This is a genomic window from Mesorhizobium sp. WSM4806, assembly GCF_055811635.1.
This window is the reverse complement of sequence record NZ_JBVVQZ010000017.1, coordinates 108,931-165,255: the sequence shown is the minus strand read 5'-3', so window position 1 is coordinate 165,255 and position 56,325 is coordinate 108,931. Positions and strand designations below refer to the sequence as shown.

Here is a 56,325-nt window from a genome sequence, read left to right as displayed (position 1 = left end):
TGTTGCAGGCAAAGCAGATTTGCAAGGCTTACCCCGGCGTTGTTGCCCTACACGAAGTAGACTTCGACCTGGTTCCCGGAGAGGTTCACGTCCTGTTCGGAGAGAATGGTGCAGGGAAGTCGTCTCTGACCGGCATTCTCTCCGGCCTGCGGCCACCAGACGACGGCGTCGTAGTGATTGCGGGTGAAACCATCACGCAGTTTCACCCGCACATCGCGCGACAGCATGGCATCGCTACAGTTTTTCAGGAGTTTAGCCTGGTCCCGTCCCTTAGCGTCCTCGACAACCTTTTTCTCGGGCGTGAGATCACACGCTGGGGGCGTCTCGATCGCAGCGCAATGAAGGCGCGGGCCAGGGAGATATTCCACGACCTCGGCTTCCAGATACCTCTGTCCGAGAAAGTCAGCGCGCTATCGCGCGCGCGCTCCCAAATGGTGGAAATCGCCAAGGCTCTGTTGTTCAAAGCCCGGATACTTATCCTCGATGAACCCACGGCGTCGCTGACCGACAAGGAGGCCGACCACCTTCTGGATGCTGTTCGCCGTCTGCGGGAAGCTGGCGTCGGGATCATTTATGTTTCGCATCGCATTCGAGAAATTCAGTCGATCGCCGACCGCATCACGGTGCTGCGGGCCGGCCGTGTCGTCGCAACGATCAACGCCTCCGAGGCCAGCGAGACGCGACTCGTCGAACTTATGACCGGTCGTCGCATCGACGCGCTGTTCCCGGAACTAGCCCACTCACCTAGAGACGTTCGGCTGGAATTCCGCGATCTCACATTGGCCAACCAGCTAGTGCGTGGCGCGAACATCGTCGCTCGCGCCGGCGAAGTGGTCGGCATTGCCGGGCTCGTCGGGTGCGGCAAGAGCGAGCTCGGACGGGCCGCGTTCGGCCTGGAACGGGTCGCCAAGGGCACTCTGGTTGTCGACGGAAGGACCGTAAGGCCTCGATCGCCGCGCGCAATGCTCAAGCGTCGGCTGTGCTACTTCCCTTCCGATCGCAACGGTGAGGGCCTGGCGATTGATCAGGACATCGTCGCAAATTGCTCAATGGCAGCTCTCGACCAGCGCCACATCACCAGGTTCGGCTTTTTGAAGCGGGAGGCCGAGGAAGACTCGGTAACGGCCTCGATGCGTCGGCTCGAGTTGCGGCCGTTGGAAATTCGCAAGCCGGTAAGTACGCTGTCTGGCGGCAACCGCCAGAAGGTGCTGCTCGGCCGCGGTCTCATGAGAGACATCGGGATCTTCATTTTCGACGAGCCGACGATCGGGATCGATGTGGGCGCTAAGGTCGAAGTCTACCGATTCATTGCGGATCTCGTCGCCCAAGGGGCTGCGGTCATTGTTATCTCGTCTGAACTCTCGGAGGTCCTCGCGATGTCGAACCGCATCTATGTGATGCACGAAGGACGCGTTGTGAGTGACTTACAGGGCGAAGATTGCACTGAAGAAAATGTCCTGACCGGCTTCTTCGGTAACAGGGTCCAACCAATCACTGCAGAAGCCAGGTGACCATTATGTCAACCCTACCGTTTCCCGTCAGCCCCCGCCGAGGATCTACCGCGCTAGCCATACTTGCGCGTGGAGGCATGGTGCCATGCCTGGTTGTACTCGTTGCGGTATGTATGGTGATCCTCGAGCCGAATTATTTCTCAAGGCTGAATCTTTTCAACATCCTGCGAAACTGCTCGCTGCTGCTGATTACATCAATCGGCCAGATGCTGGTGATGGTTGTGGGTGGTTTCGACATGTCCGTTGGCGCCGTTATGGCGCTTGCGTCGATCGTCTCGGCACTGACCATGAGCTACCTGTCCGCGGCCTTCCCGGAGTTGGGCGTTGTCTATGTCTGCCTGGGCGGAGTGATAGCAGCCCTCGCGGCGGGCATCGTGACAGGAACAATTAACGGCTTGATCGTGGTCAAGCTGCGGGTCAACCCATTCATGGTCACTCTCGCGATGATGTCCATCCTCACCGGCCTCGCGCTTTTCGTAACGCGAGGAGTCCCTGTTGGCGGGCTGCCCAAGGACTTTGTGTCCGTAGTCGGACGAGGAACGTTCGCTAGAGTGCCGCTGATCTTCTGTATCGCCGTCGTGGTTCTCGGGCTGAGCTGGGTCTGGACCCAGCACACTGCCGCCGGACGACATGTCTACGCAGTTGGCGGCAACCCGGTAGCGGCCAAGGCCTCAGGAATCGTTGGAGGCAAAGTTCAAATCGGCGTCTACGCGGTTTGTGGCCTGCTTGCTGCGCTGACCGGCGTCCTGATGACTGCACGCGTAGGGTGGGGGCAGCCAACGCTCGGCGCTACCGGTGCGATCGAGTCCATCGCAGCAGCGGTCCTTGGGGGCGTCTCACTGCGGGGTGGCATTGGGCATGTGGAGCGTGTTGCAGGGGCCGCGCTGCTGCTTGCGATGCTGTCCAACGCACTCAATCTCGCGAACATCGACAGCAAGTGGCAGACCTTGATCCTGGGTGTGACGGTCATCGTCGGGGTCCTGATCGAGGTCAAGACACGAAACGAAAGGGATGGGGATGCCTGAAGTGCGCTCACTCAACATCACCACGGGACAGCTATTGTTCCGCAGCGGAACGCTGAAGGAAAGGGCGATCTTTGCTTCGATTACACTCCTACTATTCGCAGGGTTCGGACTGTATCAGCCGGCAGTCTATTCCGCCGACAATATCGGCAACATCCTCGTGCAGGCGAGCTACCTTTGCATCTTCGCGGCTGCCCAATCGCTTGTGATCACCACGCGGGGATTTGACATTTCGCTCGGAGCGACGATTTCGACCGTCTCTGTGCTTACTGCACTCGCGATGACTGGCAGCGCTGGGCCCGGAACGGTCGCAGTCGGACTTGGCGCGGCACTGATCGCCGGCGCGGGTATCGGCAGCTTGAACGGCATACTTGTTTCCTACGGCGGCATCAATCCATTCATTGCCACGCTAGGGGTTATGTACATTCTGCTGACGGTCGCCTCGACGATCAGCAATGGCTTCCCCGTCACAGGGCTGCCTGACGAGTTTCTGTCATTGGCATACGTGCGCGTCGCCGGCCTTCCACTTTCATTCATCTGCGCGATTGTTGTCCTCGTCCTTCTGCAGCTCGCACTGTCGAAGACAGTTTTCGGTCGCACGCTGATGATCATCGGGAGCAATCCGCGAGCCGCGAGAGCGGCCGGCATGGCGCATCGGTTTCATCTGTTCGGTGCCTACCTTATCTGCTCGGTACTCGTCGGCTTGGGTGCCTTCCTTCTAACGGCACGAACCAGCTCCGGCGAACCCAATCTCGGGGGCAACATGACCCTGGAGGCCATTGCCGCGGCAGTTCTGGGCGGGATGCGTCTGCGCGGCGGATCCGGCGACATGTTAGCACCGCTTCTTGGAGCCCTGTTTGTCACCATTCTCTCGAATGGGACCAACCTGGCGGGTGCTGGGGGTTACACCCAGCAAATCCTGCTCGGAGCCATCATTATCGCAGCGCTGTCGATCGACAGTCTGCGAAGCCGCCAACTGGATGGGTCCTGAATGAATACATCAAAAGCGCAGTCCGATTGACCGTCGTTCATTTCGAACTAACAGCCATCTGCCGTCTCACATCGCCACGGGGCGCGGCCGCGCACGCGGATGGACTGGCACTCTCTGCAGACACAACAGACCAATAGGAACTTGAAATGCAGACCAAGATCTTTTCCGGCGTAATTCCGGCGCTGATGACCCCCTGTAAGGAGGACCGCAGCCCCGACTTCGACAATCTTGTCCGCAAGGGCAGCGACTTAATCGCAGCGGGGATGTCTGCGGTCGTCTACTGCGGGTCCATGGGTGACTGGCCGCTATTGACTGACACCCAGCGCATGGAGGGTGTTGAGCGCCTTGTGAAGGCAGGCGTACCGTTAATCGTTGGAACGGGAGCGATCAACACCGCGTCGGCAGTAGCGCATGCTGCACATGCCCAAAAGGTCGGCGCACAAGGCCTCATGGTGATTCCGCGGGTCCTGTCGCGCGGCTCTTCGCTGATTGCACAGAAGGCTCACTTCAAAGCTGTCCTGTCGGCCGCGCCGAATTTGCCGGCGGTGATCTACAACAGCCCCTACTACGGCTTCGCCACACGCGCCGACCTGTTCTTCGAGCTGCAGGCCGCGCATCCAAATCTCGTCGGCTTCAAGGAGTTCGGCGGAAGCGAAGACCTGCGCTATGCGGCTGAGAACATTACCAGCCGTGACCGCGGCGTTACGCTGATGGTCGGCGTCGATACTGCAGTCTTCCACGGTTTCGTCAATTGCGGCGCGACCGGTGCCATTACAGGCCTCGGCAATGTGTTGCCGACGGAAGTCATCCATCTATGCAGCCTGTCCCGGGCGGCAGCAGCAGGCGACGTTGACGCGCGCCAGCGCGCGCAGGAACTGGAGCAGGCAATGGCCGTCCTTTCATCGTTCGACGAGGGGTCCGACCTGGTCCTCTACTTCAAGCACATGTTGGTGATGAACGGGGACAAGGAATACACGCTACACTTTAATGCGACTGACGCCCTTACCGACAGCCAGCGCGGTTATGTGGAGGCGCAATTCAAGCTCTTCAACACCTGGTACGCCGAGTGGAGCAAACTCCTCGGCGCGGTGCAGAAATACAAGAGCTGGCGCGATCTGGTGACAAGTTAATCGATGTTCGCGGGAACGATGGACAATTCAATGGATGTCTACGGTCTGTCAAACTCAGGCAGAGTATCGGGACAAGTAGAAAGGGGAGAGAGGTAATGACCGGGAACTACATAGAGGTAAATATCCCGTGGTACGAGACTCGTATCCTGAATTGCTCGTTCTGCGGCAAGATGATCGCCGGGGAGTACTGGCACGACGACGAGTTCGCGGAGGATAAATTTTGCGAGCCATCATGCGTCAGTTTGAAACGTCGACTGAAGTACACGACATCAAAGGGGACTGAAAATGCTTCGAATCGGGATTGACGCGGGAGGCACTCACACGGATCTCGTCGCACTGGACGCCAAAACGGGCGAGATATCCATCGTCAAGGTCCCCTCGACACCAGCCCAACCAGCTGATGCACCCATTACGGCGATACGCCAGGTCGACGTAAAGCCACACGAAGTCGAGCGCGTGGTCATCGGCACGACGATTGCGCTCAACGCACGACTGCAAAAGCACGGTTCGACGGTGCTTTATGTCGGCACACAGGGGGTGGAGGATTCGCCAATTATTGCGCGCATCGACCGCAAGGAGGGGTACAACCCAGCTTGGCCCAAGCCTGACTCGGGCGTCAAGCGCCGCCACACCTTTGGCATCGCCGAACGGATTGACCATAAGGGGAACGTGCTGGTTTCCCTTGCGCCGAACGAGTTGCAGCGACTTCGAAAATGGATCGCGAACTGGGTCAAGACCGACCCTGCGCGGGATTGGGCAGTCGCTGTCAATTTGCTGTTCTCATACGTGGATCCCTCGCACGAGAGGGCGATTGGCGACTATCTCGACCAGCATTTCCCGGAAATGACGGTTTCCCTGTCGCACGAGGTCGCTCCCGTTTGGCGCGAATACGAGCGTGGCACGACCGTCATCACTGATGCCTTCATCAAGAAGTCCATCCGTGAATTTAGCCGGCGCGTGTCGCACGACGTAAAGGCGCTGGGGATCGAGGCTCCCCTCTCGCTGATGAAATCCAACGGTGGACATGTGGAAGCGAAGTCGGCCGAGGCTGCTCCGGTTCAACTGCTCCTGTCGGGCCTAGCGGGAGGTGTGATCGCCGGCCGTCGCTTCGCACGCGATCATGCACAGGGCAACGGTGTGACGCTGGATATGGGCGGCACAAGCACCGACGTCGGTTTGATCGTCGGGGGGGAATTCGGTTCCACTACCGAATATGAGATCGAATGGGGCGTTCCGGTCAGCGCGTTGTTTATCGACTACACGTCGATCGGCGCCGGCGGTGGGTCTATCGCATATATCGATACCGGTGGCCTGCTACGGGTTGGTCCACGCAGCGCGGGCGCCGAGCCTGGCCCGGCCTGCTATGGGCTGGGCGGTACCGAGCCCACCGTGACTGACGCCAATGTCGTACTCGGCCGCCTCGACCCGAACTTCTTCCTTGGCGGCAAGAAGAAACTGAACGCCGATCTTGCCCGTCAAGCCGTGGCGGGGCTCGCGGCGGGGCTCAAGCTGTCAATCGAAGAAACTGGGCTCGCGATCCTCGACACCGCGGCCGCCAATATGGCCGACGCTACGCGGCTTCTTACAGTCGACCGAGGCTTGGACGCCCGGGACTTTTCCCTTGTCGCGTTTGGTGGGGCGGGTCCGCTTCACGCCGTCGACGTTGCTCGCCATCTCGGTATGGCACAAGTCGTTGTGCCGCCGCATCCGGGGTTGGTATCGGCCCTTGGAACGCTGCTGGCTAGCCTCAGGGTCGACCGGGCCCGCACCGTTGCCCACCGAACTGATCGTATAGATATCGACGACCTAGCAACGGAACTGAGAACTGTTGCAAGCGAAGCCCTGGCCGAAATCAAGCGCGATGGGCACACAGGAGAGGCGCTGCTGGCCGGATATCTCGGCATGCGATACCTCGGTCAGAACTTCGGTGAGTTGATCAAGCTGTCGTCCTCCGAGATTAATCAAGCCGTACTCGACCAAGCCGTTCAGGATATGCATCGCCGGCACGAGGAGCTGTTCGGGTACGCGATGCACGATCGTGCGATTGAAATCACGGAAGTGCGCGTCGTGGCGCTGGGCGAGGAGGACGTGTCGGCCAAGCTGGTCGCGCCAACAGGAGGCGATGGGAAGTCGTACGCCACCCGCAAGATCTATTTCGGCGGTATTGGATATTCCGATACGGCGACTTACCGGCGTGACGTTCTCTCTGAGGGAACAAGGATAATCGGGCCGGCGCTAATAGAGGAAATGGACTCGACGACCCTGCTGCACCCTGGCGACGTCGGGGTGGTGCGAGGTGACGGCACTCTGGTCGTGCAGCTGAGTGAAGCTTCGGAAATCTCGTCCTCGCACGCGGCCGGGAAAGGCAGGCTCGCGCCTGAACAGGATCCCACCACCCTGACCGTCGTCAGTAATGCGCTACGAAACATCAGCGATGAGATGGGCAGCACCATGGTGCGCACGGCCTATTCGCCCATTTTCAGCGAGTCGCATGACTTCTCGTGCCTGCTGTTTGACCGGCACCTACGGATGATCGGTCAGGCCGAAATGAACCCGGCGATTATCTGCGCCGGCTTGCTTACCATCCCGCACTGCGTCCGGGAGGTTGGTGCCGAGAATTTCCATCCGGGCGACATTGTCCTGCACAACGACCCATATCGTGGTCAGTGCCACATGCCAGAGCACCTTCTTCTCAAACCGATTTTCCTCGATAAGACCCTGATTGGGTACGCCGGAAACATTGCCCACATCGGCGAGATCGGCGGCATGGCGGTTGGCTCGTTCGCATCGACTGCGACAGAGGTCTTCCAGGAGGGCCTAAGACTGCCTCCCGTCAAGTTGATGAGTGAGGGCGAGTACTGCAAAGACGTCTGGCGGATCATCATGGCGAACCACAGAACGCCCAATGCAACGTGGGGCGACTTCCACGCCATGATGGGGTCACTTACCACTGCCGAACGTCGAATGCAGGCACTCGTCACGCGTCATGGGCTCGACACCTTCGAACGCATCTGCGACTCGCTGATCGAGCACGCAGAGAAGTGGATGCGGTCCGAAATCAGGAAGATACCCAACGGCGTCTATTCATCGAGCGACTACTTCGAGGATGATGGGGTCTCCACGACGCCATACTATTTCCGTGCCGACGTGCACGTTTACGACGAAGATATCGTCGTTGACCTCTCGGCATCGGACAAGCAGGCAGCCGGGCCAATCAACGTCACCTACGTCGCGACGTCGGCGGCTTGCTCTACGGCCATTCTGCAAAGTGTTTGCGCCAAAGACGTTCCGCTCAACACCGGCACGTTCCGCCCAATCAAGGTCGTCTCTCCCCCTGGTACTGTCGCCAATCCGACGTTCCCGGCGCCGAGTGTCGCGGGGAATACCGAGGGGCAACCTCGAATTATCTCCTGCATTCTTGGTGCTTTGGCGAAGGCAATGCCCGGGCGCGTCGGCGCGAACGAAGTCGGCACTTGCTGCAATATGCTGATGGGCGGCGTCCACCCCGATACGGGAGAATTTTGGACACACTATCAGTTGGAAGGAGGTGGCTGGGGCGGGAGGGCTGACCGTGATGGCAACAGCGCTCAAACCACAGCACACGCTAGCACGATCCGGACCACTCCCATTGAGGTCTTCGAAAGCAGATTTCCTCTGCGGGTTCTCGAGTATTCGCTGCTGCCGGATTCCGGCGGTGCGGGACAGTTCCGCGGCGGCCTTGGAGTGCGTCGCGTGTTCGAGGTCACTGCCCCTTCCGTCACGCTCAGCGCATTGCTCGATCGGGTGAAGGAAGGGCCCTGGGGCTTGAATGGCGGCGAGCGCGGAAGCCCTGCGGGCATATTCATCAAGCACCGAGGACATGAAAAGTTCCGCACGTTCGTCGAAGCTTACGGGACTATCAGCCCGACAAAATTCGTGAACATCCAGCTCGAATGTGGAGATCAGTTCATGGTGCTTTCCCCCGGGGGGGGCGGTTATGGCGATCCTTCCCGCCGCGAGGATGCCGCGTTGCTCGACGACCTTGCAGATCGCTTTGTAACTCACACCGGAATGCAGGCCTATGGCCGGACCCCGAGGTTTGGGGAGCAGGTCGAGGCTACTGTTGATCTGTCCAGGAAGGTCGCGACGCCTAAGGGGCGGGGCTGATGGCGAAGAACCACGGCGCCGAACCCAGTGCCGCATCGGTGGAACAGCGTCAGCCCGGCCTACCTTCTTACGGTCAAAAGGTCGGCAGAAGAACTTGGTGGGTTGCGGATGGCGTGAGGCCAAAACCACGTCCAGCGGCGATGGGTTAAATGACTGCGGAGGAGCGGACTGACGCCTGGCTATCAAGCGATCCACCGCACAGCAGCGGACGTTTCCAACGGAGTTTTTAGGACAAGTTGCGGTTATCGAACCGGATGAGATCGAATGTCCAATAAATAGGACGATGAGGAATGGCTGCTTTCCGAGCCATGTTGCCAAAAGCCGACCGTCTGCAGTCGGCCCCATTTCGGTCTTTTAATGCCACTCGCTCTGACCGCCGCTACTGGCGGTCAGTTCGCGTCATGCGACGCTTTCGACATACAGGTTGGAACTCAATTGCATTCGCCTAGGGAGCGATCCGCCCAACTTCGCACGATCACGAAACCGGTAACCTGTTGAGACTATTGGTATCGAAATCTGTGAACCAAAAGAGCGAGGTTGCCAGGTTCGGAGAATATCGGCCGAGAGAGCGCTCATTCAACGGGGAATAGTCGGCGGTGCGGCTGCCAGCCTTTCTTTGAAACCCCGCAGTTCTGCGGGATCCGTGCACCGGCAAATGTAAGCAGAGAATGTTGGGGCAGGGTGCATTGGCGGAGGGAGTGGGATTCGAACCCACGGTGGGCTTGCACCCACGCCGGTTTTCAAGACCGGTGCCTTAAACCGCTCGGCCATCCCTCCAAGTAGCTGTTTTCTTTGAGCTATCTCGAATTATCAGCGGTTCTGAAAATGCCCTTTGCTACGCGCTTTGCAACTATTTGCCTTTTCGCTCGCTGCTTATAGCCGCCTGCAACGCCGCGTCAACTTGCTCTGCCGCGTCGGCCTGCATGCCGGGCATAACATGCGAATAAAGGTCGAGCGTGATTCCGATTGTTGAGTGCCCAAGGCGTTCGCTGGCGACCTTTGGATGAACGCCGGCCGATAGCAACTGTGTGGCGTGGGTGTGCCGAAGGTCATGAAAGCGGATGCGGGGCAGGGCGGTCTTTCCCAAGACGCGCACCCACTCATGCGTAAGCGACCTTGGCTGCAATGGCGAGCCGTCGACCTGGGCAACCACGAAGCTGTCACCGTCCGGCCGCAGCCCCAACCGGAGCTGTTCCTCGGCTTGCCGAATGCAATGCGCCTTCAGCTCGGCAACGACGCTGGCCGACAGCGCCACGGTCCGCGCCCTGCCGGACTTCGGCTCCTTGTAGCGGACACCCTCTGTAGTCTGTTCGGCGCTCTCCACGACGGATACCTGCCGGCGGTTATCGCCTAGTTCGAGATGGTCCCAGCGCAACGCCAGGATCTCGCCGCGTCGCAATCCGCACGTCACAGCGAGCAGAACCGAGATGAACATGCGCGTCGGTCGGAGCATTTCAAGCAAGATGGCCGTCTGGCCCACGTCATAGGCAAGCATTTTCTTCCGCTCGACCTTCGGCGGTGTCGTCGCCTGCGCCGGATTGCGCGACAGCCTTTCCCAAGTCACCGCCTGGCCCAACGCCTTAATAAGCACGCGGCGGTAGTGGTGGACGGTACGGGACGACAGCGGCGGAAGGGGCGCAGTCGGTTCCCCATCCTTCTTCTTGCGATGGTCGACGCGCGGCGTCGTCAGCGCTGTGGTGAAGGCCGCGTCTATCCGGTCGGTCTTCAGCTTGGACAGAACCACATTGCCGATGAGCGGCGCCAGTCCCTTCCGGCAAATCTCGGCGTACCTCTCATGCGTTTTCGGAGCGACCGATGGTTTGATGAAACCTAGCCATTCGTCAAGAAACTCGGCGACTGTCTGCTTGGTGGGTTCGACATAGAGCCCTTGGTCAAGAATCGTGATTAGGCGAGAGCATTCCTTCTGCGCCTCGCGCTTCGTCCCGCTGAAGCTATGCCATTTGCGTTTCTTCTTGCCGGTCTTCGGGTCGATCTCGCCGACATCGAGTACGATTGCCCAATGGCCGGGGCTGCGCTCGCGGATATGGCCTTTCATTCCGATCCTTCTCCGTATTTGGTCTTATAGAGCCGGCGCAACCGGGTTGCCCATCCCGACTGGTCCCAGAAGGGCGGCGGGATACCATACTGCTCGGCGAAGGCTTGCGGGTCCGCCGCCTCTTCTTCAGCCAATTGCTGGATCTGGGCAGCCAGATAGTTTTCCTGCTCGTCGTCCGAGAGTGCTTCGTAGCGTGCAACTTCCTCTGGCGTGTCCTCGCGGTGGTAGAGGATCCCGAGGAATCGATTTTGGCGTCGTATCTCGTTCCGTCGCTCGATCTCCTCCACGTGTTTACGGGCCGCTTCCACATGCTTTTCAGACTTTCGCAAGCCGCCCTTCAGCGTCCGCGACTGCACGATGTCGCCGATCATGTTGTACAGCGTGACAACCAAGTGTTGGATGGCGAGAACACCCTCCGAGGCGACTTCTGCGTGGTCGCTCGCCAACGTGAAGATGTCCTTTATTTCGTCTTGGCCGAACAGCAGGTCTTTGTTCTCGGGGCTTACGAGCCGCCGGTAAACAGCGTGCAGTTCGACCGACTGGTCTGCTAGGATCTTTATACCGTCGCTCGAAATATCGACGATTTGCTCAAGCTCGATGTCGACTAACAGCCCGAGCTGACAGAGACGCCGGATCGCTTCCGACTTGCTTTGGATGCGGTTCTGATGTTGCCACTCCTCGATGGCCTCCAGCTCTTCGCTGCTGATTACCATCTGCAAACGCTCGCTATCGCCCTTGCCGAGCTTAGGTCTTGCCATGCAATTTTCTCACAGTTTTGTGAGAAAAATACACACAAAACGGTTGCAAGCAAGACGGGGCGGGATTAAAAACGTTTATTACACACATTTGGTATCTTTACAGTGAATGGAAGAGGAACAAATGACACTGGACGAAGCGCTCACCCATGCCACCGTGTCCGTGCAGACGGCCGGCAAGGTCTTCTACCGGCTCGGCCGAAACGCAGCTTACGACGCTGCGAAACGGGGAGACTTCGGAACCATCAGGATCGGCGGCAAGATTGTCGTCCCGGTGGCGCCGATAGCTGCTCAACTCGGGCTTCGAATGCGGGGTAGCCGAACGCGGCAAGGAAACCGCGGCATGAAGAAATTTTCCCTGCTTGTGAGAATCGAGCCCGATGGTCAGACGATGCGCCTTGATGGCCGCGTAGCCTGGGCGATGAAACAGTTGATCGACGCCGGCCAACGAGGCTGCACGCCTATTACGCACCCTGGGCTACGCTGGTCAGATTACGTCTTCAAAGCGAGGGCTCTCGGCTTCGGCATTGAGACTGTCCACGAAGGACCTGGGGGCCAGTTCCCAGGCCATCATGCGCGATATGTGCTCCACTCCAAAGTGTCTATCCTCCAAGACGTGGCGGCAGCCGCATGAGCGCCGCCGCTGAAAAGCTCGCAAACCCCGTCGATCTCGCGGCCAAGTGGCTGGCAACCGGATCGGCGGATCGCGCGAAAGCGATAATTCCGCAGTTGCAGGAACGGTTCGCCTTACCGCTCAAGGATGCTGTCGAGGTCTGTCGGCAAGCGGCCCTGATCCGGGCGAGGGCGCAGTGATGGCCTTGCTCCGCTCTACGTCCAAAGCCCAGGGGCGCGACTACCCGCCTGAGCATGTTTCCGATGAGGGAGAAGTAATCGAGTTCCGGAATGGAAAGCCGGAAACCCTCTATGCGAAGGCGACGCGCGAACTCGCCGCCTTCAAGTTTGAGCTATACGAAACAGCCGCGGCCGACCCAAAACTAACAGATGCCGCCGTACGAGCCATCGTTGCGATGGCTCGCTACGTCACGGTGGATGAGAGGACGCTTAAGCCTACGGTCGCCTATTTATCGAACATTTCGATGATGGCTGAGGCGGGCATTCGCTCGAAGACCACAGTCGGCAACATTCGTCGGTTGATGATCGAACTCAAATACTGGGTCGACGTGGGCCAGACCGCAGACGGTTGCCGGTTGTACCGCATTGAGAATCCCCGCCGGGATGCTGTTCAAATGCACATACGCGAAGCCCGCGAAAAACTTCGTGAGGATGACACGATCCGGAAAGAGAACGAAAGGAGACGTAATGCGGACCGGAAAGCTGGAAGGGTACCAAAAACTGTTACCCCCCAAGCGCTAGAGGGTGCCAAAATTTGGGACGACAGGATACCAATTTCTGACCCCAATTATCTTAGAGCATACCTTGGAGATTTTAGCTCTGAAGGGAAGACTAACCCGATATCTGAGGTCTTTTCTGATTTGGGTCGCGAATGCCCGTTCCCGGTTCCGCGGACTGAAGAGGAAGCGGTCAACCTTTTGGTGTCGCTGTTCGACGGCAAGGAAAACCGCCCAGGTCTGATCAACTATTTCCGAACCAAGCTGATGAGCGGGAATTTGACACCGGCCGACATCGAAAAGCATCGGGAGGCAGTAGCATGAACCGCGAACCGCAGCAGCTAGCGGTTATCGTAGAGCCCGAAACCTCGGCGGCGCCGACCGCCGTTGTGATCAGCGCTCTTCCCTATATCGCTAGGCGCATGTGGCGGGAGCGAATGCTCGCCCTGCCAAACAATCCCGGCGACGTGGTGGCTCTGCAAACCGTGCGGAGGCAGGCATGAAGAAAGGCAACGAAGCCTTAGCAATGACCGGGCGCTGGCAAGATGGCGAACAAGGCTGGGTCATTCTCGATGGTCGGCGGAACGAGCAGGGCGTCCATGCCGATCACCTGAACAAGGAACCGCAAATGCTGTTCCACGGCAAAGTTCCTGTCCTGCAAGGGCAAGATGCCGCTCATTGCATCCGTGAAATATTGGCGGCCTAATCCATGACGGCAAAAACAAAAATCCTTCCCACGCCCGACAACGCGCACCAATCGAGGCCGTCGCGCCTCTTAAAGATCGACGGCAGCAGCGTCACTATCGACCATACGGCAGCCCAGAAAGCCTTCGGATCATCGGATGAGGATTTCATCAATGGCTTCCTGCACCAGCTGGTTAATGTCGGCAGCCACGGTAAAACGCCAGACGATAAGGGCACGGCCTTCGTTGCCTCGATCGTGAGAGGCATTGAACCGCAGGATCAGATCGAAGCTATGTTGGCATCGCAGATGGCTGCTGTGCACATGGCGACAATGACGTTCGCCCGCCGCCTTGCTCACTGCGAAACTATCCCGCAGCAAGACAGCGCCGAACGTGCTTTCAACAAGCTCACCAGGACATTCGCGGCCCAGGTCGAAGCCCTAAAGAAATACCGCACGGGCGGCCAGCAGCACGTCACCGTGAAGCACGTCACGGTGAACGAAGGCGGCCAAGCTATTGTCGGCAACGTCTCGCATGGGGGGCAGGGTGACCGAAAAAAATAACGTCAACCTCATGAACCTAGCGCCTCGGTGTCATGCTCGGTCGAAGCGGACGGGTTGCCAGTGTCGATCGCCAGCGGTGAGGGGCAGCGCAGTCTGTCGCATGCACGGTGCGGGCGGTGGCGCACCTGAAGGCAAGCGGAACGGCAACTATCGCAACGGAGGCAGGACGAAACGCACAATGGCAGCCTTGGCGATTGTTCAGGCAATGGCGCGAATATGTCGGCAGACGATCGATGATCTGTCTGAGAAATAGGAGGGCGGCGGTGCCCGCCTGCACCCCGCGCCATGGACAGAAAGCCGATCCGCACCACCTTGAACGGCGGTTAATCAGCCGTTAAAGGCGGGCCCCTCCTCCAGCGCGATCAGGAATTTGCCCGGCCGCCACGGTTCGTTGTCGGCGGACGTCCCGTGATAGTGCTTGGCCCGCCCAGCGCCAAAGACCAAGCCTTCTTTCTTCGCCTGCTGAACCACTGCCCGTCCCCACCCCTTGAGGCTCTTGGCCGAGGAGTACAGAGGATTCAGGTAATTCAGGTGGTTGCCCACCGAGGACTCGGCGCCGGCAGCACGGTCCGCCAGCCAGCGATCAACCTCGCGGGCGACCGTCGCCTTGATGTGGCGGCCCGGCATTTTCTCGAGCGAGCCGTAGGCCGTCCGCAGGTTCGAGTTGATGCCCGAGAACTGCCAGCGGGCGTTGCCCACCTTGGCGACGGTGTCGCCCCACTTCCCGGAGGCGAGGCGGTTGAGAACCGTATCTATCACGGCATGGGTCTGGCCGGTGAAAGCCTCGCCCTTCAGAGACGCGACGACTTCGGTCGAGGCGATTTTCTTCAGGTTGGGGACGTCCGTCGGGGTGAGAACGATCATATTCCCCGCCGCCACGGGAGCCGGATATGTTGAGCCGGGGCGGCAGACGAGCGCTTGGCGCTCGATCGAAGGAATACTCCCGGCTGCGTTGCCAGCGGGAGATGCCGAGGCGATGATGAAGAGCAAGGTAACAAGGCAGGCAACGAGGGATTTGATAGTCATCAGCGAACCCGTCCTTTTTGTTCGGCGGTGCCCACGATCGCGGGACCTATGACGGGGTCGTCGGCTAGATGCTGCGCCGGGAATTGGGCGGGGAGCGCCCGTAAAGTCTTTTAAATCAATATCTTAAATTGAGATGGGCCGGACTGGGAGGCCTCTTCGGCTACACATGCTTGCGCCGGGAACTGGGTTAACTTGACGAGCGGGGCGCGGTGCCCAACTGGGAAGAGATAACCTTCAGCTAGTAACTTGTAAGTTTTCTAAACAGACGTATAGTGTCCTTACATAACAGAAAGGGACACAGGTAATGAAACGGGCCGTCGCTTATATCCGCGTTTCGACAGCACAGCAGGGCAAGTCGGGTCTTGGCCTCGAAGCGCAGCGGGTTGCGATTGCAAAATTTGCTGAAGCCGAAGACTTAGAGCTGATCGCCGAATTTCAGGAAGTCGAGACGGGCAAAGGCGCGGATGCTTTGAATAAGCGCCCCCAACTCGCAGCTGCCTTGTCTGATGCCAAGCGCAACGATTGCGCGGTTGTCGTCGCCAAGCTCGATCGGCTGTCCCGTGATGTGGCCTTTATCTCGGCTCTTATGGCGAAGCGGACGCCGTTCATCGTCGCAGAGCTGGGCGCGGACGTATCGCCTTTCATGCTGCACATCTATGCAGCCGTTGCGGAACAGGAACGCGCCATGATTTCACAGCGCACGAAAGACGCGCTCGCAGCCGTCAAGGCCCGTGGCGTAAAGCTCGGCAATCCGCAGATCCGCAAGGCCCAGGAAGCCGCTGCAGAGCGCCGTACGGCCATTGCCAACGGCTTCGCATCCAACGTCCTGCCCATTATCAGAGAAATTCAAGCAACGGGCGCATCCATGCGGAATACGGCCGCCGCCCTCAACGCGCGGGGTATCCCGACGGCTCGCGGTGGCACATGGGCGGCAACGCAGATCAGCGATATTTTAAAGCGTAATGTGGTCTGAAGGCGCTGGCCAGGTTCATGCCGCCAGAACATGTAATATCATCAACCATAAGACTGCGAAGCTCTTGCAAGTATGAAGTACTTGGCGCCTGATGGATTCAGGCAAGAGGGGCGCTAATGTGGTACTACGCGAGAGATTTGGATCACATTGGCCCCTTGTCGCATGATGAGATGGCGGCGTTGATTGCAGACGCAAAGATTAGCGTGGGAACGCTGGTCTGGAATTCAGAAATGGACAATTGGGCACGACTTTCGGACGTGCCTTCGCTGCTAGCACTTATTCTCAAGAAACCGCCGCCATTGCCGGGGTCTTCCCCTGTTCCGCCGGTCATCGCGAACTCCGAAAGCGCGAGCCGTCCGATACTGCAAGAGCAGCCGTTGGCCGGGCCTTGGTTGCGATTTTTTGCCAGAACCCTTGATGTTTGGCTCGCCACGATAGTGGTAATGCTTTCTGCCGGCTTAATGCTTGGTCTCTATTTTCCCGCCGCCTTCATCGCCTTGATCAGTGCTAACGACAGCGTCGTTGGGCTGATTTCCCTACCTGTTGCAATGTTCCTTCTTGCGCTTTGTACGGCCACCCTTGGCAACACGATAGGCAAAGCCATATTCGGCATCAAGGTCCGAAACCTTACTCAGCAAGGGTCGTTCAGGTTCTTCCTGAAAAGAGAATTTCAAGTTTGGGCCCAAGGCTTCGCTTTAGGCATTCCCTTCATCGCGCTGTTTACGCAAGTTTCCCAATACAAGAAGGTAGCTGCCGGCCAACCAACTAGCTACGACTTAGGACGAGGCAGGGTTGAAGGGCGGCATATTTCCATCTTCCGCAAATTGCTAGGTGTGCTGGTGCTGCTCGGTCTGGTCGGGGGCACGCTTGCGCTTGTGGCATACTCGGACCAACAGGACCGGGCAGAGCTTGCATCATTCACTTGGCGGAATCCGATAACCCTCCGATCGACGCAACTCTCTGGCAGGTGGAAACCCACCAACATCAAAGCCGAGAGTGGTGAGATTTACTACTTTGTGTCGGACAGCTTGCTTGCAGAAGCGCTATTTGGCCACGAGAACCTAAGCTCTGGCGACATGTCGCCGCTGGTTTACGCGATGGCCATCCAGCAAGCTATCTCGGAAAACTTTACGGTCGCCACAGAGTGGAAACCTGTCACTGTTGGTGGTCGTCCAGCGCTCCGGGCCAACGGGTCGTCAAAGGTGGATACCAACGTTAGCCTCCAAATCACAATCACCATCGACGGGGATGATGCTTGGCGGACGTTGGTTTTCTCACGTGGCAGAAAGGTCGATGATGCGACTTTTGGCAGGGACTTCGTCGAGGCCGCGTTTTCCTCCATTTAAAATGCCGGGCCAGCATGAGGCTTGCCCGTGCCGGCCGGCGTCGACAGCATGTTTTTTAGCAAATCACCCTCCAAGCCCGTGTCGGTGACCTGCCACCGGATTTTCATCCAGCCGCAATTAGAGCCTCGGCCTGATTGAAGGACGGACTCTAATCAAAGCCGGAGGAAATTACCGTGGCAGGTCATCGGCACCAAAGCACCATCGCGCCATCGTCGAGCGGTGCGAAACACGCGACGCGCGGGCGGTTAGCCGGGCGCGGAGCGGCTTCTTTGGCAGGCTGTTCGGTTAGGGCTTGATCGCGACCCGGCCAGTGTAGTCGGAAGGGATGAGGAACGGCATCTCCTTGCCGAAATAATGCTCAACGGCCCTCTTCGCACCTTCCCAATGACCGAAGTCGTCAAGGATCAGGATGCCGCCACTGACGAGCCGTGGATAAAGAATCTCAAGCTCGACAAGCGTCGAATCATAGAAATCGGTATCCAGGCGAAGCACGGAGATCTTCTGGGGTAGGTTACCTTCATCCAATAACGTCTGGCGGACGTCGCCCGGCACGAACTTCACGCCAAGCATATCGCATCCTGCGAGCCTGAAATTGCGCTGCACCTCGGCGAGCGACGCGTCGCACTTGCCCGCGTTCTCCGCGCCGACATCGTTCTCACCGGGCTCGGTCATTCCCTCGAACGTGTCGAAGACGAATGTGCGCTTGTCAGATCCCAAATTTTCGAACGTTCGTTTTGCAGCGATGGCCTGCCCGCCGCGCCACGTTCCACATTCCACGAAATCGCCTTGAAGCCTAACGGCATATCGGCACGCGAGCATCGTTGCCGCCAAGCGCTCCTTACTGCACATGGTGAGCTTATGTTCGCGGACGTGTTCAAAAACCCGCTCGTCTTCTTCGGAGAACTCAACGGGTGGGGGAGTGGCCTTCGGCGTTCGGCGCAGCTCTAACCCAAGCTTGCCGAGCGCAGTCTTTACAACGGCTTTCAACCTTCGCCCCTGCTTTCGACCCAATCGATCAGAACGTTACCAAGCCAGAGCACGCCTGCTCCCAGCGCCGCGATGGCGCCGCCAATGAGCATGATTGCCGCGCCGATTCCGAAAGGAACCCAGAGCAGAGGGTTGGGCCTGCGCTTCGGCGGCTGCGGTGCCGGCACGGCATCCGTTGACATAATACGTCCATGCGAACCGTTCGGCAGTTCCCTAGGGCACTCGGGGCTTCCACGCGACGCAGGACGTCGGCGCGGCCGATCCAGCCGATCTGCGGCCGGTCGCCCCGGTGATCGCGGCTGTGGCCATAATGCGCCAGCGGACAGCAGCGGCCCTCCAAATAGGATGAACTGACGTCATAGAGCATCAGCACCCCGTCCTCCAGATGCCGCCGCGCCAGGCCATTTTCGATCCGCGTCTGACGCGCGAGCAGCCAGTCCAGCGCCTCGTAGGCCGCGCGCTCCTTCACCTCGCCCAAGCCCAGAACCGCGCCCAGACTGGAGGCCGCCGTCTCCTCATCCACCGCCCGCACAAACCCAAGCTTGGAGCGCGGCGCAATCAGCCGGTCGACCATCATCGCAACCACCAGATCGCAATGGCGCCGCGATGCCGCATCCTTCGTCGTGCTCAAAATCAGCCGGTCCAGCGCGATCTTGCGGATCGTCCCAAGCGCCGCCGCAACATGGCCGTGGGGCAGCGAACGCTCGATCTCCAGCGCGTCCGGTCCGGTGCCGATCACCATCCCGCCCTTCAGCAACGCCTTCAGAGCGTCGATCACATCCCCAGGCAGCTTGCTCAGATTGGCCAAGGTCCGCTTCTGCGCGCGGCCCTGCTCGTCGCGATTCCGCTGTGTAGAAGCCATAAAGTGCCCTGGACTGGGTCAATGCGTTGGCTTCTTCCTTTTTTTCGACCAGATTGTCGTCCCGCCCGCCTTTAGTGAGCACCAAACCGCGAAGATATGGCGTTTGCGCATGATGAATTCCCCCTGCGCAGACTGAACTTCAAAAGCTTCGCCCCCGCAAGAGGCGCCCCTGACGTCTCAACGCGAAATTCCCAGTTAGCCCGCTGCCTCATGGTGGCGGGCTTCATCGTTTGGGGAACAGGCTAAGAACGTGCTGCTACGCTTTTTGCAACGCAACGCTACGGTATCGGACGGGACGACGTGGCACAAACGGCGCTGGCGAGTCTTCAAACCCTTGCTAGAGAAGGCTTTGCAGGGACGCTGCGATATGGCTTGGGATGGCTGGCACCGAATTTCAAGACCGGTGCCTTAAACCGCTCGGCCATCCTCCATCGTGATTTTTCAAGCACCTGGATGCTCGTCCTGATCTCAACGCGTACCCTGTGGGCACGCCTCGGAGATCGTTCGCGCTTCATTGCTCTAGTGCGCCCAACGAAGTCCTGTCAACCGGCTGTTGCCGGTTCCTGCCAAGCGCAGGGCACGGGTGCTTGGCGGCGGGCTTGAGCAGGACGAGCAGCGCTGCGCCGAAGCTCGAAACGCCGTGATTTCTCACAGCGATCGCCGGGACGGCTTGTGCCCAATCTCGCCCGGTTCCGACCATAATCGGTTAATACGGTGATAAACAATTCCTGTGCACAAGGGATTGGGAATCAAGGCGGCGCTGGCATTGTCGGGTAGGTTTTGGCCCGGCCGACGGTCAAGTCGCGGCGCCTTTGTTGAGAGGGGACAATCGAAAAATGCCAAGCACGACGCGCCCGCGTCTTCGTCGCGCTTCCGCTTTCGCGTTGTGTGCCTTGTCGGCTGCCTTGCTGGCGGCTTGCGCGGCGCCGCCACAGCCGAAGACAATGGTCAACAAGAAGCCTCGCTCCAAGGAATATTTTTCGGAATCCGAATATGGCGTAAAAGCCAGCCCGCGCGTTACCTTCAAGATGTCGGGCCTGCAGCGTGGCGGCGGACGCGATCAGCTCGGCAAGCCCTATCAAGTGCGCGGCAAGTGGTATTATCCGAAGGAAGACAAGCGCTACGCCAAGAAGGGTCTTGCCTCCTGGTATGGCGAAGCCTTCCACGGCAGGCTGACCGCCAACGGCGAAGTCTACGACATGACACATCTGACCGGCGCGCATCCGACAATGCCGCTGCCGAGCTATGCGCGCGTCACCAATCTGAAGACCGGCAGCTCGGTCGTCGTGCGCGTCAACGATCGCGGTCCTTACCATGACGGGCGCATCATCGATGTGTCGAAGCGGGCCGCCGAAATGCTCGACTACGCCAATATCGGCACGGCCAAGGTGAAGGTCGAATATGTCGGACGGGCGCCGCTTCACGGCAATGACGAACAGTATCTGATGGCCTCCTATAATCCAGGCAACAGAGTGCCGGATCCGTCGGACGGCCTGCCCACCGGCGTCATGATCGCCATGAACGGACCATCGCCGAGCACGGCGTTGGCCGCCGCCGCTGCCTTTCCCGGCCAGTTGACGAATTCCGCATCGGCACAGCCTGTCGTGGCAGCGCAGACGTCGGCCGCTGGCAGTGTGACGCTGCCCGATTTCGGGCCGATCGTACCGGAACGGCCGCAGATCAATCTGCCGCCGCAATCGCCGTTCAGGGTAGCGACGCTGTCTTACGCCAACGAACGCGTGCAGCGCGCCTCCACTGTCTTTGCCGCGATGGATGGCGCCGGGCCCGCCGAAATCCTGCAATCGTGGAAGCGGCAAGTTCCTACGGCCGCTTTGCCCACGGACTATATCGCGGCGGGCTCGTTCGAGGATGCCGCCGAGGCGCAGCAGGTGGCAACCCAGCTTTCCGGCTTCGGCAAGACCGAAATCCAGCGCTCCGAATTCGAGGGCAAGGACTGGTATTCGGTCAATCTCTATCCGGACGGCCATGGCAGCCTGGACGAGATGCTGCAGGCGGCATGGTCGCATGGCGCGCCGGACGCGCTCGTGGTTCGGAATTGACCGGCAAAACCTGAAGTTTTGGCCGGTTGTCCATCGCGCGGTTGCTCGGCCGGGACAAAGCCTGATAATGCATGTCGCGCAAAAGTGTGCAGCGGTTTTGCGACAACGACATGCATGAAACAACAACCTGAAGCGCGTCGCGTGAGGTCGTCGAACGCGACGCGCTTTAGAGCTTGCCCGGAACTACCGGCTGACAGGTCGAACTTCTCATGAAATTTCGCTTCGCCGCGCCTCTCGCCGGGCTTCTGGGTTTTGGCCTCCTGCTGCTTTCGCTGGCTCCGGCCACGGCGCAGCTTTTCGAAACCAAGGCCGCGCAGGCCTTCATGATCGATGCCGAAACCGGAACGGTGCTGCTTTCCAAGGATGCCGACAGGCCGATTCAGCCGGCGTCGCTGGCCAAGCTGATGACGATGGAAGTGGTGTTCAACGCCATCAAATCGGGGCGCGTGACGCTCGACGATACATACGTGGTGAGTGAGAACGCATGGCGCACCGGCGGCGCGCCATCCGGAACGTCGACGATGTTTGCCCAACTCAAGTCGACGATCCGGCTTCAAGACCTGATCCAGGGCGTGACGGTCCAGGCAGCCAATGACGGCTGCATCATCATCGCAGAAGGGTTTGCCGGGTCGGAGGCGAATTTCGCGACTGAGATGACGGAGCGTGCAAGGCAGATTGGCCTCGAGAAATCGGCATTCGTCAATGCAACCGGTCTGCCGGCCGATGGTCAGCAGACGACGGTTCGAGAGCTTGCGCTCCTGGCCCTGCATATCTGGCGCGAGTACCCGGACCTTTATCGCTACTACGGCCAGAAGGACTTCACTTGGAACAAGATCACCCAGAGGAACCGCAACCCGCTGCTGGCGATGGATATCGGCGCCGACGGCCTGGCTATCGGCAGGAGCGAGGCATCCGGCTTCGGCATCGTCGGCTCGGTCAGCCAAGGTGGCAGGCGGGTCATTGCGGCGATGAGCGGCCTGGCAAGCGACCGCGAGCGCGCCGAAGAAGCGCGAAAGCTGCTCGACTGGGGCCTTCGTTCCTTTGAGAAAACCGAGATTTTCGCCAAGGACGAGGTGGTCGGCGAGGCCCAGGTTTTCGGCGGCGCGAAATCCGGCGTGGCGCTGAAGGCAAAAGCGCCCGTGGTCATCTTCCTGCCGATCGCCAACCGCGACAAGCTGACCGCCAGAATCGTCTATGAGGGACCGGTTGCAGCCCCCGTGGAGGAGGGGCAACCGGTGGGTGCGCTGCGGGTCTGGATCGGGGACACGCTGAGCCAGGAAACGCCGCTTTTCGCCGCCGAAACGGTTGGCGTCGGCTCGCTGCCGCAACGCGCGCTCGATGCCGCCAAGGAACTGGCGGTCGGCTGGCTGCGTTAGCGGGCGCGGCGTGGACCTTTTCTCAAGTCAGGACTATTACGGTCCCGCAGCATGGACAAAGGCTTTGGTGAGCGGATTCTTCATCACCTTCGAAGGCGGAGAAGGGGCAGGCAAGTCGACGCAGATCGAGCGCCTGGCCGGCAAGATGCGCGCCAAGCAATACGATGTCCTTGTCACGCGCGAGCCGGGCGGCTCGCCAGGCGCAGAGGCGGTCCGGCATGTACTGCTTTCCGGCGCTGCCGAGCCATTCGGCCCCAGGATGGAGGCGCTGCTGTTCGCCGCCGCGCGTTCCGACCATGTCGAGCAGGTCATCCGGCCGGCGGTCGAGCGGGGCTCGATCGTGCTTTGTGATCGCTTCATGGACTCCTCGCGCGTCTACCAGGGCGTCACCGGCGGCCTCGATCCAGCCTTCATGGACGCGCTGGAAAAGGTCGCCATCAACGGCATGGTGCCCGACATGACGCTGATCTTCGATGTCGACCCGGCCGAAGGACTGCGGCGCGCCACTGCACGGCGGGGCACCGATGCCGGCGCCGACCGCTTCGAAAAGGAAACGCTCGATATCCACCAGCGCCGCCGCGAAGCCTTTCTGGCGATCGCCGCGGCAGAACCCGAGCGCTGCATCGTCATCGACGCGTCCGCCGACCCCGACACGGTGGAGAATGTCGTCACCGGCGCCGTGTTCGCGGCGCTGGAGACGATGACGCCGAGGCACAGGAAGCAGGCGCCGGGATGATTTTCCAACGGATCGCACCAGAACAGCACGACACGCTTGACGGGGTACCGGAGCCATCCGAGACGCCGCGTCTGGTCGGACATGACCAGGCAGCGAACATGCTGGCGTCAGCCTATCGCTCCGGGAAGCTGCCGCATGCGCTGATCTTTGTCGGGCCGGTCGGCATCGGCAAGGCGACGCTCGCCTTTCATCTGGCGCATAATCTGTTGAAGCATCCGGCGTTCGAACAGGCGCCGGAGGTCCTTGCCGTTCCCGATCCGGCGTCATCGCTGTTTCGCCAGATCGCCACCGGCGCGCATCCCTCGGTGCTGCATCTGACCCGCCCGCCGAACGACAAGACCAAGAGTTTCAAGACGGTCGTCACCGTCGACGAGATCCGCAAGGTTAGCCGTTTCCTGTCGCTGACCTCGCATGACGGCAGCTACCGGGTGGTGATCGTCGACCCGGCCGACGACATGAATACCAATGCGGCCAACGCCTTGCTGAAGAATCTTGAAGAACCGCCGGCACGCACCTTGTTCATCCTCATCGTCCATGCGCCGGGCAGCCTGCTGCCGACCATCCGCTCACGCTGCCAGATGGTGCGGCTGACGCCGCTCGATGCCGAGAGCCTGATGACGGTTTTGGAAAGCGTCGAACCACCGCCTCCGGACGATCCCGCGGCGCGCGCGGCACTGGCCAAGCGGGCAGGGGGCAGCGCCCGCACCGCAATCCTGTTGACGCAGTATGGCGGGCTGGAAATCGCCGAGACGCTCGACGCCCTGGCGACAGCGGCAAAGAGCGATGTTGCCGGCGCCTATCGCCTCGCCGAGGCGGTCGCCGGGCGCGACCGGGCGATCCAGTTCGATATTTTCAATCGCCGTGCGCTCGACCTGCTCTCGACCGGCGCAAGCCAGGCCGCGCTGGCGGGCGATCTGGCGCGGGCCAAAACGCTGTCAGACACTTGGCACGAGGCTTTGAACGCTATATCTGAAACCGACACCTACAATCTCGACAAGAAGCAGCATGCCTTGACCATGATCGACCGCCTGAATTCTGCAATGCGAATGTGACGGCCCATCGGGATGGCAATCGCCGTTTCGATGCGATATCCACCGACATCTTTCATTCAGACATTCATGACGGTTCATTCATGTCACGCGAAAAATACTACCTCACGACGCCGATTTTCTATCCGAACGGCAAGCCACATATCGGTCATGCCTACAATGTCATCGCCAGCGACACGCTGGCCCGTTTTCAGCGGCTCGACGGTAAGGACGTCTTCTTCGTCTCGGGAACCGACGAGCACGGTTTGAAGATGCAGCAGACGGCGGACGCCGAAGGCCTGACGCCGAAAGCGCTTGCCGATCGCAATTCGGCGATCTTCCGCTCGATGCTTGAAGCGACCGGCTGTTCGAACGATATTTTCATCCGCACCACCGAGGAGCGCCACTACAAGGCCTGCCAGGCGATCTGGACACGCATGGCGGAAAATGGCGACATTTATCTCGACCGCTATAGCGGTTGGTATTCGGTGCGGCAGGAAGCCTATTTCGACGAGGCCGAAACCAAGGTCGGCGACGACGGCGTCCGTCGCGAACCGCTCGGCTCGCCCGTCGAATGGACCGAGGAAGAGAGCTATTTCTTCCGCCTTTCCGCCTATCAGGATAGGTTGCTCGCGCTCTATGAGAACAGCCCCGAATTTGTCGGACCGGCGGAGCGGCGCAATGAAATCGTCAGCTTCGTCAAATCCGGGCTGAAGGACCTGTCGATCTCGCGCACCACGTTCAAATGGGGCGTGCCGGTGCCGGGCGACGACAAGCATGTGATGTATGTCTGGGTCGATGCACTGACCAACTACATCACGGCTGCCGGTTATCCGGATGCGGCCGATGACAGATGGTCCTTCTGGCCGGCGAACGTCCACGTCATCGGCAAGGACATCGTCCGCTTCCATGCCGTCTACTGGCCGGCCTTCCTGCTGTCGGCAGGGATCGAACTGCCGAAGCGCGTATTCGCGCATGGCTTTCTGTTCAACCGCGGCGAGAAGATGTCGAAGTCGGTCGGCAATGTCGTCGACCCGTTTGCGATGATCGAGCATTACGGCCTCGATCAGGTACGCTATTTCTTCATGCGCGAGGTGCCGTTCGGCCAGGACGGCAGCTACAGCCACGAGGCCATCGTCAACCGCACCAATGCCGACCTCGCCAACGGCCTTGGTAATCTGGCGCAGCGCTCGCTGTCGATGATCGCCAAGAACTGCGGCGGCGTGGTGCCGAAACGCAGCGATCTGGCGGAGGCCGACAGGGCGATCCTCGACCAGACGGTGGAGGCGGTTGCTGCTGCACGCAAGATGATGGCGGAGCAGGCCATCCATCTGGCGCTGGCGGCGATTTTTGGCGTCGTGGCGGAGGCCGATCGCTACTTCGCCTCGCAGGAACCCTGGGCGCTCAGAAAGACCGATCCGGCGCGCATGGAAACGGTGCTGTGGACGACCGCGGAAGTCGTCCGACGCGTGGCGCTGCTGTGCCAGCCCTTCATTCCGGGGTCGGCCGCCAAGCTGCTCGACCTGCTGGCTGTGCCACAGGACCGTCGCGATTTCGCGCATGTCCACGCGGACTATGCGCTGGTATCGGGGGTTGCCTTGCCCGCGCCGGAGGGCGTGTTTCCGCGTTACGTCGAGCAGCCGGACGCGAACATCTGATGTTGGTCGACAGTCACTGCCATCTCGACTTTCCGGATTTCGCTGAGGAGCGGACGGCCATCGTCGCCCGCGCCTTGGCCGCTGGAATCGGTCGCATGGTGACGATCTCGACGCGTGTGAAAAAATTTCAGCAAGTACTTGAGATCGCAGAATCTTTCGACGAAGTCTATTGCTCGGTCGGCACCCATCCGCACAACGCCGCCGAGGAACTGGACGTGACTGTCGAGGCGCTTGCCCGGCTGTCCGCGCATCGCAAAGTGGTGGCGATCGGCGAGGCCGGGCTCGACTATTTCTACGATCATGCGCCGCGCGACGCGCAGGCTCAGGGCTTTCGCACGCACATCGCGGCAGCGCGGGAGACGGGCCTGCCTCTGGTCATCCATGCGCGTGATGCCGACAGCGACATGGCTGATATCCTCGAGGACGAAACAGGGAAGGGCGCCTTCTCCTTCGTCCTGCACTGCTTTTCGTCCGGGCGCAGGCTGGCCGAGATCGGCGTGGCGCTCGGCGGCTATGTTTCCTTTTCCGGCATCGTGACTTTCAAGAATTCGGCCGAGCTGCGCGCCATCGCCGCCGATGTGCCACACGACCGCCTGCTGGTCGAAACCGACGCGCCGTACCTGGCGCCGATCCCGTTTCGCGGCAAGCGCAACGAGCCGGCCTATGTCGCGCATACGGCCAAGGTGCTGGCCGAAACGATCGGCGTCAGCGAGGCTGACATCGCCGCTGTCACCACGGACAATTTCTTCCGGCTGTTCAGCAAGATGCCGCGCCCGACCGCGCTGAGCGTTTGACGCATGAGCGACCGGCTGCGCCTCACCATTCTCGGCTGCGGCTCATCGCCGGGCACGCCGCGCATCACCGGGGACTGGGGCGATTGCGATCCGGCCAACCCGAGGAACCGGCGCATGCGCACCTCAGCGCTCATCGAGCGGATCGCGGCAAACGGCGACAGGACCACAGTCGTCATCGACACCGGGCCGGATTTCCGCGCGCAGATGCTGCTGGCTTCAGTCAGGCGCATAGATGCGGTCGTCTATACGCATCCGCATGCCGACCACATCCACGGCATCGACGATTTGCGCGGCTTCGTGCTCGAGCAGCGTCATCGGATCGATATCCACGCCGACCAGCCGACCATGCTGCGGTTACGGGAAGCATTCGGCTATTGTTTCGAAACACCGTTAGGCAGTTCCTATCCGCCCATTGTCGAGCCCCATATCATCGACCATGCCAGGCCGGTGGTGATCGAAGGCGAGGGGGGTGCCCTGACCCTCGAGCCGCTGCCGCAGATCCATGGCGACATCATATCGCTTGGGTTTCGCATCGGCGGCCTCGCCTATTGCCCCGATGTCAGTGATTTCCCCGACGCCACCGCCGAACGGCTGCGCGATCTCGACGTGCTGGTCATCGATGCGCTGCAATACAGGCCGCATCCGAGCCATCTGTCGCTCGGCCAGGCACTCGGCTGGATCGAAAAACTGGCGCCGAAAAAGGCCGTACTGACGCATATGCATGTGCCGCTCGACTACGCTGCGGTGATGGCCGAGACGCCGGCCGACGTCGACCCGGCCTATGACGGCATGACGATCGAAATCCCTTATGAATCTGCATGATAGGTTCGGTTCTTCATGGCCGGAAGCATTGATCGTGTGACCAGGGCAGCGGCCGATGCCGGCCTCGACATCGAAATCAGGCGCATGGGCGCCTCGACACGCTCCGCCGAGGAAGCCGCCGCGCGATGCGGCTGCACAGTCGCCCAGATCGTCAAATCCCTGGTGTTCCAGGGAGAAACCAGCGGAAAGCTGTTTCTCTTCCTGGTTTCCGGCTCCAACCAGCTCGATCTAGCCAAGGCTGCAGCACTGGCCGGCGAGTTGCTGAAGCGCGCCGACCCGCGGCAGATCCGCGACGAGACTGGATTTGCAATCGGCGGCGTGGCGCCGATCGGCCATCTGATTGCAATCCCGGCGTTCGCCGACGAAACGCTGCTCGGTTTCGATCGTGTTTGGGCAGCGGCCGGCGCGCACGACGCGGTGTTCGCCGCCGAGCCACAGGCAATGATCAGGGCAGCGCAGGCTGTCGTGGCGAAGCTGGCAGTCTGAATCGGACGCGCCTGATACGCAGCCTCGGGGGCTGAAGCGAGCGCCGCCCGGCGCACTCTATTCGGCGGCGATGGCGGTGGGCGGCTGCATGATTTCGGGCGCCGCCGGCGCGAACAACATCTTTACGACGTTGCGGAAGGCGAGGATCTGGCGTTCGAGGACACGCGGGTCGCCGAGCCCGCGCGACATGATGATGCCGCCATCGATCACACAGGAGAACATGATGGCGACGTCGTCGAGGTCCATGCCCTTGCGGGCAGGATAAACGGCCGCGATCTCGTTCAGCGCATCGCGAAACCGCCCGTTCCAGGAGCGGACCGCGGCGGCGGCGATGTCGCGAACGGTGCGGTCAAAGAGGCGCTCCTGATAGGTGAACGTCGCGATCAGGCAGCCGGGGTGGCCGTTCGGCAAGTCACCCATCAGCTCGGCAAGCAGCTTGAGCGTGATCAGGAACGACTGCAACGGATCATCGGACAATTGCCTGCCGCGGTGAAACACATCATCGAAGATGCGATCGTTCTCCGCGACGTAGCGCAGCATCAAGGCGCGGGCGAGTTCGTTCTTGTCCTTGAAATGATAGAAGAAGCCGCTCTTGGTGATGCCGGCTTCGGCGATCACCTCCTCGATGGAAGTCGCGCCGAACCCCTTGGCGAGCACCGAGGCCTCGGCGATCTCCAGAATGCGTTCGCGCGTTTCCGCACCTTTGCGCATGACCGAATGCCCTCAAATCTACTGTACCGGCGGTATGGTTTTCACACCCGCCACCATCGGCACCGATAGCAATATGACCGGCCCAGCGCGGCTATCCGTCTGTAAATGCTGCGGTTTCCGCTTCGGTGGAGTACCGGACCACAAGCCTTCTACCGCACCGGCGGCACGTACTGCTAAAACCTGGCTATTGCGAACCGGCCGCCATCAGGGCGGCACGGTGTCATCTTACCACTGGAGACAAACATGGCCAAGTACCGCCAGAATCTGCCGCAACTCGCCAATAGAACATTCCTGAGCGATGGCGGCATGGAAACGACCCTCATCTTTCACGAAGGCCTCGACCTTCCGCACTTTGCTTCATTCACGCTGATGGCAACGCCTGAAGGCCGGCAGAAGCTGAGGGAATATTTCGTCCGTTATCTGACCATTGCGCGCAGAAGCGGGACCGGCTTCATCCTCGACACGCCGACGTGGCGAGCCAACCCCGATTGGGGAACCTTGCTCGGCTACGGGCCGGAAGCGTTGCGGGCCGTCAACGAGGCCTCGATCGAGCTTCTTCTCGACCTGCGCAATGAGTTCGAGACCGCCGAAACGCCGTGCGTCATCAGCGGCGCGATCGGGCCGCGCGGCGACGGCTACAAAGCCGGCAAGATGGACGCCAGCGAGGCCGAAGCCTATCACGCGGCGCAGATCGAGAGTTTCGCGCGGACCGAGGCCGACATGGTTGCGGCCTATACGCTCACCAATTTCCACGAGGCAATCGGCGTGGCGCGGGCTGCCAAGGCGCATGCCATGCCGTGCATGATCTCGTTCACCGTGGAGACGGACGGCAAGCTGGTGACCGGCATGGCGCTCGGCGAGGCGATCGACAGGGTCGACGACGCGACAGACGGTGCGCCGGCCTACTATATGATCAACTGCGCCCATCCGACGCATTTCATGCAGGCGCTGAACAAGGGCGAGCGCTGGCTCGATCGCGTCTATGGCGTGAAGGCGAACGCTTCAACCAAAAGCCATGCCGAACTGGATGAATCGGAAACGCTCGACGCGGGCGACCCGGACGATCTCGGGCGGCGCTACAGCAGGCTGACAGCTTCGTTTCCGACGATGCGCATCCTGGGCGGTTGCTGCGGCACCGACCACCGGCACGTCGCGGCGATCTGCGAGGCCTGCGTGCCACAGGCGGCGTAGGAACTTGTGTGCGTCGCAGGAGGCGCAACGCCATCAACCGCAGTTCCGCTGGTTCCAAAGGAAACAAGGAACTGCGGTTGGGCCGAAAAGCAACGCAATCACAACGCACATCAGTTCCATAATCTATCTTATGCGACTTTCTGATGGGTGGAATTCTCAGCGTGAACCGACGGAAAGCCTCTCTGATTTTTGCGTCGATCGGCTTAGCGTAGGATTTCGTCCCCTACAGCACCGAAATCCTCAAGACCATCAAAATGACCGCCTCCCTTTCTCGGCTTCCCCGATCGTCTCGCCAATGGCCACACGCCCGTGCGGTGATCTTCGGAGCCGGTCACGGCAGCACCTATCCCGGCACGGCAAGCCGGTCTGCTGCATCGACGCCGGCGACATCCCGACCACCATGCATGCGGCGACTGAGGCCGAGCACAAGGCCCCCAGCCGAACAGGCCGGTGCCTTCCGCTCTGTCGGCAAAACGCGAAACTTCCGCCGAAGCGATCTTCGGGGTTACCGCAACGGCCTTGCATCCGCGTTGATTGGTTGGGTCCCTCGCCCCGCAAGCGCCTGATGTATATGCGTGAGGGCGCTCGACAGCACTGGCCGTGGGCATGCGATGTTGAGGCGAACATGGCAGCCACCGTTCGACACGAACATCTCACCGCCTTCCAGTACGACGCCTGCTTTTTCCAGGAAGAAGCGCGTCAGGTTGATCGGCCGTGGGAAATAGGCCGACAAGTCGACCCAGCGAGATAGGTCGCATCGGGGATCTTGAAGCGGGCTTGTTGCAGATGTTGGCCAAGGAAGGCCGCAACCATCCGAAAGTTTTCGTCGAGATAGGTGCGTAGCGCGTCCAGCCACGCACCTCCATCGGTGTAAACCGCGACCGCCGCGGCAAGGCTGATCGGATTGACGAACGGATAGTGCCGCTCGCGCCACTGCGCGCGAAGCGACGGATCCGGGATGATGACGGTCGCGAGCATCAGTCCAGCGAGGTTGAACGTCTTGCTGACCGCCATACAGGTGACGATGTCCTTGCTGTCCGGAAACAGCTTCGCCAGCGGGAGGTGCCGTTTGCCCCGACGCAACAAATCGGCGTGAATTTCGTCCGACACCACACGAACGGCATTGGCGAAGCAGAATTCGCCCACACGGCGCAGTTCGTGCTCCGTCCAGGCGCGGCCGGTTGGATTGTGTGGGTGGCACAGGAAGAACAGCGTGACAGACGGGTCCTTCACCTTCGCCTCGAAATCGACGAAGTCGATTTCATAAAGCCCATCCTTCAAGACGAGCGCGGATGACACCAGTTCATGGCCGGTCTGAACGGCTGCGCGCTGGAAATAGCCATAGGCGGGCGTGAGGGTCAGAATTTTGTCTCCTGGCGCGCAAAGATACTCCGCAAGCGCATAGAGCGCCGGGATAACGCCCAGCGACACCTGCAAGGCCTCGCGTTCGAAGCGCCAGTCGTATCGCTCGACGCACCAGGGATGGAACGCGTCGTAGAGTTCGTCGCCCATGTTCATCGTGTACCCGAAGATCGGGTGCGCCAGCCGTTCCGTCATTGCATCGAGGGCAGCTTGCGGCGCGGCGAACTGCATGTCCGCGACCCACATCGAGATCAATTCAGATCGAGGGACTGGCAACTTCAAATCGGCGTCGCCGCCGAACAGATAGTTCTCGAAACCGTCCTCGGCCACGGCGTTGGTCGCGGTGCGTGGAATGATGCGGTCGAAGTCGAAGGTCATGGGTGCGCCAGTATCAACAGGACTGCGAGCGACGGCATTGCCGCCATCATGTTCGGAGGGCCGGCCGACATTGGACGGCCAATGACGACGCGATTGGCAAGGGTGGCGCCCGACAGGTCGCAGGAGGTGAATAGCTTGCTCATGGTAGTTGCGGGCGCCCGGTGTCGACAGGAAGGTTGGCTTGGAGGGACCTAGGCCTCGACGATCTCCAGCTTCGAGACCATCCGGATCGCCTTTGAGAAGTTCGCCAGGTTGACCGATGTCCTGGTGACGACGGCGTGAAGTTCTTCCAGCCGGTCGCGCGGGGCGTCGGTCGTCAGGCGAACGACGTAGCTGACCTCGTCGTAGCCGGGATTGACGCTCTCATCGAGCCCGAGGAAACCGCGAAGGTCGAGTTCGCCATCGGTCTCGATCTCGAGGCTGTGTACGGTGATGCCCATCGCCGCGGCATTGACGACGTAACCGACGGTCAGGCAGGCATTAAGCGCCGCCATCAGCAGCTCCTGGGGATTGGGCGCCGAATTCTGGCCGAGCAGTTCGGTCGGCTCGTCCGCGGCGATCTCGAAGTTGCGCTGATGCTCCAAACCGCCCAGCGAATAGTGGCTGACGGTCGCGACGGAGCGGGTCTGGCCGGCCCACTTCGTCTTGACGTTGAACCGCGCGCTGCGCTTCGACGGGTCTTCGGCAACCCCCATTGCGAACTGCTGCAGGGCGGTAACGTCGATGCCATTGGGATTGTCAGTCATGTGAGATGTCCTTGTTTCTGGATGTGGAGTGATGGTGGAAGAGGATCGTTTTCCCAGGCGGCGGGTAGCCGCCTTGTTAAGCCCTTATGGTCACCACAGACTTTGTCGTTGCCGCTCCAACCCGACTAGTTGGTTGGCTTCCATGGGGAAATGAATGCCGCAGTTCACCGAATCCCGGGGCCCGAGCGCGTGCCCGTTCTCAGGTCCCTTCGATGATGAGGCGGATGATGCCGTCGTCGATGACATCGCCGTCTTTGGTTGCCCAGTCGATGAAGCTGGAACCCTCCAGCAAACTTAACAGCATGAAGGCCTTCTGCCTGGCGCCGCACCCGAGCGGAATTTCGCCGCGGCCTATTCCCTGCTCGATAATCCCGCTCAGCCACTTGAGCTGAATGTCGAAGAAGCGTTTGGTCATCTTTTGCAGCCCAGCCGGGAGCGCCGACATTTCCGCGGCCAGCGCACCACACAAGGGCAAAAACCCGCTCTCGGTGCTCTTCCGGAACATTGTAAAGAAGGCTTCGAGACGTGCGATGACGCCACCGTTCTCGGCCTCGATCCGATCGAAGTCACGCCGGACCCGATCAATATAGGCTTCGACGATGGCGGTCCCGAGATCCTCCTTGGCGGGGAAATGATGGTGGATGGTCGGCTTGCTGATGCCCACCGTTTTGGCCAGATCCGCATAACTGAAGGCCGCATACCCTTTGGTCCGTATCAGACCCTCCGCGGTCTTTATCAGTGCATCACGTGTTCCGATTGCCATGGTCTTTCCATCCGCCTCGCCTCTTGGCGCGCGCCGTTCCAATTGCTTCACCTTACCGGTCGGCGCGCAGCCAGCCGATCGCTCGATCAAAGCTGCTCATAGGCTTCGAGCGCGCGGGAGGAATAGACATAGGCCCCTCTCTCGCGTGGCGGCCTCCACCTTATGGAAGGCGCTCGTAACCGGCGGGGTCGCTTTTGCCAATCCGCCGACCCGCTTGACCAGCGCGCCCAGTCTTTCGTTCCAGGTGTTCAATCGGATTGTCCCGCCAGCATGAACTTTGACTCTCTAACCTACCTACTAGTCGGTTGATAGGAGAGCGATCGCCCTCTGTCAAGCCCAAATGAAATTGTTGCCACGAAAGCGATGCCCCCTGAGGTAATGCGTTTGCCGGGCTTGACGAGCTACTGGCGGAATTGGGCGTCGGTGAATTGGTGTTATGCGGCGTCAATACGCACGCCTGCATCCGCATGGCTGCGGTGGACGCCTATCAACGGGATTTCCGGGTGGTCCTGGCCGAAGAATGCGTCGGCTCTTACGACGCAGAGCACGCGCGCCTCCCTGCATTACATGAACGGCTAGATAGCCAAAATAGCGACTGCTTCTGAGATCCTTAAACCTCTCGCGCAATCTAATGAACGTCTGAAAGGCACCGACTGCGGTCATCATCACGAGTACATCCGATAAAGCACAAGCGGGATCAGGCCCACTACAATTGCAATGACGGCGCGTTCCAACCATCGCATAATTTCGACTTCGAACGATTGCCCGATATCAAGTTACCCAGCATGTCACCGAGAAATTGGAGCAAATCACCCATCGTATATCCGGCCCCAAGTCGTCATCGCCCTGCCGCTGTGAATGCACTACATCATTCCCTTTTAGGTTGATGACATGGCGGCTTAGGGCCGCACCCTGCCCTTCGCGTTGTCGTTGCCAGACACTCAAAACCAACGCCGGGAATTCCTGCTCAGACCGCCCTGCGCGCTTGCCGCTCCTTATCAGAAGTCAATATCGCCGAAATCGCCACCGCCATCGGAGCCGGCATCGTCTGCCTGGTCGGAACCGCCCTCCTCTGCCTGTGACGCCGCCGGCTCGGTTGCCTGCGCTTGGCTTCCGCCAAACATGCCGGTGATGGCGTTGCCGAGAAGCACGCCGCCGGCCACGCCCATTGCAGTCTGCGCGGCTCCGGCGAGGAAACCGCCGCCTGCCCTTTGTTGATCATTGCCAGAAAGCGGCTCCTGCGGCGCAGCGGCAGCGGTGCGCCCGACCCGCGGGACCGAACCCGAGCGCCGCCGCCGAAGAGCCCGCCAAGCAATCCGCCGCCGGCAGACTGCTGTGCCTGTTGCTCCAGGTCTTCGATGCGGGACTGCGCCGCGTTCAGCACCTGTTCCTGAACAATGATCGTCTGCGCCATGTAGTATGGCGCGCCGGGCTGCCGGGCAATCTGATCGTTGATAAAGCGTTCCGCTTCGGCGTCGCGTGGCGGCGTCTGCCGCTCGACGTTGCCAAGTTTCTCGAAAAGAGTGGCGATCGCCTGCTGGTCGTTCCTGTCCATGGGAAGCAACTCCGATATCCAGTCGCGCCGCGTCCCGAGAGATTTTCGCGGCGCGTTTTCCAAGTCTCTGTTCATGCATGTCGCTGCTGCAAAAATGCTGCCGCGCGACATGCATGGATTTGACGCGGCTATTCGCGCTCGCCGGTGAAGTTCAACAGCAGCTGGAAGATGTTGATGAAGTTCAGATAGAGTGAGAATGCCCCGAAGACGGCGAGCTTCTGCTGCGATTCAGCACCAAAATTTTCCGCAAACTGCTCCTTGATCGTCTGGGTATCCCAGGCGGTGAGACCGATGAACACGGCGATGCCGATCACCGAGATAGCGAACTGGAGCGCGGTCGAGCCGAGGAAGATGTTGACGATGCTGGCGATCACCACGCCGATCAGACCCATGATCAGGAAGGACGAGAACTGGGTCAGGTCGCGTTTGGTCGTATAGCCGTAAAGGCTGGTCGCGCCGAACATGGTGGCGGCGATGAAGAAGGTGCGCGCGATGCTGGTCCCGGTGAACACCAGGAACACGGAGGCCAGCGACAGGCCCATGACCGCACAGAATGCCCAGAACATCGCCTGAGCGCCGGCTGCGGACATCGTCTGTATCCGGAACGAGAACAACAGCACGAAGGCGAGCGGCGCCAGCATCACCACCCACTTCAACGGAGTGGAAAAGATCGGCACGTAGAGGGCTGGCGTCGAAGCCACGACGAAGGCGATCACGCCGGTAACGACGAGGCCAATTCCCATGTAGTTGTAGACGCGCAGCATGTGCTGGCGCAGGCCCTCGTCATAGACGGCGCCGGTTTGGGCTCCGACCCCGGTGCGGTAACCTAGATTGGGGGTGTTCATGCGGCTTCTCCTTTGTGAAGGTCAGTAAAGCGTGTTGGCGAGCGTTTCTGCGGTGCGATCGAGATCGCGGACACCGCTTCGGGCGACGACTGCGTAAGCAACTTCGCCGATCTGGAAATAGGCCGAGGAAATTTCGCCCGACGGGGCGACGGTCGGCTGGACGACGTCGAACGTTCCGGGCCTGATCGCGAACAGCGAGACCAGTCCCAGGTCTGTTGTTTCGACAGCCATCTCGACGCTCGGGCCGAACTGCGATGGATAGATCTGGACGTCACGGACTTCCCAGTCCTTCGGCAGCGACGGCATGACGATCGCCGTGGCGGCGCGGATTTCGTCCGCATCGTAATCCGGCGCTTCGGGCTGGGATGACATCGCCTCGCGTATGATCGTCGTCCTGTGTGCCCGGATCGCCTCTTCCAGATAGACAGGCGGCTGGGTCGAGGCGACGACTTTCGTCACCGATATCGGCCCGACGATCCCGTTGGCCAACCAGCCCGCAGCCAGCAGGACTGCGACCGCCGCAGCTCGCTGCAACGTGCGCAAGGCGCGCCCTCGAGCCAGTCCCCGTTCCAGCCGCCGTGCCGCATCAGCCGTCGCCGGCCGCGCCATGCCCTTGCATCCGGCAAGCGCCACGCGCAGTTCGTCGCGCGTCCTGAGGTCGGACATGACGCGGGCGGCAGCCTCCGGACGGGCGGAAAGGAACGCCTCGACCTCAATGCGGCGGGCAACGTCCAGCTGGTCGTCGACATAGGCGTCGAGGTCGGCATCGGTCACCGGGTCGCGCAGTTCGCTCATCATGGACATCACGGGCCTCCCACGATCTTGAGGTGGCTTTTCGCATGTGCCGGCAATTTGTCCTCCATCTCGCGAAGCGCTGCGCGCGCCCTACCGATGCGCGACATCAGCGTTCCCAGCGGCACGCCGCTGGCCTCGGCCGCCTGGCTGTAGGTAAGTCCCTCGATGGCGACGAGATGCAGCGCCGAACGCTGCTCATCCGGCAAATTGAAAAAAGCTTCGCGTACCTGTGCCAGGCGGACGGAATGCTCCTGGGGTGCCTGCATGCTGGCGTCGGCAAGATATCCGGCTTGCTCGACCCGCGCCGCTTCGGATTTGCGGGACCGCAAGCCGTCAATGAAAGCGTTGTGGACGATCGACAGCAGCCATGCGCGCAGGTTTCCGCCGGATCGAAAGGTGCCGCGCCGCTCATAGGCACGCACCAGCGCGTCATGCACAAGATCCTCTGCTTCCGCGCTGTCGCGCGTCAGAGAACGCGCGTAGCGTCGCAAAGAACCCAGCTGTCCTACGATATCGAAGCGTGGCATCGACCCTCTCACGTCCTGTTTACGGAGCATGGCAGGCTTTTAATCCCGCTCTTTGAGTTTTTTGAGTTTTTTGCGATCCGGGATGTCAGGCACAGCCGGTACAACGCCACCAGTGCGCGTACGGCTTCCTTGTCCGGGAACGAGCGTCCCTCCCCGCAGCCGCCTCAATTCGCCGCGCGGTTTTAGCGCCACCGGGGATTTCGATGTTTATCCCTGAATTAATTTGTGACGCGAAAAATCGCGAAAGTGTCATCTTTTTCGGGGCACTTGCGAGTTATAGGCAGGAAACATTCACCGTCGAATCTTCCCTTCGCCGACGGCCCTTTGGGCCCGCTTTTGTTCAACGAATTATCGACCCAACATGACAAGCCCCGACATAACAGGCAATGTGCCAGCCCAGCGGGATACCCGCATCGATGTCTTCCGCGCGCTAGCGCTGCTGACGATCTTCGTCAACCACGTGCCGGGGACGATCTTCGAGTATGTCACGCACAAGAATTTCGGCTTTTCCGATTCGGCCGAAGCATTCGTGCTGATTTCGGGGATTGCCGTTGGACTCGCCTACGGACTGAAGTTCCAGCCGGGGAATCGGTTGCTCATCACCCTGAAGGCCTGGCGGCGTGCCGGTGTCCTCTATGTCACCCACGTCATGACCACTGTCGCGACGCTGGCGATCTTCTCGGCGGCTGCATTGCATTTCTCGCGGCCCGATCTTTTGAAGCTGATCAACATCCAGATGATCATTGAGGACACGCCGGAAGCGCTGCTCGGCATCGCGGCGCTCGGGCATCAGATCGGCTATAACAACATTCTTTCCATGTATGCCGTCGTACTTCTGATGATGCCGGTTTTCCTGTGGATCGGCACTTTCAGCCTGCGCCTGGTGCTCGCTGCGTCCGCTCTCCTCTGGCTCATCGTCGGCGTTTTCCAGATCGCGCCTTCAAATTTTCCCGGCGACGGCTTCTGGTTCCTGAACCCGCTCTCCTGGCAGTTTCTCTTCGTCATCGGCATCGCCGGCATGCTGCATATCAAGCGCGGCGGCGAAATCCGCTTCAACTGGATGATGGCGAGCGCGGCAGTCCTGTATCTGGTCGGCGCGCTGATCTGGGTGCGGTTGCCGCTTTGGGGCATCGAGACGGCCTCCGGCCTGCCTACTGTGCTGACTGGCTTCGACAAGACGTTCCTGTCGCTGTCGCGCCTCATGCACATTCTGGCGATCGCCTATTTGATCGTGGCAATCCCGGCGCTTTCCAACCTGGCGAAGACGAGGCCCGGACACCCGCTCGCGGTTCTCGGCAAGCATTCGCTGCCGGTCTTCATCGCCGGAACGATCCTCGCCATGATCGCGCAGGTCATGAAGGTCGTCAGCCCGGGCGGCCTCCTCTACGACGCGATCCTGATCTCGACAGGCATCGCGCTGCAGTTCGGCTTCGCCTACTACCTCGAATGGTTGCCGCGGATCGGTTGGGGCGGCAAGAAGCGGCAATCTGGAGCCGCCTTGCCGTCTGCTGCCCTCAAACCGGCATGATGGAACGGCGCGACGCGCCGTGCGTTCAAGGCCTTTCCCCGGTGCGAGCCTCGCCTCCAGGCCACGCTTTGGATTCCTGTGTCCAGTCTCCCGGTTGGCGGTTTTCAGCCTGGCGCAAATGAAAACCGCTGGCGCAGCACAGCCGATTTGCGTATCACTCCGCCGCCAACGGAGCCGCGCCGATGTTCGAAAACCTCCAGCCTGCCCCAGCCGACAAGATCCTCGCCTTGATCGGCCTCTATCGTGCCGATCCCCGCCCCGGCAAGGTCGACCTCGGCGTTGGCGTCTACAAGGATCGCGATGGCAAGACGCCGGTGATGCGCGCCGTGCGCGAAGCCGAAAAGCGATTGCTGCAGAGCCAGGATACCAAGACCTATCTTGGCCTTGCCGGCGATACCGGCTTCAACACGGCGATGGCGAGGCTGGTTTTTGGCCCTGCGGCCGAGCTGACGCGCATCCGTGCGGCGCAGGCGCCCGGCGGCTCGGGCGCGCTGCGGCTGGTGGCGGAACTGCTCAAGAGGACGCGATCCGACGCGACGATCTGGCTGTCGGACCCGACCTGGCCGAACCACATGCCGGTGATCCGCGCCGCCGGCTTGCAGATACGCGAATATCCCTACTTCGACGCAGCCTCAGGTGCTGTTCGCTTCGCCGACATGATGAGCGCGCTGGCGACCGCCAGGAGCGGCGACGTGGTGCTGCTGCATGGTTGTTGCCACAATCCGACAGGCGCCAATCTGGACACCGCGCAGTGGGCTGAAATAGCAGACCTCGTCGTCGAGCGCGGCCTGCTGCCCTTTGTCGACATTGCCTATCAGGGGTTTGCCGAGGGCCTTGACGCTGACGCCGCCGGCTTGCGCCTGCTGGCAGCGAAAGTCCCGGAAATAGTGGTTGCCTCGAGCTGCTCGAAGAACTTTGCCGTGTATCGCGACCGCGTCGGCGCGGCGATGATCCTGGCAAAAGACAGCGCGCAGGCGGATGTCGCGATGAGCCAGATGCTGTCGGCGGCGCGCGCCATGTACTCGATGCCGCCGGACCACGGCGCGGCCGCGGTGCGCATCGTGCTTGAAGACGCCACGCTGCGCGCCGACTGGGAAGCGGAGCTCGAGGAGATGCGCCTGCGCATGCTGCGGCTTCGGGTGCAGTTCGCCGAAGCGCTGCGGCGGCAGTCCAATTCCGATCGCTTCGATTTCGTCGCCAGCCATCGCGGCATGTTTTCCCGGCTTGGCCTGTCCGAAGCGCAGGTCGAGCGGCTGCGCGCCGAGCACGGCGTCTACATGGTCGGCGACAGCCGCATCAACGTCGCCGGCCTGCCGGAGGACGGCATGGACGCGCTCGCCAAGGCGATCGTCTCTGTGCTCGACTGAGGTTTTGAGCAGCAGCGCTGTGGACAATCGGCCCTCGCCTGCCGACGGCGTTGGCTACACCGTTGGACGCAGGCTAGCATGCGACCGATGAAACCCTCGAAAGACATTTCCCGGCTGATCGAGATCATGGCGGCGCTGCGGGCGCCGGAAACCGGCTGCCCGTGGGACGTCGAGCAGGATTTCTCGAGCATCGCGCCCTACACGATCGAGGAAGCCTACGAGGTGGCGGACGCCATCGCGCGTGGCGACCTGGACGATCTGCGCGACGAGCTCGGCGACCTGCTCCTGCAAGTCGTCTACCATGCGCAGATGGCCGAGGAGGCCGGTGAATTCGCCTTTGGCGACGTGGTCCAGGCCATCACCACAAAAATGATCCGCCGCCATCCGCATGTCTTCGGCGACGATGAGGCGCGCAGCGCCGGCATGGCTAAGGGCATGTGGGAGAAGATCAAGGCCGAGGAAAAAGCCGAAAAGCGAAATGCCCGCCTCGCCCGCGGGCACGATCCGGAGGATCATGGCAAGGGTTTTCTGGACAGCGTACCGGTCGCCCTGCCGGCTTTGACGCGGGCGCTCAAGCTGCAGGAAAAAGCGGCCCGCGTCGGCTTCGACTGGAGCGAGGCCACGCCGATCCTCGACAAGATCGAGGAAGAGATCGGCGAGTTGCGCCAGGCCCTTGCCAAGGGCGATACGGCTTCGATCAAGGACGAGTTCGGCGACATGCTGTTTGCCGTCGTCAATCTCGGGCGTCATCTCAAGGTTGATTCCGAAGCGGCGCTCAGCGGCACCAACGAGAAATTCCGGTCGCGGTTCCACTGGGTCGAGCACGCGCTGGAAAGGTCCGGAAACACCCTGGAAAAGGCGACGCTCGACGAGATGGAGGCGCTTTGGCAGCAAGCTAAAAGCGCGAAGTAACAGAAATTACCCGTTGTTTCTACGGTGCAATCTGGTTTCTATCTCTTCGTGTGCGCTTCGCGTCGCTTTGAGCGACACGGTTATACCGCCATCTTCATTGTCGGTGCGCGAGACCACGTCGCCATTGCGGTAGAGCCAGTCGACGAACCCAAGCTGGTCAGGCTTGAGCGTGACGGTCTGCGTTTCCAGTTCGCCTGAAACTCGTGTCTCGATGATCGCCTTCAGCACATCGATGCCCTCGCCGGTGGCGGCCGATATGGCAATCGGCGGTGCCTTGCTGCCGTCGATGCCGTCGGCGAGCAACCGCTCCCGGTTGCCTGCATCGAGCCGGTCGATCTTGTTCCACACTTCGATGACGCGCCTGCCGTCGCCGGCATCGACGCCGAGATCGGCGAGGATGCGCTCGACATCCTCGGCCTGGGCGGCCGTGTCGGGATCCGAAATATCGCGCAAATGGATGACGAGATCGGCCTCGACCACCTCTTCGAGCGTTGCCCGGAAGGCCGCGATCAGATGCGTCGGCAGGTCCGAAATGAAACCGACCGTGTCCGAAAGGATGACCGGCGTGCCGTGCGGCAGCCGCACCCGACGCAGTGTCGGGTCGAGCGTGGCGAACAGCATGTCCTCGGCCAGCACCCCAGCTCCGGTCAGCCTGTTGAACAGCGTCGACTTGCCGGCGTTGGTATAGCCGACTATGGCCACAACCGGGAACGGCACCTTCTTGCGCTTGGCGCGGTGCAGGTCACGGGTGCGTCGCACTGTTTCCAGCTCGTGCTTGAGCTTGTTGATCTTGTCCTGCAGGACACGGCGGTCCGACTCGATCTGCGTTTCGCCAGGGCCGCCGAGGAAACCGGCACCGCCGCGTTGGCGCTCGAGGTGAGTCCAGCTTCGCACCAGCCGGCCCTTCTGATAGTTGAGGTGCGCCAGATCGACCTGCAGCGTGCCTTCCTTGGTCCGCGCGCGCTCGCCGAAAATTTCCAGGATCAGGCCGGTGCGATCCAGCACCTTGGCGTTCAATTCCTTCTCCAAGTTGCGCTGCTGCACCGGCGTCAGCGGATGGTCGACAATGACCAGTTCGGCACGGCCCTCTTTGACGATCTCGGCGAACTTCGCGACCTTGCCGCTGCCGAGCAGAGTTGCAGGCCGGGGATCGTTGACGGTCACAACAGCGGTATGGATCGGGTCGAGGTTTATGGCTTGGGCAAGGCCGACCGCCTCGTCGTGGCGGGCCTCGGCAGAACGCGTCAGGCGCGGGCGATTGGTGTCTTCGTCGCCGCGCGGCTGGCGGGTAAGCACCGGCACGATGACCACGGCGCGGGTCGGGCCTTCGGCCTCCGCCCCCGGCTGATATGCTGGTTTTTCGCGAACGCTGCGATCCGCGTCTTTCTTACGTGCCAATCAGGCGCCCTGGCTTTCCTCGCCATCGAACATCTGAACCGGCTGGCTCGGCATGATCGTGGAAATGGCGTGCTTGTAGACGAGTTGGGAGTGGCCGTCTCGACGCAGCAGAACACAGAAATTGTCGAAGGAAGTGACCACGCCGGTCAGCTTCACGCCGTTGATGAGGAAGATGGTGAGTGGGTTTTTGCTTTTGCGAACTGAATTCAGGAACAGGTCCTGAAGATTTTGCGATCGTTCCGCCATTGTTCTTGTCTTTCGCCGATCCCCTTCGGTTTGCAGGCCAATGCGCCAAATTAACTGGCACATGTCAAGCGCGCAAACACCGTCTTGCCGTCAATAACGACAAGCAGAACGAGATATATTGATGTTCATTCCACCTGTGCGGTTATCAGGCTGGACTTTTTTCCGCAACGTCAAAAAAGGCGTGCCGCAAGGAAAGTGTTAGCGAGCCCGGATGGCCGTTGGCGACCGGAGCACCGTCGATCGCCACGATCGGCATGGCGATTGTGGTCGCGGAGCTGATGAAAACCTCGCGCGCGGCCTTGGCTTCGGCGACCGAAAAGCCCCGCTCCTCGATCTTCAGGCCGAGCTTGGCGGCCACGTCGAACAGCGTGGTGCGGGTGATGCCGCGCAGGATGCCGTGCTCGGCCGGACGCGTCACCAGCACGCCGTCCCTGGTGACGATCCAGGCGTTCGACGAGCCACCTTCCTTGACGGTGCCGTCGGCATCGACGAACCAGGCTTCCTGGGCGCCGGCTTCCTTGGCCTTCTGCTTGGCGAGCACATTTGGCAGCAGGCCGACCGACTTGATGTCGACCCGGTCCCAACGGTTCTCCGGCACGGTGATGACCTTGATTCCGCTTTCGGCCCTCTTGGCGGCAGCAGCGGGGTCGGCTTTCCTGGCGGTAACCACCAGCGACGGCTTCGTGCCTGCCGGGAAAGCAAAATCACGGCTGGCGACGCCGCGCGTCACCTGAAGATAGACCAGGCCATCGGCGACATGGTTGCGGCGGACCACCTCGCGCAGGATAATCGGCAACACGCCCGGCGTGACCGGCCAGTCGATCGACAATTCGGTCAGCGAGCGGTTCAGCCGTCCGAGATGGCGAGGCATATCGACGATGAAGCCGCGCGCCACCTCGCAGACCTCGTAGACACCGTCGGCGAACTGATAGCCACGGTCCTCGATATGCACGAAAGCGTCGGCGTGAGCGACATAGCGCCCGTTCACATAGGCAATGCGCGGCATGGGTCACCCCTGAAGAAGTCAGCGCATGGCCCCCGAAAATCGGAATCCATTTTTCGGGGAAGACCATGCGCAAAAAACAAAATGCTACAGCGTCCGTTGCGCGTCCCGAAAGACGTGCGGCAGCGTTTCTTATGCGATTCCGCCGCCGCCGTAACCGATAATTGCGTAGGCCACGACCGGATTGGCTGTCAGACGCCCAGCGACTTCAGCTTCCGGTGAAGCGCCGAGCGCTCCATGCCGATGAACTCGGCCGTCTTCGAGATGTTGCCGCCAAAACGGTTGATCTGGGCGATCAGATAGTCCTTCTCGAACTGTTCGCGCGCTTCACGCAACGGCAGTGCCATGATGTGCTGATCGGATTGGTTTGGCGTGCGCGGCATGACATCGCCGATCTCGGCAGGCAAGAGATCGGCGGTGATCGGTGCGTCGATATCGTCGCCGCGCGCCAGGATCATCAGCCGCTCGACGTTGTTGCGCAACTGACGAACGTTGCCTGGCCAGTTGTGCGCCTGCAGCACCGCCAGCGCGTCGTCGCCGATGCGCCGCGGCCGGATGCCGGCCTGGCGGGCGATCTGCTTCATGAAATTGTCGACAAGATAGGGGATGTCCTCACGCCGCTCGGCCAATCCCGGCACCATGACCGGAACCACCGCCAGGCGGTGATAGAGATCCTCGCGGAAACGACCGTCGGCGATCATCGCCTCCAGGTTCTGCGACGTCGACGAAATTATGCGGACATCGACCTTGACGCGTTTGGTGCCCCCTACCCGCTCGAACTGCTGCTCGACCAGCACGCGCAAGATCTTGTTTTGCGTTTCGCGCGGCATGTCGGCCACTTCGTCGATGTAGAGAATGCCGCGATGGGCTTCCTCAAGCGCCCCGACCTTGCGTTCGACCCCGTTTGATTCGGTGCCGAACAGCTCGACCTCCATGCGTTCGGGCGTGATGTTGGCGGCGCTCAGCGTGACAAACGGGGCGCCCTTGCGCGCCGACAGCGTGTGGATGGCGCGTGCCGCGAGTTCCTTGCCCGAGCCGGACGGGCCGATGATCATGACGCGGCTGTTGGTCGGCGCGACGCGCTCGATGGTCTGGCGCAACTGGCTCATCGCCGACGACATGCCGATCAGGTCGAAGGTCTCGCCGCTGCGCAGCTTGAGATCCGAAACCTCGCGTCTCAGCTTCGAAGTTTCAATCGCACGTTCGGCGATGAGGATCAGCCTGTCGGCCTTGAACGGTTTTTCGATGAAGTCGTAGGCGCCGCGGCGAATGGCCGAGACCGCCGTTTCGATGTTGCCGTGGCCCGAGATCATCACCACCGGCAGGCTCGGATGCATCGTCTTGATCTCGTCCAGCAGCGCCAGTCCGTCCAGACGTGAGCCTTGCAGCCAGATGTCGAGGAAAATCAGCCTCGGCGCCCGGTCGGCAATCGCCGCCAGGGCGCTGTCGGCGTCGAATGCCGTGCGGGTTTCGTGACCTTCGTCGCTCAGGATACCGGCGACAAGCTCGCGGATGTCTTCCTCGTCATCGACGATGAGAATGTCAGACGCCATTACCGACCTTTTCAGTTTCTCTTTCGGGTTCCGTCCTGCCTTCGCCGCGCGACGGCACAGTGGCGGCGAGTGGCAGGATGATGCTGATCATCGCGCCTCGCCCGTCGTGGAAATCCGCCGGCGCGTCATTCAATTCGAGCCGGCCGCCATGGTCCTCCACTATCTTCTTGACGATAGCGAGGCCGAGCCCGGTGCCCTTCTCGCGTGTCGTCATGTAAGGCTCGAGCAATCGCTGGCGGTTCTCGCGCGGCAAGCCCTTGCCGTTGTCGATGACATCGATGCGAATCGTACCATCCTGGCGCCCGGCTTGAATCCGGATTATGCCGTGCGAGCGGTCCTTTTGATCAAGTCCGTCAATCGCCTCGGCTGCGTTCTTGATGACGTTGCCAAAGGCCTGCGCCATCAGGCGGCTGTCGAACGTGCCTTTGAGCGGTTCGTTGCCGAATACGCGCTCGAAGGTGATATCGGAGCGGCTCACCTCGACGAGGAACGAGGCTTCGCGCAACGATTCGCGCAAATCGAGGGCCTTCATTTCGGGCTTGGGCATGCGTGCGAAAGCGGAGAACTCGTCGACCATGCGGCCGATGTCCTCCACTTGCCTGATGATCGTATCGGTGCACTGATCGAAAACCTCGCGGTCTTCGGTGATGACCTTGCCGTAGCGGCGCTTGATGCGCTCGGCCGAAAGCTGGATCGGCGTCAGCGGGTTCTTGATCTCGTGGGCGATGCGCCGCGCCACATCCGCCCAGGCCGAGGAACGCTGCGCCTGGACCAGATCGGTGATGTCGTCCACCGTCACGACATAGGATTTCTCCTCCGAACCGTCGTCGCCGGCCTCGACCGTGATCTGCACGTTGAAGGTGCGCTCCGCACCGGCGCGATAGAAGGTCACCTGTTCGCGATGGACAGGCTTGCCCGACTTGCGGCCGATCTCGAAGACGCGGCCGACATGCGGCAGCACGGCGGAGAGGTTTTGCCCGAGTGCGGCGGTGGCGGATATGGCCAGCATCGTTTCGGCCGAGCGGTTGACGATGGTGACGATGCCATACGGATCGACGCCGATAACGCCGGCGGTGACACCGGCAAGCACGGCTTCCGAAAAACGCCGCCGCTCGTCGATCAAATCCTTGGCGGACAGAATCTCGTTACGCTGCGATTTCAGTTCCAGCAGCATCTTGTTGAAGGTGTCGCCGAGCGAGGCGACGTCGCCGTCGGAGGGCCGAACCGGCACGGCAACGTCGAGATTGCCGGTCGCGACCTCGTCGGCCGCGCCGATGAGCTGGCGGATCGGCCGCACCAGGCGGTCGGCCACGGCGATGCCGGTCCAGATGGCGGACAGGATGATGATCAGCGTCAGCGACAAATAGGGAAGTGCAAAGGCCACCTGCGAGGTGCGGCGACTGTCTTCGAGGCCGCGATATTCGTCGCTGTTGGACCTGACAATCTGCCGCGCCTTGATCACCTCGGGATCGACGAGCCGGATGGTGTAGAGATAGAGCCCTTCGATCTCGCGCAGTTTGACGATGGCGCCCATGATGTTGCGCGTCTTCGGCTCGATCAGCACCGGCCTGCCGTCAGCGGCACCGCTCATGGCGCCTTCCGGCGGCTCCGGCATGGCAAAATCGGCGTCGGTCTTGGCGCTCATGACGAACGAACCGTCGGACCTGATCAGTGCGGCATGGGCCAGCGAGCGTCCAACGGCTTCCTTGTTCATCAGATCGAGGAAGCCGGTTCGATCGAGGCCGTAGAGCGTGCGGGAGGCGTCGAGATCGTAAGCCATCGACAGGGTCGTTCCCTGGAGGTTGCGCGCGTTCTCCTGCACATAGGCATCGGCTATCGACAGCGACGAATTGACGATCGTCTTGGTGCGGATTTCGAACCAGCGATCAAGACCGATATCGAGCGTGATCGAGGCGATGATCGCCACCATGATGGCGGGAATCGCGGCGACCAGCGCGAACATCGCGACGATCCGCACATGCAGCCGCGACGCCGCCTTGCCGCGCCGGCGCGCCATCACGATACGATGTACTTCGCGGCCAACCAGCGCGATCAGGAACAGGATGAACGCCGCATTGACGGCGATTAGCGCCAGCGTTGTGCTCTCGTCCGGCGTGATCGGCGTGGCACCGACGAGGATGGCGAAGGAGATCGCCGCCGTAACCAGCGCACCGGCAATTGCCACCACGCCCGGCAGCGCAAGCAGCCGGCGCCCGTCACTTGTGCGGGGTTCGCTGAAAAGCGTTTCGCTCAGTCTCGATGCCCGTGGAGCCATGTCGCCGTCTAGAGCCAGTGATTGCGTCGGATGTATGCAACGCATTGTGGCGATTATGCAACAAGTGTGGCCTGGACGGAACTGTTTCGGCGCTCGATCCCCGGAAAAGGCTTCGCTCTGTCTCACCGGCCCGAAATTCGGGCACGATTTGATGAAAGAAAACGGCGCTCTAAGCTTGCCTGGTCGATTTGTAGACGTTGACGCCGAGTTCGCGAATCTTCTTGCGCAGGGTGTTGCGGTTGAGCCCGAGGAGTTCCGCAGCCTTGATCTGGTTGCCGCGGGTTGCCGTCATCGACGCGAGCACCAGCGGATATTCGACCTCGGAAAGGATGCGCTGATAGAGACCGGCGGGCGGCAAATCGCCGGCGAACGACGCAAAATAGCGCTGCAGGAAATGTTCCACCGCCTGGCCGATGGACAGATCGTCGGGTATGAGGTTGCCGCCGCCGGGAACGACCGGCCGCTCGCCGGTCTTCAGTTCCGCCTCGATGACTTCGGCGGAAATCTCGTCCTGCGAATAGAGCGCGGCAAGTCTGCGGACAAGATTTTCGAGCTCGCGCACGTTGCCTGGCCACGGATAGCGCTTCATCAGCTCGATGCCGCCCGTGGAAATGCGCTTGGTCTGCAGGCCTTCGCTGGCGCCAAGCTTGAAGAAGTGCCGGACGAGATCCGGAACGTCCTCGGACCGCTCGCGCAGCGCCGGCAGCCTTAGCGGCACGACATTCAGGCGATAGAACAGATCCTCGCGGAAAAGCCCCTGATTGATCAGCGTGCGCAGATCCTTGTTGGTGGCGGCGACGATCCGCACGTCGGTCTTGATCGGCGTGCGGCCGCCGACGGTGGTGTATTCGCCCTGTTGCAGGACACGCAGCAGGCGGGTCTGCGCCTCCATCGGCATGTCGCCGATCTCGTCAAGGAAGAGCGTGCCGCCTTCGGCCTGCTCGAAACGGCCGGTGGAGCGGTTCTGCGCGCCGGTGAAGGCGCCTTTCTCGTGCCCGAACAGTTCCGATTCGATCAGGTCGCGCGGGATCGCAGCCATGTTGATCGCAACGAAGGGGCCGCCGCGGCGGCGGCCATACTCGTGCAGCGCGCGCGCCACCAGTTCCTTGCCGGTGCCCGATTCGCCTGAAATCATTACCGTCAGGTCGGTCTGCATCATGCGCGCCAGCATGCGGTAGATATCCTGCATGGCGGCCGAGCGGCCGACCAGCGGCATCGTTTCCGGCGGCTCGTCCGCCCGTGCATCGATCTTCGGCCGTCGGGGCTCGGAAAGCGCCCGGTTGACGATGTTGAGAAGCTCGGTCAGGTCGAACGGTTTCGGCAGATATTCGTAGGCGCCGGTTTCGGAAGCGCGAATCGCGGTCATGAACGTGTTCTGGGCGCTCATGACGATGACGGGCAGTTCCGGTCGCGCCTTCTTGATGCGCGGCAGCATGTCGAAGGCGTTTTCGTCGGGCATAACCACGTCGGTGATGACGAGATCGCCCTCGCCCGCCGCCACCCAGCGCCACAGCGTCGAGGCGTTGGACGTCACGCGCACCTCGTGGCCGACGCGCGAAAGCGCCTGATTGAGGACGGTGCGGATGGCCGCATCGTCGTCGGCGACGAGAATATTGCCGCGAACCGTCATTTGCGGTCTCCTTCGCCATCGTCGTCTGTGCCGAACGGCGTTTCTTTCCAGGCTGGCATCAGGATGCGGAAGGTGGTTGCGCGCGGCGTCGAATCGCATTCGATGATGCCGCCATGCTCGCCGACGATTTTCGCGACCAGCGCCAGACCAAGCCCCGACCCGTTCGGCTTGGTGGTGATGAAGGGGTCGAACAGGATCGGCAGGATATCTTCGGAGACGCCAGAACCGTTGTCGCGCACGCAAAATTCCAGCGGCAGCGACACGCGGCCCTGCGATCCTGGAACGGAAACACGGATGCCCGGCCGGAACGCGGTCGACAGGGTGATCTCGCCTTGCGGATCGCCGCCAATGGCCTCGGCCGCATTCTTGACCAGGTTGAGGAACACCTGGATGAGCTGGTCGCGGTTGGCGAAAACCGGAGGCAATGATGGATCATAATCCTCCAATATCTTGATCCGCTTGGCAAAACCGTTCTTGGCAATCGCCTTCACATGGTCGAGCACGACATGGATGTTGACCGGATAGCGATCGACGGGCCGCTCGTCGGAAAACACCTCCATGCGATCGACCAGCGAGACGATGCGGTCGGTCTCGTCGGTGATCAGCCGGGTCAGCGCGCGATCCTCGTCGGAAGCCGACAGTTCGAGCAGTTGGGCGGCGCCCCGGATGCCGGATAGCGGGTTCTTGATCTCGTGGGCAAGCATCGCGGCAAGGCCGGTCACCGAGCGTGCCGCACCGCGGTGCGTCATCTGCCGGTCGATCTTGTCGGCCATCGACCGTTCCTGGAACATCACCACGACGGAGCCCGGGAATTCCGACACCGGCGCGACATAGAGGTCGACGACCTTCTCGATGCCGAGGCGCGGCGACGATACGTCGACCCGGTATTCGTTGACGGGTGCCCGGCGCTCGCGCACCTGGTCGACAAGCGTCAGCAACGGACTGCCGAAGGGAATGAGCTTGGGTAATGTGTTGCGGGCAAGCATGGTCGCGCTCGAGCGGAAGAAATCCTCGGCATCGGCATTGGCGAAGGTGATGAACCCTTCCGCATCGAGCATGATCACCGGGCGGCGGATGGTGTTGAGCACGATGTGTGCGGCGTCCGCCATGTCCATATTCTGTGCAACGGTGGCATTCATGCTGCGCTCCGCAGGTTCATCGCCTCGGCAGCGCTTGAAAACACCTCGCGCAACGCGGCGATGACGCGGACGGGCTCGAAGCAGGTAAGGATGGCCTTTCGCTGCTCATCGACGATGCCAGCGGCGTGGCGGTCGAGATACCAGCCAAGATGCTTGCGCGCCTGTCGCACGCCGCTTTCGATGCCGTAGAGCGATAGCATGTCGTGGTAGTGAGCAACGACGTAGTCGGCCAGCGCTTGCGTGCTTTCCGGCACACCGGGCGTCATCTCTTTTGCCGCGGCTGCCGCGATGCTGCCTGCCGTCCAGGGTGCGCCGTAGTGGGCGCGGCCGATCATCACCGCGTCGGCGCCCGACTGGTCGAGGATCATTGCTGCCTCCGCCGGCGAGCCGACATCGCCATTGGCAACGACCGGGATCGAAACAGCCTGCTTTATGCGTGCGATGGCGCGCCAGTCGGCCTTGCCCTGGTAGAACTGGCAGCGCGTGCGGCCATGTACCGTCACCATCTGAACCCCCGCCTGCTCGGCGCGGCGCGCCAGTATCGGCGCATTGAGCGCGCTTTCGTCCCAGCCGAGTCGCATCTTGACCGTGACCGGCACCTCGACGGCGCCGACCACCGCCCCGATCAGCGACAAAGCGTGATCGAGATCGCGCATCAGCGCCGAACCGGCATAGCCGCCCGTCACCTTCTTGGCCGGGCAGCCCATGTTGATGTCGATGATGTCGGCGCCCTCGCCCGCGGCTATACGGGCGCCCTCTGCCATATGCACCGCCTCACGGCCGGCAAGCTGGACCATGTGCACCGGCAGCCCGGAATGGCGGATGCGCAGGCCGCAACCGGCTCTGCCCCTGGCAAGTTCGCCGCTCGCCACCATCTCCGACACCACCAACCCGGCGCCATGCGCATAGGCACGCTGCCGGAACGGCTCATCGGTTATGCCCGACATGGGGGCGAGAAAAGCGCGATTGCGGATTCTCACACGACCCACATCCAGCGGAGATGCCAATTTGGTCAGGTCAAGCATGCACAAAAACCAAGCATTTTTAATAGCTGCACATTCACTAGCCAGAATGGCGGCAATGTGCAACGCGCAATGACGTCGCATTAAGGCGCATTTGGGAAAATGCTGGCACTAGCCAAAGTGCGATGCGTGTTGGGGACGCTATTGGCACTTTGCATCTGCGCATGATCTGTTCCGAAAAGCGATTCCACTTTTTGGGATGATGCGCTAAGCGTCTCGGCATGACAGACGCAAGCGAAAAGCAGGCTTTGGCTGCGGACGACAAGGTTGCCGTCGTTATCGTCGCCGCCGGCCGCGGCGCGCGCGCCGGTCAGGCCGACGGGCCGAAGCAATACCAAAGGATCGGCGGCCGTGCCGTCATCGCGCGCACATTGGACGTGTTTTTGGCGCATCCGCGAATCGGTCCTGTCGTCGTCGCCATTCATGCCGACGACAGCGAGCTTTTTCGCAGCGCCGCCGGCGCCAACGCCGATCGGGTCGTCACGGTGACTGGTGGCGCGTCCAGGCAGGACTCCGTGCGGCTCGGATTGCTTGCGCTGAGAAGCCATGCGCCGCGCCGGGTTCTGGTCCATGATGCCGTCCGCCCGTTCGTCGACGCGGAATTGATAGACCGCACGGTCGCCGCCATCGGCGAGCGCCAGGGAGCGCTGCCTGCCCTGCCCGTCGCCGATACGCTGAAACGTGAATCGGCCGCCGGCATGATCGGCGAGACGGTTTCCAGGAACGGGCTTCATGCCGCGCAGACGCCGCAGGGCTTCCCGTTCTGGCCGATCCTGGCTGCCCACGAAAAGGCCCATCATCTGGGCAAGGCGGACTTCACCGACGACGCCGCGATTGCCGAATGGGCGAATATTCCAGTGAAAATCGTCCCGGGCTCGCCGGAAAATGTCAAACTCACCTGGGCAAGGGATATCTCGATGGCGGATCAGCGGCTTTCCGGCGAACGGCCGCGTTTTCCGGACATCCGCACCGGCAATGGCTACGACGTCCATGCCTTCGAGCCCGGCGACCATGTCGTCCTGTGCGGCGTCTCCATCCCGCACGACAAGAAGCTGTCCGGCCATTCGGACGCCGATGTCGGCCTGCACGCCTTGACCGACGCGCTGCTCGCCACTTGCGGCGCCGGCGACATCGGCACGCATTTCCCGCCATCGGACCCGCAGTGGAAAGGCGTGGACTCGCGGATCTTCGTCGAGCATGCGGCAGAACTGGTACGCGCGCGCGGCGGGCGCATCGCCAATGCCGACATCACGCTGATCTGCGAGGCGCCGCGCGTCGGCCCGCATCGCGAAGCGATGACCGAAATCCTTTCGGCAATGCTGGCGATTTCCCGGGACCGCATCTCGATCAAGGCGACAACCAACGAAAAGCTCGGCTTTGTCGGACGCGAGGAAGGCATAGCCGCCATCGCGACCGCCAGCGTCGTGTTTCCAGGTGATGTCCCCGAATGAGCAACAGCGATCTCGCAGATGCCCTGCTTCAAGCCTGCCAACAGCGCGGCATCATGCTGGCGACGGCCGAGAGCTGCACCGGCGGCATGATCATCGCCGCCTTGACCGACATCGCCGGCTCTTCGACAGTGGTTGACCGCGGTTTCATCACCTATTCCAACGAGGCCAAGACTGAGATGCTCGGCGTTTCCGCCGCCACGCTCGAGGCGCACGGCGCGGTCTCACGGGAAACGGCGGTCGAGATGGCGGCCGGCGCCTTGGACCATTCGCGCGCCGGGCTAACCCTTGCCGTCACCGGCATTGCCGGTCCGGGCGGCGGCTCGACGGAAAAGCCCGTCGGCCTGGTCTGGTTCGGTATCGCCTTGACCGGCCGGCCGGTCGTCAGCGAATGCCAGTTGTTTGCCGACAAAGGCCGCAAGTTCATCCGCCGGGAGACGGTCAGGCACGCGCTTGAACTGGGCTTGCGCGCGCTCGCTGCGGATCAGGCTGCCGGCGCTGCGCCATAGATGACGTCGGCGCGCTTCTCGAACGCCTCGGAAAACATGCGGAAGGCGCGATCGAACATCGCTCCCATCACCGCACCCAGAATACGACTCTTGAATTCGTAGTCGATGAAGAAGCAGACATTGCAGCCGCCGTCGGCCGGCTCGAAACGCCAGGCATTGCTCAGATATTTGAACGGACCGTCGATATATTTGACGTCGATGGCCTTCTCGTCAGGCTTTAGCAACACCTGCGTGGTGAAAGTCTCGCGGATCGCCTTGTAGCCAATGCTCATGTCGGCGACGAGGAGGGTGCGTCCGTCGCGTTCCTTGCGCGAGCGAACCGTCAGCGCCTCGCAAAGCGGCAGGAATTGCGGATAGGATTCGACATCGGCGACCAGAGCGAACATCTGTTCCGGCGTATGCGCAACGCGGCGATGGGCTTCGAATTGTGGCATGAAACCAGTGTGTTAGGCGGACTTCTTGAGAAACGCTTCCCGTGCCGCGCGCAGCTTGGCGAAATCGTCCCCGGCGTGATGCGACGAACGCGTCAGCGGGTTCGATGCCACCAGCAGGAAGCCCTTGGTCTTGCCGATCGTCTCGAAGGACTTGAATTCCTCCGGCGTGACGAAACGGATCACCGGATGGTGCTTTTTCGATGGCTGCAGATACTGACCGATGGTCATGAAGTCGACATTGGCCGAACGCAGATCGTCCATCAATTGCAGGATCTCGTTCCGCTCCTCGCCAAGGCCAACCATGATGCCGGATTTGGTGAAGATCGAGGGATCGAGTTCCTTGACCCGCTGCAGCAGCCTGATCGAATGGAAATAGCGGGCGCCCGGCCGGACCGTCAGATAGTTCGACGGAACGGTCTCCAGATTGTGGTTGAACACATCAGGCTTGGCCGCCACCACGATCTCCAGCGCGCCGTCCTTGCGCAGGAAGTCGGGCGTCAGGATTTCGATCGTCGTCGAAGGCGTTGCCGCCCTGATGGCGCGGATGACCTCGGCAAAGTGCTGAGCGCCGCCATCGGCGAGATCGTCGCGGTCGACCGAGGTGATGACGACATGGGTTAGACCCATTTGCTTGACGGCGTGGGCGATGCGCGCCGGTTCATCGGGATCGAGTGCGGTCGGAATGCCGGTAGCGACGTTGCAGAAGGCGCAGGCGCGCGTGCAGATCTCGCCCATGATCATGAAGGTGGCGTGCTTCTTCTCCCAGCACTCACCGATATTGGGGCACCCGGCCTCTTCGCACACCGTCACCAGCCTGTGCGACTTCACGATGTCGCGCGTCTCGGCATAGCCTTTCGACATCGGCGCCTTGACGCGGATCCAGTCGGGCTTGCGCAGCACATCCTGGTCAGGCTTGTGCGCCTTTTCAGGATGCCGCAGGCGCGGCGCATTGGCGATCGTGTCGAGGACGGTGACCATCAGAAATCCAGTTCATTCGCGATCGCTTCCGGCGTTCGCTTATAGCAAGCCATCTAGGACTTTTCGCTGCAAAGAAAAAGGCCGCGGCGGCGCATGCCGCCACAGCCGTTTTCGCATGGCAAGAGTTCAGCAACTAACGGCGCACCATGCGCCCTGCCAAGATCAGCAGGCAGGCGCCAACGAAACCGGTGATCAGATAGGCGATCCAGCCGGTGCCGAAGGCGCCGATGTTGAGCGCCTGCAGGATGGCATTCAGCACGATCGCGCCGACGATGCCCAGAACGATGTTCATCAAGATGCCCATGTTGCTTTTCATGAACATCTCGGCAAGCCAGCCCGCCAGCCCGCCGATGATGATGGCTGCGATCCAGCCCACGCCATTCACGTCCATATGCCCTCTCCTTGTGTGACGAATGCATCCGGAAACGAATTACCTTGCGGTTGAGTTCCTTGGCTCTCACGTGCCGAGTCTCACGCACTCAATTTATCATGCGTTCAGCGCGCGGCCATAGGCGTCGAGCACGCTTTCCTTCATCATCTCCGACAGCGTCGGATGCGGGAAGATCGTGTGCATCAGCTCTTCCTCGGTGGTCTCCAGGTTCATCGCCACGACAAAGCCCTGGATCAGCTCGGTCACTTCGGCGCCGACCATATGCGCGCCGAGCAACTGCCCGGTCTTCTTGTCGAAGATGGTCTTGACGAAACCCTGGTCCTCGCCGAGCGCGATGGCTTTGCCGTTGGCGGCGAACTGAAAGCGGCCGACGCGGATGTCCTTGCCTTCGGCCTTGGCTTTCGCTTCGGTCAACCCGACGGAGGCAACCTGCGGGTTGCAATAGGTGCAGCCCGGAATCTTCAGCTTGTCAGTGGCGTGCACGCCGGGGACGTTGGCGATCTTTTCCACGCAGACCACGCCTTCATGCTCGGCCTTGTGGGCGAGCATAGGCGGGCCGGCAACGTCGCCGATGGCATAGATGCCGGGCACATTGGTGTTGCCGTAACCGTCGACGACGACGCAGCCGCGCTCGGTCTTCACGCCGAGCGCCTCGAGGCCGAGATTCTCGATATTGCCCTGCACGCCGACGGCCGAGATCATCCGGTCGGCGGTGATCTTCTCGACCTTGCCGTCCTTCATCTCGACATGCGCGGTTACCGAGTTCGCAGCTTTTTCGACCTTGGTGACCTTGGCATCGAGGATGATCTTCATGCCTTGCTTCTCGAACTGCTTTTGCGCGAACTTCGAGACCTCTGCGTCCTCGACCGGCATCACCGCCGGCAACAGCTCGACCACCGTCACCTCCGCGCCCATGGTGCGGTAGAATGAGGCGAATTCGATGCCGATTGCGCCCGAACCCATCACCAGCAGTGATTTCGGCATCTCCTTCGGCACCATTGCTTCGAAATAGGTCCAGATCAGCTTGCCGTCGGGCTCGATGCCGGGCAACGCCCGCGGCCTGGCGCCGGTCGCCAGGATGATGTGCTTGGCAGTGTATGTGCCCTCCCCCTTGACGCCCTTGGGCGCAGGTGGCTGTGGCTCCATCGGCTTCTTCGACGATTTCGACACGACGATCTCGCCCGGTCTGTCGCCGGAAGCCGGTTTGGACAGCTTGGCTTCGCCCCAGATGACATCGACCTTGTTCTTCTTCATCAGGA

At 61.2% G+C, this 56,325-nt stretch carries 54 protein-coding genes, 1 tRNA gene and 2 pseudogenes (2 of these 57 cut by a window edge); 28 read left to right on the top strand and 29 right to left on the bottom strand.

Annotated features, from left to right (window positions below; translation table 11 throughout):
- The 5 genes from AC0L2M_RS24705 to AC0L2M_RS24685 form a co-directional block, all read left to right on the top strand.
- Positions 1-1,511, top strand: partial view of a sugar ABC transporter ATP-binding protein gene (locus tag AC0L2M_RS24705; protein ID WP_473536139.1) — the 3' portion only. The gene continues 4 nt to the left of window position 1, outside the view; only the last 1,511 of its 1,515 coding nucleotides appear in the window; its start codon lies beyond the left edge, outside the window; it ends in the stop codon at positions 1,509-1,511.
- Positions 1,512-1,624: 113 nt separating this feature from the next.
- On the top strand, positions 1,625-2,536 hold the full coding sequence (locus tag AC0L2M_RS24700; RefSeq protein WP_473536138.1) for an ABC transporter permease: 912 nt from the start codon (positions 1,625-1,627) through the stop codon (positions 2,534-2,536).
- Positions 2,529-3,524, top strand: a complete 996-nt coding sequence (locus AC0L2M_RS24695) for an ABC transporter permease (protein ID WP_473536137.1) — start codon at positions 2,529-2,531, stop codon at positions 3,522-3,524. Before AC0L2M_RS24700 ends, AC0L2M_RS24695 begins: the two co-directional genes overlap by 8 nt.
- A 146-nt stretch (positions 3,525-3,670) precedes the next feature.
- A complete protein-coding gene (locus AC0L2M_RS24690) occupies positions 3,671-4,654 on the top strand; it encodes a dihydrodipicolinate synthase family protein (RefSeq protein ID WP_473536136.1) in 984 nt (327 codons plus the stop codon).
- Between the two features lie 285 nt (positions 4,655-4,939).
- Positions 4,940-8,800, top strand: coding sequence for a hydantoinase B/oxoprolinase family protein (locus AC0L2M_RS24685; RefSeq protein ID WP_473536135.1), 3,861 nt, complete (start codon positions 4,940-4,942; stop codon positions 8,798-8,800).
- A 687-nt stretch (positions 8,801-9,487) separates the two neighbouring features.
- Here AC0L2M_RS24685 and AC0L2M_RS24680 read toward each other — a convergent pair.
- From AC0L2M_RS24680 to AC0L2M_RS24665, 4 genes are all read right to left on the bottom strand, one after another.
- Positions 9,488-9,577: transfer RNA gene (locus AC0L2M_RS24680), tRNA-Ser, on the bottom strand.
- Positions 9,578-9,650: 73 nt separating this feature from the next.
- The gene (locus tag AC0L2M_RS24675; protein WP_473536134.1) at positions 9,651-10,856 is read right to left on the bottom strand and encodes a tyrosine-type recombinase/integrase; all 1,206 of its coding nucleotides are present in this window, start codon (positions 10,854-10,856) and stop codon (positions 9,651-9,653) included.
- Positions 10,853-11,614: a hypothetical protein gene (locus AC0L2M_RS24670; RefSeq protein ID WP_473536133.1), complete on the bottom strand. Its 762-nt coding sequence runs from the start codon at positions 11,612-11,614 to the stop codon at positions 10,853-10,855. The genes AC0L2M_RS24675 and AC0L2M_RS24670 overlap by 4 nt, the downstream gene beginning before the upstream one ends.
- Positions 11,615-11,711: 97 nt before the next feature.
- Positions 11,712-12,059 (bottom strand): hypothetical protein, encoded by a 348-nt coding sequence (locus AC0L2M_RS24665; protein ID WP_473536165.1) that lies wholly within the window; start codon positions 12,057-12,059, stop codon positions 11,712-11,714.
- On the opposite strand from AC0L2M_RS24665, the gene AC0L2M_RS24660 reads away from it, so the two are divergent.
- Genes AC0L2M_RS24660 through AC0L2M_RS24635 form a run of 6 tightly spaced genes read left to right on the top strand, consistent with a single transcriptional unit; the run spans position 11,955 to position 14,206 of the window.
- Entirely contained in the window at positions 11,955-12,245 is a 291-nt protein-coding gene (locus AC0L2M_RS24660) for a winged helix domain-containing protein (RefSeq protein ID WP_473536162.1), read from the top strand. The two genes, AC0L2M_RS24665 and AC0L2M_RS24660, sit on opposite strands and share 105 nt — an antisense overlap.
- Positions 12,242-12,424, top strand: coding sequence for a hypothetical protein (locus tag AC0L2M_RS24655; RefSeq protein ID WP_473536132.1), 183 nt, complete (start codon positions 12,242-12,244; stop codon positions 12,422-12,424). The genes AC0L2M_RS24660 and AC0L2M_RS24655 overlap by 4 nt, the downstream gene beginning before the upstream one ends.
- Positions 12,424-13,284 (top strand): hypothetical protein, encoded by an 861-nt coding sequence (locus tag AC0L2M_RS24650; RefSeq protein ID WP_473536131.1) that lies wholly within the window; start codon positions 12,424-12,426, stop codon positions 13,282-13,284. The genes AC0L2M_RS24655 and AC0L2M_RS24650 overlap by 1 nt, the downstream gene beginning before the upstream one ends.
- The gene (locus AC0L2M_RS24645; protein WP_473536130.1) at positions 13,281-13,463 is read left to right on the top strand and encodes a hypothetical protein; all 183 of its coding nucleotides are present in this window, start codon (positions 13,281-13,283) and stop codon (positions 13,461-13,463) included. The genes AC0L2M_RS24650 and AC0L2M_RS24645 overlap by 4 nt, the downstream gene beginning before the upstream one ends.
- Positions 13,460-13,666: a hypothetical protein gene (locus AC0L2M_RS24640; protein ID WP_473536129.1), complete on the top strand. Its 207-nt coding sequence runs from the start codon at positions 13,460-13,462 to the stop codon at positions 13,664-13,666. The genes AC0L2M_RS24645 and AC0L2M_RS24640 overlap by 4 nt, the downstream gene beginning before the upstream one ends.
- Before the next feature lie 3 nt (positions 13,667-13,669).
- Positions 13,670-14,206 carry a hypothetical protein gene (locus AC0L2M_RS24635; protein WP_473536128.1) on the top strand — a complete coding sequence of 179 codons (537 nt, stop codon included), beginning with the start codon at positions 13,670-13,672 and terminating at the stop codon, positions 14,204-14,206.
- Positions 14,207-14,533: 327 nt separating this feature from the next.
- On the opposite strand, the gene AC0L2M_RS24630 is transcribed toward AC0L2M_RS24635, so the two are convergent.
- Positions 14,534-15,232: a cell wall hydrolase gene (locus tag AC0L2M_RS24630; RefSeq protein WP_473536127.1), complete on the bottom strand. Its 699-nt coding sequence runs from the start codon at positions 15,230-15,232 to the stop codon at positions 14,534-14,536.
- 304 nt (positions 15,233-15,536) lie between these two features.
- On the opposite strand from AC0L2M_RS24630, the gene AC0L2M_RS24625 reads away from it, so the two are divergent.
- Positions 15,537-16,205: a recombinase family protein gene (locus tag AC0L2M_RS24625; RefSeq protein ID WP_473536126.1), complete on the top strand. Its 669-nt coding sequence runs from the start codon at positions 15,537-15,539 to the stop codon at positions 16,203-16,205.
- Positions 16,206-16,321: 116 nt separating this feature from the next.
- Complete coding sequence (locus AC0L2M_RS24620) at positions 16,322-17,551, top strand: RDD family protein (protein ID WP_473536125.1); 1,230 nt, start codon at positions 16,322-16,324, stop codon at positions 17,549-17,551.
- A 285-nt stretch (positions 17,552-17,836) separates the two neighbouring features.
- Here the strand turns inward: AC0L2M_RS24620 and AC0L2M_RS24615 are convergent, their stop codons facing one another.
- The gene (locus tag AC0L2M_RS24615; RefSeq protein WP_473536124.1) at positions 17,837-18,538 is read right to left on the bottom strand and encodes a TylF/MycF/NovP-related O-methyltransferase; all 702 of its coding nucleotides are present in this window, start codon (positions 18,536-18,538) and stop codon (positions 17,837-17,839) included.
- A gap of 268 nt (positions 18,539-18,806) precedes the next feature.
- Positions 18,807-19,379: pseudogene (locus AC0L2M_RS24610) on the bottom strand (IS1634 family transposase); the annotation flags it as partial.
- 857 nt (positions 19,380-20,236) lie between these two features.
- Between AC0L2M_RS24610 and AC0L2M_RS24605 the strand changes: the two are divergent.
- From AC0L2M_RS24605 to AC0L2M_RS24570, 8 genes are all read left to right on the top strand, one after another.
- Positions 20,237-21,460 (top strand): septal ring lytic transglycosylase RlpA family protein, encoded by a 1,224-nt coding sequence (locus AC0L2M_RS24605; RefSeq protein ID WP_473536123.1) that lies wholly within the window; start codon positions 20,237-20,239, stop codon positions 21,458-21,460.
- Between the two features lie 209 nt (positions 21,461-21,669).
- Positions 21,670-22,836, top strand: a complete 1,167-nt coding sequence (locus AC0L2M_RS24600; RefSeq protein ID WP_287173825.1) for a D-alanyl-D-alanine carboxypeptidase family protein — start codon at positions 21,670-21,672, stop codon at positions 22,834-22,836.
- 64 nt (positions 22,837-22,900) lie between these two features.
- A complete protein-coding gene (tmk, locus tag AC0L2M_RS24595) occupies positions 22,901-23,572 on the top strand; it encodes a dTMP kinase (RefSeq protein WP_128169057.1) in 672 nt (223 codons plus the stop codon).
- The gene (locus tag AC0L2M_RS24590; RefSeq protein WP_473536122.1) at positions 23,569-24,624 is read left to right on the top strand and encodes a DNA polymerase III subunit delta'; all 1,056 of its coding nucleotides are present in this window, start codon (positions 23,569-23,571) and stop codon (positions 24,622-24,624) included. Before tmk ends, AC0L2M_RS24590 begins: the two co-directional genes overlap by 4 nt.
- A gap of 80 nt (positions 24,625-24,704) precedes the next feature.
- Positions 24,705-26,258, top strand: coding sequence for a methionine--tRNA ligase (gene metG, locus AC0L2M_RS24585; RefSeq protein WP_023799204.1), 1,554 nt, complete (start codon positions 24,705-24,707; stop codon positions 26,256-26,258).
- Positions 26,258-27,052, top strand: a complete 795-nt coding sequence (locus tag AC0L2M_RS24580; protein WP_473536121.1) for a TatD family hydrolase — start codon at positions 26,258-26,260, stop codon at positions 27,050-27,052. The genes metG and AC0L2M_RS24580 overlap by 1 nt, the downstream gene beginning before the upstream one ends.
- A gap of 3 nt (positions 27,053-27,055) precedes the next feature.
- The gene (locus AC0L2M_RS24575; protein WP_473536120.1) at positions 27,056-27,874 is read left to right on the top strand and encodes an MBL fold metallo-hydrolase; all 819 of its coding nucleotides are present in this window, start codon (positions 27,056-27,058) and stop codon (positions 27,872-27,874) included.
- Between the two features lie 15 nt (positions 27,875-27,889).
- Positions 27,890-28,360 carry a YbaK/EbsC family protein gene (locus AC0L2M_RS24570; RefSeq protein ID WP_473536119.1) on the top strand — a complete coding sequence of 157 codons (471 nt, stop codon included), beginning with the start codon at positions 27,890-27,892 and terminating at the stop codon, positions 28,358-28,360.
- A 57-nt stretch (positions 28,361-28,417) separates the two neighbouring features.
- Here the strand turns inward: AC0L2M_RS24570 and AC0L2M_RS24565 are convergent, their stop codons facing one another.
- Positions 28,418-29,071: a TetR/AcrR family transcriptional regulator gene (locus AC0L2M_RS24565; protein ID WP_473536118.1), complete on the bottom strand. Its 654-nt coding sequence runs from the start codon at positions 29,069-29,071 to the stop codon at positions 28,418-28,420.
- Between the two features lie 243 nt (positions 29,072-29,314).
- Between AC0L2M_RS24565 and AC0L2M_RS24560 the strand changes: the two genes are divergently transcribed.
- Positions 29,315-30,262: a homocysteine S-methyltransferase family protein gene (locus tag AC0L2M_RS24560; RefSeq protein WP_473536117.1), complete on the top strand. Its 948-nt coding sequence runs from the start codon at positions 29,315-29,317 to the stop codon at positions 30,260-30,262.
- Between the two features lie 699 nt (positions 30,263-30,961).
- Here AC0L2M_RS24560 and AC0L2M_RS24555 read toward each other — a convergent pair.
- The 4 genes from AC0L2M_RS24555 to AC0L2M_RS24540 form a co-directional block, all read right to left on the bottom strand.
- Positions 30,962-31,954: a MalY/PatB family protein gene (locus AC0L2M_RS24555; RefSeq protein WP_473536116.1), complete on the bottom strand. Its 993-nt coding sequence runs from the start codon at positions 31,952-31,954 to the stop codon at positions 30,962-30,964.
- Between the two features lie 44 nt (positions 31,955-31,998).
- The gene (locus AC0L2M_RS24550; RefSeq protein ID WP_473507659.1) at positions 31,999-32,145 is read right to left on the bottom strand and encodes a hypothetical protein; all 147 of its coding nucleotides are present in this window, start codon (positions 32,143-32,145) and stop codon (positions 31,999-32,001) included.
- Between the two features lie 48 nt (positions 32,146-32,193).
- A complete protein-coding gene (locus AC0L2M_RS24545; RefSeq protein ID WP_128174500.1) occupies positions 32,194-32,748 on the bottom strand; it encodes an OsmC family protein in 555 nt (184 codons plus the stop codon).
- 199 nt (positions 32,749-32,947) lie between these two features.
- Entirely contained in the window at positions 32,948-33,601 is a 654-nt protein-coding gene (locus tag AC0L2M_RS24540; protein ID WP_198032817.1) for a TetR/AcrR family transcriptional regulator, read from the bottom strand.
- A 341-nt stretch (positions 33,602-33,942) separates the two neighbouring features.
- Here AC0L2M_RS24540 and AC0L2M_RS24535 point away from each other — a divergent pair, with 341 nt between their 5' ends.
- Complete coding sequence (locus AC0L2M_RS24535; RefSeq protein WP_353682583.1) at positions 33,943-34,116, top strand: isochorismatase family protein; 174 nt, start codon at positions 33,943-33,945, stop codon at positions 34,114-34,116.
- 393 nt (positions 34,117-34,509) lie between these two features.
- Here the strand turns inward: AC0L2M_RS24535 and AC0L2M_RS24530 are convergent, their stop codons facing one another.
- The 5 genes and pseudogenes from AC0L2M_RS24530 to AC0L2M_RS24510 all read right to left on the bottom strand — a co-directional run bounded on the left by AC0L2M_RS24530 (position 34,510) and on the right by AC0L2M_RS24510 (position 37,233).
- Positions 34,510-34,827: a DUF2076 family protein gene (locus AC0L2M_RS24530; protein ID WP_473536161.1), complete on the bottom strand. Its 318-nt coding sequence runs from the start codon at positions 34,825-34,827 to the stop codon at positions 34,510-34,512.
- 18 nt (positions 34,828-34,845) lie between these two features.
- Positions 34,846-35,066, bottom strand: a pseudogene (locus tag AC0L2M_RS24525) (DUF2076 domain-containing protein); the annotation flags it as partial.
- Positions 35,067-35,194: 128 nt separating this feature from the next.
- Positions 35,195-35,911: a Bax inhibitor-1/YccA family protein gene (locus AC0L2M_RS24520; RefSeq protein WP_023799215.1), complete on the bottom strand. Its 717-nt coding sequence runs from the start codon at positions 35,909-35,911 to the stop codon at positions 35,195-35,197.
- A 21-nt stretch (positions 35,912-35,932) separates the two neighbouring features.
- Positions 35,933-36,706 carry an anti-sigma factor family protein gene (locus AC0L2M_RS24515; protein WP_473479148.1) on the bottom strand — a complete coding sequence of 258 codons (774 nt, stop codon included), beginning with the start codon at positions 36,704-36,706 and terminating at the stop codon, positions 35,933-35,935.
- An 8-nt stretch (positions 36,707-36,714) separates the two neighbouring features.
- Entirely contained in the window at positions 36,715-37,233 is a 519-nt protein-coding gene (locus AC0L2M_RS24510) for a sigma-70 family RNA polymerase sigma factor (RefSeq protein WP_287230473.1), read from the bottom strand.
- Positions 37,234-37,594: 361 nt separating this feature from the next.
- On the opposite strand from AC0L2M_RS24510, the gene AC0L2M_RS24505 reads away from it, so the two are divergent.
- The 3 genes from AC0L2M_RS24505 (at position 37,595) to mazG (ending at position 41,040) form a co-directional block, all read left to right on the top strand.
- On the top strand, positions 37,595-38,761 hold the full coding sequence (locus AC0L2M_RS24505; protein ID WP_473536115.1) for an OpgC family protein: 1,167 nt from the start codon (positions 37,595-37,597) through the stop codon (positions 38,759-38,761).
- 182 nt (positions 38,762-38,943) lie between these two features.
- Positions 38,944-40,128 (top strand): amino acid aminotransferase, encoded by a 1,185-nt coding sequence (locus AC0L2M_RS24500; RefSeq protein WP_473536114.1) that lies wholly within the window; start codon positions 38,944-38,946, stop codon positions 40,126-40,128.
- 87 nt (positions 40,129-40,215) lie between these two features.
- Complete coding sequence (gene mazG / locus AC0L2M_RS24495) at positions 40,216-41,040, top strand: nucleoside triphosphate pyrophosphohydrolase (protein ID WP_473536113.1); 825 nt, start codon at positions 40,216-40,218, stop codon at positions 41,038-41,040.
- A gap of 6 nt (positions 41,041-41,046) precedes the next feature.
- Here mazG and hflX read toward each other — a convergent pair whose 3' ends face one another.
- The 8 genes from hflX to dusB form a co-directional block, all read right to left on the bottom strand.
- A complete protein-coding gene (gene hflX / locus AC0L2M_RS24490) occupies positions 41,047-42,438 on the bottom strand; it encodes a GTPase HflX (protein ID WP_473536112.1) in 1,392 nt (463 codons plus the stop codon).
- Positions 42,439-42,684, bottom strand: coding sequence for an RNA chaperone Hfq (hfq, locus tag AC0L2M_RS24485; protein WP_006202172.1), 246 nt, complete (start codon positions 42,682-42,684; stop codon positions 42,439-42,441).
- A 145-nt stretch (positions 42,685-42,829) separates the two neighbouring features.
- Positions 42,830-43,690: a D-amino-acid transaminase gene (locus tag AC0L2M_RS24480; RefSeq protein WP_473536111.1), complete on the bottom strand. Its 861-nt coding sequence runs from the start codon at positions 43,688-43,690 to the stop codon at positions 42,830-42,832.
- A 188-nt stretch (positions 43,691-43,878) separates the two neighbouring features.
- Positions 43,879-45,240 carry a nitrogen assimilation response regulator NtrX gene (gene ntrX, locus AC0L2M_RS24475; RefSeq protein WP_027153990.1) on the bottom strand — a complete coding sequence of 454 codons (1,362 nt, stop codon included), beginning with the start codon at positions 45,238-45,240 and terminating at the stop codon, positions 43,879-43,881.
- Positions 45,230-47,515 (bottom strand): sensor histidine kinase NtrY-like, encoded by a 2,286-nt coding sequence (locus tag AC0L2M_RS24470; protein ID WP_473536110.1) that lies wholly within the window; start codon positions 47,513-47,515, stop codon positions 45,230-45,232. The genes ntrX and AC0L2M_RS24470 overlap by 11 nt, the downstream gene beginning before the upstream one ends.
- 169 nt (positions 47,516-47,684) lie before the next feature.
- A complete protein-coding gene (gene ntrC / locus AC0L2M_RS24465) occupies positions 47,685-49,145 on the bottom strand; it encodes a nitrogen regulation protein NR(I) (RefSeq protein ID WP_023799224.1) in 1,461 nt (486 codons plus the stop codon).
- Entirely contained in the window at positions 49,142-50,284 is a 1,143-nt protein-coding gene (locus AC0L2M_RS24460) for a two-component system sensor histidine kinase NtrB (RefSeq protein WP_023799225.1), read from the bottom strand. The genes ntrC and AC0L2M_RS24460 overlap by 4 nt, the downstream gene beginning before the upstream one ends.
- Positions 50,281-51,309 (bottom strand): tRNA dihydrouridine synthase DusB, encoded by a 1,029-nt coding sequence (gene dusB / locus AC0L2M_RS24455; RefSeq protein ID WP_473536109.1) that lies wholly within the window; start codon positions 51,307-51,309, stop codon positions 50,281-50,283. The genes AC0L2M_RS24460 and dusB overlap by 4 nt, the downstream gene beginning before the upstream one ends.
- A gap of 218 nt (positions 51,310-51,527) precedes the next feature.
- Between dusB and AC0L2M_RS24450 the strand changes: the two genes are divergently transcribed.
- Both AC0L2M_RS24450 and AC0L2M_RS24445 read left to right on the top strand, forming a co-directional pair.
- The gene (locus tag AC0L2M_RS24450; RefSeq protein ID WP_473536108.1) at positions 51,528-52,757 is read left to right on the top strand and encodes a bifunctional 2-C-methyl-D-erythritol 4-phosphate cytidylyltransferase/2-C-methyl-D-erythritol 2,4-cyclodiphosphate synthase; all 1,230 of its coding nucleotides are present in this window, start codon (positions 51,528-51,530) and stop codon (positions 52,755-52,757) included.
- Positions 52,754-53,263 (top strand): CinA family protein, encoded by a 510-nt coding sequence (locus AC0L2M_RS24445; protein WP_023799228.1) that lies wholly within the window; start codon positions 52,754-52,756, stop codon positions 53,261-53,263. The genes AC0L2M_RS24450 and AC0L2M_RS24445 overlap by 4 nt, the downstream gene beginning before the upstream one ends.
- On the opposite strand, the gene AC0L2M_RS24440 is transcribed toward AC0L2M_RS24445, so the two are convergent.
- From AC0L2M_RS24440 to lpdA, 4 genes are all read right to left on the bottom strand, one after another.
- The gene (locus tag AC0L2M_RS24440; protein WP_023799229.1) at positions 53,239-53,697 is read right to left on the bottom strand and encodes a type II toxin-antitoxin system RatA family toxin; all 459 of its coding nucleotides are present in this window, start codon (positions 53,695-53,697) and stop codon (positions 53,239-53,241) included. The two genes, AC0L2M_RS24445 and AC0L2M_RS24440, sit on opposite strands and share 25 nt — an antisense overlap.
- A 12-nt stretch (positions 53,698-53,709) precedes the next feature.
- Entirely contained in the window at positions 53,710-54,675 is a 966-nt protein-coding gene (lipA, locus tag AC0L2M_RS24435) for a lipoyl synthase (protein WP_473536107.1), read from the bottom strand.
- A gap of 133 nt (positions 54,676-54,808) precedes the next feature.
- Positions 54,809-55,066, bottom strand: coding sequence for a GlsB/YeaQ/YmgE family stress response membrane protein (locus AC0L2M_RS24430; protein ID WP_023799232.1), 258 nt, complete (start codon positions 55,064-55,066; stop codon positions 54,809-54,811).
- Between the two features lie 96 nt (positions 55,067-55,162).
- On the bottom strand, positions 55,163-56,325 hold the 3' portion of the coding sequence (gene lpdA / locus AC0L2M_RS24425; RefSeq protein ID WP_287282723.1) for a dihydrolipoyl dehydrogenase. 301 nt of this gene lie beyond the right edge of the window; only the last 1,163 of its 1,464 coding nucleotides appear in the window; its start codon lies off the right edge, out of view; its stop codon occupies positions 55,163-55,165.

Bases quoted from the DNA above. Each gene is read 5' to 3' on its own strand.
- AC0L2M_RS24700 (WP_473536138.1), top strand. From the start codon at position 1,625: ATGGTGATCCTCGAGCCGAATTATTTCTCAAGGCTGAATCTTTTCAAC.
- AC0L2M_RS24695 (WP_473536137.1), top strand. From the start codon at position 2,529: ATGCCTGAAGTGCGCTCACTCAACATCACCACGGGACAGCTATTGTTC.
- AC0L2M_RS24690 (WP_473536136.1), top strand. From the start codon at position 3,671: ATGCAGACCAAGATCTTTTCCGGCGTAATTCCGGCGCTGATGACCCCC.
- AC0L2M_RS24685 (WP_473536135.1), top strand. From the start codon at position 4,940: ATGCTTCGAATCGGGATTGACGCGGGAGGCACTCACACGGATCTCGTC.
- AC0L2M_RS24675 (WP_473536134.1), bottom strand. From the start codon at position 10,856: ATGAAAGGCCATATCCGCGAGCGCAGCCCCGGCCATTGGGCAATCGTA.
- AC0L2M_RS24670 (WP_473536133.1), bottom strand. From the start codon at position 11,614: ATGGCAAGACCTAAGCTCGGCAAGGGCGATAGCGAGCGTTTGCAGATG.
- AC0L2M_RS24660 (WP_473536162.1), top strand. From the start codon at position 11,955: ATGAAGAAATTTTCCCTGCTTGTGAGAATCGAGCCCGATGGTCAGACG.
- AC0L2M_RS24655 (WP_473536132.1), top strand. From the start codon at position 12,242: ATGAGCGCCGCCGCTGAAAAGCTCGCAAACCCCGTCGATCTCGCGGCC.
- AC0L2M_RS24650 (WP_473536131.1), top strand. From the start codon at position 12,424: ATGGCCTTGCTCCGCTCTACGTCCAAAGCCCAGGGGCGCGACTACCCG.
- AC0L2M_RS24645 (WP_473536130.1), top strand. From the start codon at position 13,281: ATGAACCGCGAACCGCAGCAGCTAGCGGTTATCGTAGAGCCCGAAACC.
- AC0L2M_RS24640 (WP_473536129.1), top strand. From the start codon at position 13,460: ATGAAGAAAGGCAACGAAGCCTTAGCAATGACCGGGCGCTGGCAAGAT.
- AC0L2M_RS24635 (WP_473536128.1), top strand. From the start codon at position 13,670: ATGACGGCAAAAACAAAAATCCTTCCCACGCCCGACAACGCGCACCAA.
- AC0L2M_RS24630 (WP_473536127.1), bottom strand. From the start codon at position 15,232: ATGACTATCAAATCCCTCGTTGCCTGCCTTGTTACCTTGCTCTTCATC.
- AC0L2M_RS24625 (WP_473536126.1), top strand. From the start codon at position 15,537: ATGAAACGGGCCGTCGCTTATATCCGCGTTTCGACAGCACAGCAGGGC.
- AC0L2M_RS24620 (WP_473536125.1), top strand. From the start codon at position 16,322: ATGTGGTACTACGCGAGAGATTTGGATCACATTGGCCCCTTGTCGCAT.
- AC0L2M_RS24605 (WP_473536123.1), top strand. From the start codon at position 20,237: ATGCCAAGCACGACGCGCCCGCGTCTTCGTCGCGCTTCCGCTTTCGCG.
- AC0L2M_RS24600 (WP_287173825.1), top strand. From the start codon at position 21,670: ATGAAATTTCGCTTCGCCGCGCCTCTCGCCGGGCTTCTGGGTTTTGGC.
- AC0L2M_RS24590 (WP_473536122.1), top strand. From the start codon at position 23,569: ATGATTTTCCAACGGATCGCACCAGAACAGCACGACACGCTTGACGGG.
- metG (WP_023799204.1), top strand. From the start codon at position 24,705: ATGTCACGCGAAAAATACTACCTCACGACGCCGATTTTCTATCCGAAC.
- AC0L2M_RS24580 (WP_473536121.1), top strand. From the start codon at position 26,258: ATGTTGGTCGACAGTCACTGCCATCTCGACTTTCCGGATTTCGCTGAG.
- AC0L2M_RS24575 (WP_473536120.1), top strand. From the start codon at position 27,056: ATGAGCGACCGGCTGCGCCTCACCATTCTCGGCTGCGGCTCATCGCCG.
- AC0L2M_RS24570 (WP_473536119.1), top strand. From the start codon at position 27,890: ATGGCCGGAAGCATTGATCGTGTGACCAGGGCAGCGGCCGATGCCGGC.
- AC0L2M_RS24565 (WP_473536118.1), bottom strand. From the start codon at position 29,071: ATGCGCAAAGGTGCGGAAACGCGCGAACGCATTCTGGAGATCGCCGAG.
- AC0L2M_RS24560 (WP_473536117.1), top strand. From the start codon at position 29,315: ATGGCCAAGTACCGCCAGAATCTGCCGCAACTCGCCAATAGAACATTC.
- AC0L2M_RS24550 (WP_473507659.1), bottom strand. From the start codon at position 32,145: ATGAGCAAGCTATTCACCTCCTGCGACCTGTCGGGCGCCACCCTTGCC.
- AC0L2M_RS24545 (WP_128174500.1), bottom strand. From the start codon at position 32,748: ATGACTGACAATCCCAATGGCATCGACGTTACCGCCCTGCAGCAGTTC.
- AC0L2M_RS24520 (WP_023799215.1), bottom strand. From the start codon at position 35,911: ATGAACACCCCCAATCTAGGTTACCGCACCGGGGTCGGAGCCCAAACC.
- AC0L2M_RS24515 (WP_473479148.1), bottom strand. From the start codon at position 36,706: ATGAGCGAACTGCGCGACCCGGTGACCGATGCCGACCTCGACGCCTAT.
- AC0L2M_RS24510 (WP_287230473.1), bottom strand. From the start codon at position 37,233: ATGCCACGCTTCGATATCGTAGGACAGCTGGGTTCTTTGCGACGCTAC.
- AC0L2M_RS24505 (WP_473536115.1), top strand. From the start codon at position 37,595: ATGACAAGCCCCGACATAACAGGCAATGTGCCAGCCCAGCGGGATACC.
- AC0L2M_RS24500 (WP_473536114.1), top strand. From the start codon at position 38,944: ATGTTCGAAAACCTCCAGCCTGCCCCAGCCGACAAGATCCTCGCCTTG.
- mazG (WP_473536113.1), top strand. From the start codon at position 40,216: ATGAAACCCTCGAAAGACATTTCCCGGCTGATCGAGATCATGGCGGCG.
- hfq (WP_006202172.1), bottom strand. From the start codon at position 42,684: ATGGCGGAACGATCGCAAAATCTTCAGGACCTGTTCCTGAATTCAGTT.
- AC0L2M_RS24480 (WP_473536111.1), bottom strand. From the start codon at position 43,690: ATGCCGCGCATTGCCTATGTGAACGGGCGCTATGTCGCTCACGCCGAC.
- ntrX (WP_027153990.1), bottom strand. From the start codon at position 45,240: ATGGCGTCTGACATTCTCATCGTCGATGACGAGGAAGACATCCGCGAG.
- AC0L2M_RS24470 (WP_473536110.1), bottom strand. From the start codon at position 47,515: ATGGCTCCACGGGCATCGAGACTGAGCGAAACGCTTTTCAGCGAACCC.
- ntrC (WP_023799224.1), bottom strand. From the start codon at position 49,145: ATGACGGTTCGCGGCAATATTCTCGTCGCCGACGACGATGCGGCCATC.
- AC0L2M_RS24460 (WP_023799225.1), bottom strand. From the start codon at position 50,284: ATGAATGCCACCGTTGCACAGAATATGGACATGGCGGACGCCGCACAC.
- dusB (WP_473536109.1), bottom strand. From the start codon at position 51,309: ATGCTTGACCTGACCAAATTGGCATCTCCGCTGGATGTGGGTCGTGTG.
- AC0L2M_RS24450 (WP_473536108.1), top strand. From the start codon at position 51,528: ATGACAGACGCAAGCGAAAAGCAGGCTTTGGCTGCGGACGACAAGGTT.
- AC0L2M_RS24445 (WP_023799228.1), top strand. From the start codon at position 52,754: ATGAGCAACAGCGATCTCGCAGATGCCCTGCTTCAAGCCTGCCAACAG.
- AC0L2M_RS24440 (WP_023799229.1), bottom strand. From the start codon at position 53,697: ATGCCACAATTCGAAGCCCATCGCCGCGTTGCGCATACGCCGGAACAG.
- lipA (WP_473536107.1), bottom strand. From the start codon at position 54,675: ATGGTCACCGTCCTCGACACGATCGCCAATGCGCCGCGCCTGCGGCAT.
- AC0L2M_RS24430 (WP_023799232.1), bottom strand. From the start codon at position 55,066: ATGGACGTGAATGGCGTGGGCTGGATCGCAGCCATCATCATCGGCGGG.